The following is a 57,671-nucleotide window of genomic DNA, read 5'->3' on the forward strand; positions in this document are numbered from 1 at the left end:
CTTAATGGCCGGGGTCAGGCAGGTTTCGGACAATATCGCCCATGATTTGCGCACACCCTTAACACGGCTAAGAAACAAGCTCAGTGATTTACATGAAAATTGCGATGACTCCGCAAGTCGAGATCAATTGGAAATGTTAATTGAAGAGGCGGACGGTTTATTAGGTACCTTCAGCGCCCTGCTGCGTATCGCGCAGGTCGAGACTGGTCACCGTCGTTCCGGCTTTGCTGAGGTCGATTTATGCACTTTGGTAACGGATGTCATCGAGCTTTATGAACCCCTGTCGTCAGAGAAAAATCAGACTTTTCATACTGGCTTGGCGAAGGTCGGCAGCTTTCACGGTGATCGGAATCTGCTATTCCAAGCGGTGGCGAATTTAGTCGACAACGCGATTAAATATACTCCCGAGGGTGGTCGGGTGCAGGTCAACCTGGCGGTTGAAGGCGGTATTGTTAGAATTGAAGTTGCTGACAGCGGCGTGGGTATTCCCGAAGAAGATCGAGAGCGGGTATTTCAGCGCTTTTTCAGGGTGGAGCACAGCCGCAGCCGACACCCTGGCAACGGCTTGGGCCTGAGTCTAGTGCAAGCGGTTGTCCGCTTGCATGACGGCTATATTGAATTAAAAGATAATAATCCCGGCTTGCGGATTGTGTTGCGCTTTCCGCGATAATACTAAGGTCTTTGGCGAGGAAAACGGCCGCTACTTTAAACTGAGATGCTCGGTATTCGGCACGCGATAAGTTGTTTTCGGTTTTGGGTCTAGCAGTGGGGTGCCTGCGCCACAAAGACTTAGATTACTGCTTGGTGCTACTACAATTTTTGATTCCGAAGGGGGCATTATAGTCTCCCCTGCAGGCGCAAGGCTGATATGGTCTGTGTCTGGGGCGGGCAGCGGTATCGCCTCATTCTGAGTTAGCGTTTCGCCGGCAGCGGCAACACTTAAACCCCCAGTGTCGGGAGCGGCGATAGGCGGATAATAGCGCTCATCGTCGCTTAATACTGGCGTACCGTTAGGACATAAGGACAGTGTCGACGAGGGCGATGATTGCTTGGCGGCAGCCTCAGGAGATTCTTGATCAGCATGTGGCTCAGTCGCCGTGGGCACCACTTCGGTAATCACGCCAATACGGCTAAAAGCCTCCTGATAGCGCTTTAGCTCGGTGTGATCGAGATCTTTGCGAACGCGGCTGGGTTTGCCTGTGAGTAGCTTGGCTACTTGCTCGGCAGGGCGTTTGAATAGAGTGGCGAGTTTATTAATGGCGACATCACGCGATACGCCGGGGGCGACGTTACCAGTCAAAATCAGGTCGAAGCGGGTATCAGTCATGTATTGATTATGGCTAGCTTATTGGATCTATTCAACTGTGCAGAGAATTTAGCTATATGGCGATGAAACTGCCGAAGTGCGGCGAGCGAGTGTTAAGATGTGCCGAATAAATATAGACGTGCTGGAGAAGTCTGCTGAGTAATATCGACTTAGAAACCGTGCCGACTAAATTCGCACGTTCGCTGCTTAACCTTGCCGCTGAAAGGGGTTACGACCACAGTGGCATATTGACGGTAGCGGGGATTGGCTTTAATCCCCTGAATAGTCGTTCGGCAGGCTATCAGGCCAATATCTCAGCTATGCAATACACTAAAGTGTATCAGCAGGTCATGAGTCTTTTGCAGGATGAAGCCTTTGGCTTAATGCTGGGCCAGAGCGTTAGCCCAGGTGCTTTTCGGATGATGTGCTACTGCATTATCGGCTGTGAAAATCTGGGCGCGGCGATCAAGCGCGCCTGTGAATTCTTTCGCACATTTTACGATGCCGATGCACAGATCTACTTAGATACCCGTAAAGATAACGCCATCGTTGGATATGGCAGTATAAAAAAAGGCTTTGCCGGCGATAAAGTGGATGCCGCTGATCTCTACGGTTTATCTATTTGGCATCGCTTCTTTTGTTGGTTGGTGGGCAGCAATATCGAACTGAAAGAAGTGCGCTTCGCCGGGCAAGCGCCCTCAGGGAAGAGTCGCGTAGAGAAGTATCAGCAGTTGTTTTCCTGCCCCGTATATTACGGCCAGCTTCGTGATGAGTTCGTATTTGATACCCGTTATTTAGCCTATCCCCTAGTTCATAATGAGCGAACCTTAAAAGAGTTTTTACGTGCCGCACCGTATCCCTTAATGGTGATGAGCGGCGCGCGTGACGACGGCAGTTTAGTTGCGCGAGTCCGAGCCATGATTGGTCACGATTTTTCTCAGGGCTTTCCGAGTTTTGAGCGCATCACAGACGCCTTAAATATGTCGGCGCCAACTTTGCGTCGCCGTCTGAAAAAAGAGGGTACAACCTTCCAGCAACTGAAAGATGAAAGCCGTCGAGACGCGGCGATGGCCTACCTCGGAAACTCCGAATTATCTATTAATGCGGTTGCGGCATTAATGGGCTTTACAGACCCATCGGCTTTTCACCGCTGCTTTAAAAAGTGGACGGGCACCACGCCAGGTGAATATCGTCAGCAAGAGCGTGAAAACAACCGCTAAACGCCTGAATACAGAGACGGCTTATAATTGCCGCTAGTAATTACGGACTGTTTTCTTGTTTGTCCGTCCTCCTGATTTTTTTAACTCTATGTTTTATATGGTTTTTTAAAAAATCTGTCAGTGTGTTGACCGAAAATGCCATTGTCCTAAACCGCCGTGACAGTTCATTGTGCTTGCCGTGGCCACCTACTGGCCCCATGACTTTCATCCCTAGTTCGGCAGGACATACCATGGCAGAAGCATTTATTTATGATGCGATTCGTACTCCGCGTGGCAAAGGCAAGCGCGGCGGTTCGCTCTACGAGGTTAAACCAATTGACTTGGTCGCCAATCTTTTAGAAGCACTTAAAGATCGCAATGACTTAGATACCACGAAGGTGGAAGATTTAATTCTAGCCTGTGGCGAGCCGGTTAAAGAACAGGGCCAAAACATCGCCAAAGCGGCGCTGGTATATTCGAGCTGGGATGATGTTACTACCGGCGCACAATTACATCGTTTTTGTGCGGGCGGCTTAGATGCCGTTAATATGGCGGCGGCCAAAGTCGCCGCAGGCTATGAGGACTTAGTCGCCGCAGGTGGTGTTGAATCTATGTCGCGCCTGGGGATTGGCGCGAGTGGCGGCGCAACGGGCGATCCTTGGGTCGCAATGAAAAGCTATTTTATTTCCCAGGGTTTGGGCGCAGATATGATTGCGACCATGGACGGTTTTAGTCGCGAAGATGTTGACCGCTATGCGGTAATGTCGCAGCAGCGGGCGGCCCGGGCGCGTGACGAAGGTTACTTTAAATCTATCGTACCGGTAAGGGATTTAAACGGCGTCACCATTCTAGATCACGATGAGTTTATTCGTGGTGATTCATCCTTAGAGGGCTTATCTAAACTCAAGCCCGCGTTTCAAATGTTCGATGATTTCGGCCATGGTGGTGTTGCCAGGTTGAAGTATCCGCAATTGGAAAATATTAATTGCGTACATACGCCGGGCAATTCCTCTGGCATCGTCGATGGTGCTGGGCTAGTACTGGTCGGCAGCGAACGTGCAGGCAAAGAACAAAACTTAACACCAAGAGCCCGCATCCTAAGTTGTGCTCTAGTCGGTACTGAACCCACCATCATGTTGACCGGTCCGGCGCCGGCGACTGAAAAAGCCCTTAAGAAAGCCGGTCTCACAGTTGATGATATCGACTTGTTTGAGCTTAATGAGGCCTTCGCATCAGTCGTATTACGCTATCAAAAAGTGCTCAATATCCCCGATGAAAAAATCAACGTGAATGGCGGCGCCATTGCCATGGGCCATCCGATAGGTGCCACCGGCGCGATGATTCTGGGTACCTTGCTGGATGAGCTTGAGCGTCGAAATTTGAAGCGCGGTGTGGTCACGCTGTGTGCGGGCGGCGGAATTGGTATTGCCACCGTCATCGAGCGTGTTTAAGGCGCCAGTTTAAGACCACAGAATATGTTTGCAGGTGTTACTGCAAACGTGAATGGGTATAAGAATTAACGGTGGGCCAGCAAGCTAAATAGCGGCCACCGAATACAGAGAGACAAATATCATGGCATATATTCGCTTGGAAAAAGACAGCGACGGTATTGTAGAACTGATTTTTGATCAGCCAGGTAAAACCGTTAATACCATGGGTCGTGAATACGATGAGGCTATGCGCGCAGCGGTTGCCGAATTAGTTGCTATGGTTGCCGACGGCGGCGTAAGCGGTGTTTATGTGCGCAGCGGCAAACCGAAGCAATTCTTTGCTGGCGGCGATATTAATGAAATGTTGAACATGGATTTAAATCCTGCTGCTGAGGAAAAAGCGGCGATGTACGCCGGTGTAATGGCAACAAAAGCTCCCTTGCGCCAGCTCGAGACTTTGGGTGTTCCGGTGGCCGTTGGTTTAAATGGTCCCGCATTGGGCGGCGGTTTTGAGATTGCGCTGGCCTGTCATTACCGCGTTGCAATAGCTGGAATTCAAGTTGGTTTGCCAGAGGCGATGATTGGTCTTATGCCTGGCGCCGGTGGCGTGGTGCGCATGACCTATTTGCTTGGTATGCAAGAAGCGATCGGCCTGATCAGTCAGGGTCGCCGACTTAAGGCAGATAAGGCCTTAGAAAAGGGACTATTGCACGAACTGGCGGACGATGAAGCCGATATGCACGCCAAGGCAAAAGCCTGGATTAAAGCCAATGCTGGCGCTGTGCAGCCCTGGGATCAGAAGGGCTATATTATTCCCGGCGGTGGTCCAGATGAGGTCGCTAATCAAGGGCTGATCTTTTTTGGTCCTGCTAATGTGATGGTGCAAACCAAAAACTTGATGCCGGCTCAGAACGCGATTTTTGCCTGTGTTGTTGATTGTGCGCGAGTGGATTTTGACACCGCACAAAAAATTGAAGGCCGATATTTCTTAAGTTTGTTATTAGATCAAACTGCTCGGAATATGATGACCACCTTTTTTGTGCAGATGGAGGCGCTGAATAAGGGCGCTAATCGTCCTGATGTCAGCGAGCGGTTTAAGTGTAAGAAGCTCGGTATTATCGGCGCAGGACAGATGGGTGCAGGTATCGCCACAGTGGCTGCCCAAAAAGGTATTCAGGTTGTCCTTAAAGATATTAGTCAGCAAAACGCCGATCGCGGTCGAGCTTATGCTGAAGCCTTTTTTACTAAGGGCATTTCAAAGGGCAAGATGACAGAGGAATCAATGCATACCTGTATGGCTCTAATTCAAGCGACGGCCGACTACGCTGATTTGGCAGGCTGCGATATGGTGATCGAAGCCGTTTTTGAAGATCGTGGTATTAAGGCGGCGGTGACCACTGAGTGTGAAGCGGTGATGGCAAGTGACAGCGTATTTGCGTCTAACACCTCGGCTTTACCGATTTCAGAGTTGGCGCAGGCCAGCGTGCGGGCGCAAAATTTTATTGGTATGCATTTCTTTTCGCCGGCCGAAAAAATGCCTTTGGTGGAGATCGTTCGCGGTAAGCAAACCTCGGATGAAACTTTAGCTAAGGCCTTTGATTTGGCGCAGCAGCTTGGGAAAACCCCTATTGTGGTGAATGATGCGCCGGGCTTTTTCACCACCCGCGTGATCAGCAAAACCGTCACCCAAGGCGCGATCATGCTGGAAGAAGGAGTGAACCCCGTATTGATCGAGTCTGCAGCCCGAGATAATGGTTCACCGGTTGGGCCGCTGGCAGCGATTGACGAGATCAGCCAAGAGACGGCGTATAAAAACGGACAGCAATCCAAGGCAGACACTATTGCTCAAGGGCGTGAGTGGCAAGATAATGCCGCTTCACGGATTTTAGATCTTATGGTCAATGAATTCGGTCGCAAGGGTAAAGTGCACGGCGGCGGTTATTATGAATACCCCGCTGCTGGCAAGAAATACATATGGCCTGGCCTGAAAGATGCGTTTGCAGCACAGGGTTACGTTGATATTCCCTACCAAGACATTAAAGATCGACTTACTTTCAGTCAGTGTCTTGAGGCGGTGAGAGCGATGGAAGAAGGCGTAATCGATGTTGTCGGTGACGGTAATATTGGCTCCATTATGGGTATTGGTTTTCCAGCCCAAACCGGTGGTGTATTTCAGGCAATAAATGCCTATGGTCTCAAAGCATTCGTATCGCGCGCGCAGGAGTTAGAGGCGCGTTATGGTAATGATTTTACGGTACCTGCACTGTTGCTGAGTCGAGCTGAGAGTGGTGAGTTGTTCCGCTGAGAGGCTCTCTGCAACGTTTATAATCAAGGCCAGCGCAATGCTGGCTTTTTTTTGCCATGATAGTTAGCTCAGAAGCGCTTACTTAAAATTCGATCTTATTATTTGCGGCCACTTGTAAAAGGGTATTCGCTTAGTTATTTTATCAATTCTCATAATTGTTGTGTTGTCGGAGTACAAGTGCCGTATTTCCCGTGTTTTCAGCCAATTATTGATATCAATCGGATGTCAATTGCAGGGTATGAAGCGCTTGCCCGGACCCGGACCAAAGACGGTCAGCTGATCTCTATAGGCGCGCTGTTTAGTGATCCCAGTTTCAATCGTGCAGAACTGCTTGCCATAGACCGGAGTGTGCGTAAACAAGCTTTGGCTTACTTTGCCAAAAGTGAACAGAACGTTTTCTTGTCACTAAATTTATCGCCTGAGTGGATGGATCATATCAGCGATGATATGCCGGTGCCGACAATTGAAATGGCGCAATCCCTTAATATTGACCCAAGAAGAGTGTTGATTGAATTTGTTGAAGGCGCGGGGGAAGATGCCAATATGCAGAAGCTGCTGGCGCGATATCGCGCCGCAGGGATGAAAATTGCTATCGATGATTTTGGTTCTGGCTCCTCCCATTTAGATCGTATTATTACCCTTGAACCCGACATTATTAAACTGGATATGAATCTGTTCAAGCGCGCTATGGCCGGTGGGGTGTCCCAGGAAGTTGTGCAAAGTATTTCTCATTTAGCGCGTCGCACCGGAAGTCATTTATTGTGCGAAGGGGTGGAAACTGAGCAAGAGTTTTACTTTGCGTTAGAGTGCGGTGCACGCTATGTGCAGGGCTACTTCTTTTGGCCGGCCTTGCCGGAATTTATAGACCCTAATTCGCCAAGTGACATTATTCGCAAACTACTTGGCGGCTTCGTTAGTCGTAATCTCCAAAGAGAGAAGCAGCTGATGCGGTATATGGAGGAAATGGAATATTATTTTCTTTCGGTCCAGGCCGCTATTAATGGCGAGCACTTAGAGTTTGAGACCTTAGCTAAGGCGCCTAGCGGTTATTTGAGAGTCTTTTTGTGCCGTCATGATGGTGAACAGATTTCGCCAAATTATGAGCTACTTAATGGTGCCAGCGGCAGAGCTTGGCATGTTGATCCAGAAAATTGCGGTGCGAATTGGTCTATGCGGCCCTATTTTTATCAAGCTTTGGCAGCAACGCAATGGGGGCAAAAGAGCCAGGTCGCCTCGCAACCGTATCGCGATATTCGCAGTGGTCGCCTGTGTCAGACAATAGCAAAGGTATTGTCTGACGATAGAATATTGTTTGCAGATGTTCTTTGTTTTGGTGAAGACCATAGAGACCAGCATGGCAATAGTTTTTACCTACGGTAGCTTGATGTGTAATGACATTATGGCTGCGGTAACGGGCGTCGATTTGCCTAGCGACGCCGCAGTTATCGTCAACTTTGCACGCTACGCCCTGCGCGGACAGACCTTCCCCGCTATGGTTGCGGAAGATTTGGCGAGGGTAGACGGACGCGTATATTATGACGTCGATGAGTCGGCGCTGGCGCGCTTAGATGTTTTTGAAGGTGATTACTACCAGCGTTGTAGCGTGTCAGTAAATACCTCAAATGGGACACGTCTTGAGGCCCAAGCCTATGTTTTGCGCGACGTTCACCTCAGTCTGTTAGCCGATTGGGGCTGGGATTTTGAGCATTTTCTAGCGCATGGCAAAAAGGATTTTACAAGTCGGTATCTGGGCTATCAAGGCCTGCCTTAGACGCAAAGTTAATAAATTCTTCGCTAATAATATTTCGTGGTGATGCGCCGAGCATAAAGCACTTTTTTCGAATGCTCTTTACAAATTCATTGCCACCGCAAATATAGATTTTTTGGCCACGTAAATTTGAAAACTCGGTGGAGAGGATTGTTTCAATATTATCGATGTCGCTAGTCTGGTAGGAAAACGTCGTTACGCTATGTTGCAGTGCAGTGAGCGACTGCTCGGCATAGTTTTTTCCAGTTTTAGCCGCGGCCAGTAGGTGAATGTTGGCAGTATGTTGATGATCAATAGCGTCGCGGGCAATGCCGATCAACGGCGCGATACCGGTGCCCGCGCCAATGAGTATTAGTTTTTGCTCAGGCTGATCTTGCTGGTAAACAAAACGTCCTAAGGGACCTTGTAGTTGCAGGCGGTCTCCGACTTTTACAGTGTCAGATAATGGTTTGCTTAAGGCGCCATTGGGATAGACACGGATATGTAGTTCAATAAAGGGATCGAGGCGGGCAACGCTAGCTATAGAGTAGCAGCGGGCGATGTTATTTATCCAAAGAGTAATATATTGGCCCGCTCGCCAACGCAGACGGCAGTTTAGGCGCAGACATAAAGTGTGCTCATCCAGCAAAAATGATTCGCTGACAGTTGCCGGTATTTTCTGCGCCTGCAAATCAACTTTCTGTAATTGCATGTCCTGATCTGGAATACAGCGGCATGCTAAAAAATAGCCCTGGCGAATTTGTTCCGCGCTTAAGCCTTGTTGACAGTCTTCTGGGATTAGCTTGATATCGGCTTGTAAGGTACAAGCCTGGCACGCACCAGCCCGGCAGCCATAGGGAATGGCGACATTATGTCTGAGTAAGGTGTCGAGTACTGATTCATTGTCGGCGTTGGTGTAACTGCATTCTTGATAGTAAATAGCTGGCATAGAGTGTTCGCTGCAGTTTGCTTTGAGTGAGTTATGCTCACTCTGAATAATGAGATTGAGGTCTTATAGTGAGGGGTATTGGCAAGCTTATCAAATAAAGCGCTTGTGCGGATGTGATCAAGTGAGCAATAGCGCTTGCTGAGACCTAGTATCGCGACGTTATAGCTAGCCGATACATTGGTGCAGTAGATTCCGCAAAATTAATTATTTTGTGATGCTGGCGTGGCCGAAAATAGCTTAATCTAGATCGGGAGTTATCAGAGGGGCTCGGCGTGAACGACAAAGCTTATGAGGATGCCATTGTTAAATCATGGCATAAAAATGTAGATGCGTGGACAAATGCTGTGCGTGGCGCTCAAATTAGCAGTCGCGTTACCGTTACTGATGCAGCTATTGTCAATGCTGTAGTAGCGCGGGCACCGACATCGGTTTTAGACCTGGGCTGCGGGGAGGGTTGGTTAGTGCGCGCCTTAACAGACCTCGGCTTGTCGGCGGCGGGTTTAGACGTGGTGCGAGACTTGATTGCTAAGGCTAGCGCCCGCGGTGGTAAATTTAAGGTTTTGTCATATCAGGAGTTCGCCGCAGGAAAGTGGCCACACAAAGTTGACTGTGTGGTGTGTAATTTCTCTCTTCTTGGCAAGGAACTTGTTGGGGATGTGCTGCGGGCTATGCCGGCGATAATAGGTGCTAGCGGCCACTGCATTATTCAAACACTGCATCCAGCTTATGTTGGCGAGCCCTACTGCGACGGTTGGCGGCAAGGAAGTTGGTCCGGTTTTAGCAGTGATTTTGTCGAGCCGCCGCCCTGGTATTTTCGGACCCTATCATCGTGGCTATCGCTGTTTGCTGATTGCGGTTTGCATTTAAAGGAGTTGATTGAGCCTCTGGATACGGACACAGGACAGCCGGCCTCGCTGATATTTGTGTTGGCGAGCGCAGGCAAAGCTTAAAGATTTACTGTTATTGTATATACCTTTGGCGTAATAGCCGACACAGAGGCTATTTTTCCGCGCTTTAGCTCTTAGCCATAATCCCCTACACTTTGGGGTCTTAGTTTTTTTGATTGATCGTTGCCTTACCGTCAGGCGAGCGCACAGGAGCCCAAAGCAGTGAATAATACCCATAGCATAGTAGTTGGTTATATTTTGTGGATATTTGGTTTTATGGGCGCGCATCGTTTTTATTATGGTCGGCCTATCAGTGCGACAATTTACTTTTTTACCCTAGGCCTGTTCTTAATCGGTTGGTTTGTCGATTTATTTCTTATTCCAAGTATGGATCGTGATGCCGACACCAGTTACACCGCCGGTTCTAGCAGTTACACCCTCGCGTGGATATTGCTTACTTTTCTTGGGGTTTTTGGCTTGCACCGATTTTATATGGGGAAGTGGGTGACCGGGATACTGTATCTATTGACCGGCGGGGTGTTTTTACTGGGTATCATTTACGACTACTGGACTTTGAACCAACAGCTCAGCGACAAGAATGCGCGTTTGTTCAGTTGATTCTTTAACCCCCCCCTTAATACCTAGACCTAAATTCAGGCCCTAAAAGATTGGGCGAAGTGGGCTCTAATGTTATTGATCGCTGTAGGGGCTCCAAGTGCGTTGATCCAGCGAAATAAAATAGTCTTGGTCGACCTCGATGACGGTACTGCCTTCGTTCTGGGAGACAATAGCGGTTTGGGGCAGGTTTGCGGATAGGTCAGCGGCCCGAAAGGAGCTTGTGTCGAACACCTTTTGTTCATAAATATTAGCAAGCAATTGTGATATAGCTTGGTGGCTGCTGGCTTGCTTAATATGAGATACCGCATCGCTGCGCTGCAGCCCCGAACCGATAATTTTTACCGCGACCGGAATATGGGTGATGGACGGTGACGGTAGCTCGCGCATTCCTGAGATCTGCATTTTGTCGCCGCGCAATCCAGCGCCATGCTCAGGTATGAGGACAACCACAATATTGCGGCCTGATTTTTCCAGCTGGTCTAGAAAGGTGGCAAGTTCATCAAACAGTTTTTTAGCTCGGCGCTGATAGCTTGGCACCCCAAATGATAGCGACTCATTGAGAATTCGATTGCCATCGTGGAGGCTTGTGGTGTTGTACAGGGCGGCAACTTTACTAGCGCCAGAGTTTCTTCGCTCTTGCCACCAGGCCTTGAGTATTCCAGCGTCACTGTAGATAGGCGCCCCGGTAAAATCCTTTTGAGTGGCCTCTATTCCAGCAAGGGGGAAGGGCGAGGAGCTTATTCCGCTATAAAGTTGGGTTTTTTCTAGGAAGGCGTCAAACACCCCGTCGTGGTTCATAAGGAGTTCTTTACTGTAGCCCAATTTCTCCAATTGATTGAATAGCTGACACTCGGCGTTGACCGGACCATAAAGACTGTTGTGGTCGGCTTGACCGCAGCTAGCGCGACTTAATCGAATGACCGCAGGGCCGCTGTAACTGGTGGCCGAGTTAAAGTTATCGAAGACAATATCGAATTTCTGAAACAGGGAGTGATCTTCTAGGCCGGCGAGCTTGATATCGTCGACGCCGAGCGAACATACGCTTAGCAAGAGTATATCGAATGGGGTGTTTTGGGCCCAGTCGCTAGAGAACGCCGTGGTGCGTGATTTTTCGGTTTTGAAAAAATCATCCAGATATTGATTCAGTGCGCTATTACTGGTGTTGCTGGGTACGCTAACGGAGTTATTTACCACGGTATTTATTATTGGTGCATTTCTCGGCATAGCCGAAAACGAGCTTATACCGCTAGCGAGTATGGCTAGAATGACTATCGATGTGACTCTAAATACTTTGGCTGCAAAATAGTAAATAAAGCCGGCAGCAATGCCTCCCAAAATCATATTGATGGAAACGAGGCGGGTAAGTAGTTCAATGATATAGGCTAATTCAAAGCTAAGTAATTGATCTATTTGTGCGAAAAGTCGCGACAGTGGCGGCATAAACGAGTCGTAATGTAGGAGTAGGGCGGCGATGGGAATGGCGACGATGTTACGAAGGAGTCGGCCATAATAGTGGCGAATGGGAAGTAATAGGCAGGCGGCAAATGTAAAGTTTTCAAGGCCGTGAAAATCAATTACCCCTTGAAAATATAAGCCAATCTTGCATATAAAGTAGAGATTCCACCAACCTAGGCCCGCAGGTAGCACCACATTTTCGACTGGCACACTAGACTTCGTTTTCATGCCTCTACCTTGGAGTCTTGCTCGTCACTGGTTTGCTGGATGGTTTGCTGAACAGTCTGCGGGATAGCCTGTGAGGTAGCTTGGTAGGGTCTGAGAAATCTGGGTTTGATGAGATGTTTACGAAAAGACAGCAGTAAATATCGACCGATGTCACGCAGTGTGAAGCCAATAAAAACACCGGCACTGAGTGATACGACGAGGGTGAGTAAAAAACTTCTAATATCCATAGGGTATCGTTACTACATTCCTAGTCGATGACATACGGCGTCGCAAGCGACACTGTTATGAGGTGTTTGGCCTGGATTTTTTGGTCTTTCTCCGGATTGCTGGCTAATAATTTTTGACCGATATCTGCAGGAATGCCATCGGTGGACAAGTCTATAAGCTCAAGTTCGGCGGCGACATCGTCAGGATCGTGAATAATAGATTGCGAACCGAAAGAATCTTGAACCGGGAGTGTTAATGAATTCCGCAGGGCGATCGCCACATCGTTTATTCGGCAAGCATGTAAAAAAATGTAGATAAAACCACGGCAAACGGTGACCAAGTCGCCGTCGCGCTTTATGTGGCAAAGATTTAGTGACTGCTCCAAGCTAATGCCGCGCAGTGGTTCAAAGCGCACCAGCAGGTGTTCCACTCCAGAATAACGCTGCGCGTCCATTGCCTTGCCAACCGAGGCGGCAAATATATAGGGGTCGGCATAGCCTCGATAATCGGATGTGTTGCGGCTTTCTAGTAAACCGTAAAGTGTTGGCGGAAGTTGTCTTGCGAAATCGTTGCAGCGGATGGCATCAATTAGGCTAACCAATCGTGTACTGGTGATTATGTAGGGGATGATTTGGCTAGCGCCAGCTTTCAGCAAGAATTGTTCGTCAGCGTAACGGAGACATTGCACGTTTTCGCGTATCAAGATTTTGATGTTGTGTTTATATCGCGAGCGCAGCTTGTACGTCATCGTTGCCAGTTCAACCACTTCCGTCGGCGACGAGCAGGTGAAGATGACGGTCGCGCTATGTAATTCATCGAATGAATCCATAATTAAGCTATTACTAGCAACGCTAATGCCGACGTGCAACTCAGATGAAATTTCAGCCGCGAGGCCATCGGTAGTCACTATTTGGCCAGTTTCTATGCCACTTTCTACCGCTAGGTCTATATTTGCTGTGTCCTCACTTGGAATATCGATGGCCTCCAGCGTGGCAGCTGAATTTGTGCTTAATAAATACTCCTGCTTAGCGATCACATTATCGTCTGAACTCCAATGATGTATAAAGTATCGATAGTGATCGGCATCTAGTGCGTAAAAGCTGGCAATGCCGGAAAGAAAAGCATTGGCTTGCAGGGCTGCGGTCTCTAGTGATTTTACTGAACCATTGCACAGAAATAGTATGCAGTGTTGATACTGTCTTGCCCATGCTTGCCAGCGGGCTAAAACCTTGTCCAATTTTCGCTGATTGTCAGTAGGGAAGGCGTTTGACTTGAGGAAAATAATGTACAAAGCCGGCTTGACTGACGGCATTTTTTTTACATCTCGCAGCAAGATCGCGGCCGATGCTGATACTTTTTCTTCTGGGTCATGCCAAAAATGAACGTCTTTGAATTGGGTGTTTAGGCATTGATCTAGTCGCTGTGAGACCAGCTCATCTAAGCCGCGGAATAGACTTTCGGGCTCACATAGGCCAATAAAACGGGGGGTATTGCTAGTACAGATACTTGAAATGAGGGCAGGCACGTGCTTTTTCCCCGCGCTTACGCAGAGATAGATCGACCCTGGTCTCATCTCGCTGCCACTGCTTGGGATATTCGACACCCCTAGCGAGCGCGATCTACGTTCAATGTTGGTATCTAAAATTTTGTCTGTCCCTACTTCCCTGAGGTGTTATGTTCATATTAGTGCAAGTCAAAGCGATAGCATCTACTCTTACAAAATAAATATTAAACTATTTCAATGTTTTGGTGTAGTGATCTAAGAGTCTATCTGGAATTTGGCAGGTATTATGGGTAATCTGTTCTTGGGTTTTCAGGTGGCGTGCCGAAACAGTAAGGAGTGCTGTGTTGTCGAATAGTAACCACGATGTGGGTACCGCTTATGGCGCATTTGGCGATGATTCGTCTGGCTACCAGGAGTTGAGCGAAAGCGAATATATTCTGTCGATACTTATCAAGTGGCCCGCACTTGCGCAAATGAATGGCTTGGCAGTGGCTAGGCCGATGTCTAGTGATGCCATAAATAAGACATCGCTTAAGGAAAAGCCCTAGTGCCAGTCGTGATTGTTTCAGGCCAGCGCGGCGGTGTGGGGACAACCACCGTGGTGTCGAACTTGGCTGCTGCTCTGCAACGAGCGGGCGAGCAGACCCTGTCTCTTGATTTACATTCAGATAACCAACTTTGCGTGAATTTCGGTGTTGACCAAGAACTCACAACTGGTTGGGGGCAGGCAGTCAGCAGTGGCAAAGATTGGAAACAGTGTGCTTTTCAGGCAGTCGATGGGCGTCGCGTTTTGCCCTTTGGCGATGTGCCACCTTATCAATATTCACAATTTCGCGAAGGGCTTGCCTCGTCGGTGACAGCAATGGCGGCATCGTTATCGGCCAGCGATGGTGATTGGCTGTTGGTTGATATGCCAGTAGATCGCCAGCAGGCGCTATGCGATAACCCGACTGCGCGTATCTACGAGGCAATATACGCCTTGGCAGATATTAGCCTTTATGTGATAAATCCGGATCTCGCGTGTTACCGCCTACTTAAGCAGGCCGCTTTGGCCGGTGAATCGCTGGATACAAAGCAGTTCTACCTTATTAATGGCTTAGATACCGACTCGTCTCTCAGCATGGATATCGAGCTATTATTACAAGCTGAATATTCCAAGCAGATATTACCTGTTTCGATTCACCTGGATGCCGCCGTGCCAGAAGCCGCCGCTTTTATGTCAGCAGTGAATGCTTATATGCCCGATAGTCAGGCTAGTGGCGACTACCATTCTCTAGCATTGTGGTGTATCGGTCACTTGTCCAAGGGTGACGCAGATGTCTAAAGCAATTGATATAAGCGAACTAGACGTTGGCCAGCTGATGTCGGTGATGCGGCGTTACTATAGTGCGCGTTTGGCCGCTTTTCGCGGCCTTAAACCTTATCGATTGACGGGCTTCCTTATCGTACCGCTGTGGTTAAGCTTTTGTTTGATGTTCTTAAAACCCCGAGTGGCAGGAGTTGAAAGTTGGCGATTGCCCTTAGTCTATTTTCCCCATATTAATTTTAGTCGGCCGCGGATTAGCGACATTTTTAGATTTGTCATTCAATTGGCTTGGTTATTCGTGGTCAGGCAGCCCCAGCCGGAGCAGAGTCGTATTGACTTGATCGGCGCATCGACAGCGGTTGATCAGCCACTTGCACCGCACACTCGTGCTGTCCACGCTTTAAAGGCATTGTTGTTTCACAATGCCCTGAGTCGTCGTTTGCGAGCGCGACTGCAAACGCTGGAGTCGCAATCGACGAGTGGCGTCAGCTCAACATCAAAAAGACCATTTACCGGTACAACGGCAGGCAGAACGATCTTTGGCTTTCTGTTAGTTGCCCTGGCATTAGTTACATTCACCGTCCCGCTTACTGTGCAGGATCAGTTTATTTTCGTCAGTTTATTATTCCTTTTGGCCTACGGACTCAATCGAGTGCCTGGGCATATTCCGTTGATGTTGATGGTGGGGATATCGCTGCTAGCATCGGGTCGCTATATTTGGTGGCGCTGTACCTCAACCTTAAATTTTGATGACCCCTTGGGCTTAGCCTTTGGGATTGGCTTGCTCATGGCAGAAGCCTATGCATGGCTGGTGATGTTATTAGGTTATGTGCAAAATATTCGCCCATTGCAGCGCGGTACTGTTGCCTTGCCGGTTGATACACGTGTGTGGCCCAGCGTCGATATTATGATTCCTTCCTATAATGAAGATTTGAGCGTGGTACGCGCGACGGTATACGCCTGCCTAGGTTTGGATTGGCCTAAGGAAAAGCTTCATATTCATATTTTGGATGACGGCAAACGCGATAGTTTTAAAGATTTTGCCGCCGAAGTGGGGGTGGGCTACATCCGGCGGCCGAAAAATAATCACGCTAAAGCCGGCAATATCAATTACGCCTTAAAGCAAACCAGTGGCGAGTATGTGGCAATATTTGACTGTGACCACATTCCTACCCGGGTGTTTTTACAAATAAGTATGGGATGGTTTTTAAAGGACCCCAAACTGGCGATTATACAAACACCCCACCATTTCTTTTCCCCAGATCCATTTGAACGCAATTTGTCTAATTTCCGTAAGGTGCCAAACGAAGGTGGCTTGTTTTATGGCCTAATTCAAGACGGTAATGATCTTTGGAATAGTACTTTCTTTTGTGGCTCCTGCGCGATATTGCGGCGTGCACCATTAGAAGAGATAGGCGGTATTGCGGTGGAGACCGTCACTGAAGACGCTCACACCTCCCTGCGTTTGCATCGCCTCGGGTATCGTTCGGCTTATCTGCGGGCGCCATTGTCGGCAGGTCTGGCGACGGAAACCTTATCTGCCCATATTGGCCAACGTATTCGCTGGGCGCGGGGCATGGCGCAAATTTTGAGAACCGACAACCCTTTACTTGGCCCGGGATTGAATTGGCAGCAGCGTTTGTGTTATCTGAATGCCATGCTGCATTTTTTATCTGGCATTCCGCGTCTTATCTTTCTTACCGCGCCATTGATGTTTTTGATATTTCATACTTACATTATTTACGCGCCAGCCTTGATTTTGGTACTTTATGTACTGCCCCATATTCTCCATTCAAGTATTACCAATTCGCGTATGCAAGGTAAGTATCGCTACTCGTTTTGGGGTGAAGTCTATGAAGTGGTGCTCTCCTGGTATATCGCAAGACCGACGACGGTAGCCTTGTTTGCCCCGCACAAAGGCAGCTTTAACGTGACCGCAAAGGGTGGGCTGGTCGAAAAATCGTATTATGATTGGGTTATATCCAAACCTTATATGCTGCTTGTTTTGGCAAATTTTATTGGCTTGGGACTCGGTGTTCATCGATATTTTAATGGCCCACAAAATGAAGTTGGTGCAGTTATCGTCAATATGATCTGGACGCTTTACAACGTCTTGATTATTGGTAGTGCGGTGGCGGTCGCCTCAGAAATGAAGCAAGTGCGCCGAGTGCATAGGGTAGAGACGAGCATTCCCGCAATGGTAAGACTAAGCAGCGGCCATTTAATACAGGCGACGGTCATGGATTTTTCTTTGGACGGCTTGCGCGTTGCGGTGAATGATATGAGTAAATTGCCACGGGGTCAGTTTGATATTGATATTATCTTAAACCGAGCTAATCGCGAGTTCACCTTCCCTATGCGCAGTGTATACACCTTAGACAATGCCATGGGTTTGCACTTGAAGCCGCTCAGCACCGTGCAGATGACGGATTTTGTGCAGTGCACCTTCGCGCGTGCAGATACTTGGATTAAGTGGCAGAACTCCTATGAGGTGGATCGTCCGATGGCAAGCATGGCGGCAGTTTTCCGTGCTGCTATTTATGGTTACCGACGTCTGTTTGCACTCGCGCCATGGCCATTGCCTGAAATCGCCCGGTGGCTAGTTGCCCGCGTTAAATATCTATCCTCCTTTAGCCCTAGAAAAGTGTCGCCGAGAGCAGAATACCTATGAGTATCATCAATATTCGCCTTGCTATGATCTTCGCATTTGCAACTATTATGCTGTCACCGTTTGCCTATGGTGACCCCTTGTCAATGTTGCTTGACGATGAGCCCAAAGTCATAAAGCGCGATTATTTACTGAGTGACTTGGGCTATGGTGGATCAATTGAATTACAGGGTAGTAAAAGCGACACCTATATCGGATTCGGTTCGCGGCTAGATGAGGTCGTTATCGGCGGCGACATAGAGCTACGCTTCACGCCGTCACCGGCATTGCAGTCGAAATTCTCACATTTGAAAGTCTATCTTAATCAAGAGTTAATGGGCGTGGTTGCCATTGAGGAAGGCAAGCAAGGCCAGTTGCTAGATGCAAAAATACCTTTGGATCCTCGATTTTTTGCAAACTATAACCAAGTTCGAATTGAGCTTATTGGTCATTTAGATCTTGAGTGCTGGAACCCCGATGATCAAAGTATTTGGGCTGAAATCAGTAAAAATAGCCGTATCCAGATCAGCTCTCGCAAGATCAGGCTTCGCAATGAACTCGGTTTTTTGCCTGCGCCATTTTTTGACGAGCGCGAATTTACTAAATTAATACTGCCGGTGCTGTTTCCCGAGTCACCGAGTGTTGAACTTGTTAAATCTGCGGGGGTGGCGGCATCTTATTTTGGCGCACTGTCGAAGTGGCGGGGCGCAGAGTTTCCGGTTCACTTTGATCAGCTTCCCACTCAGCACGCGCTGATCTTTATGACCAATACTGAACGTCCGGCATTCTTAAAAGATTTCCCGCCGGTAAATAAGCCGACTTTGCAGGTGATTAGTCACCCAGAAAACCCCTACATTAAGTTTCTGCTAGTTATGGGCCGCGACACCAAGGAATTACTAACGGCGGTTAAGGGTCTCGCCTTGGGAAATTCTGTTTTGACCGGGCCGGTGGCAGAGATTAACCGGGCACTGCAAATCGAGCCGCGTAGCCCTTACGACGCGCCTAATTGGGTGCGTACCGACCGCAAGGTATTGTTTTCTGAGTTGGTCGAGAATAAGCAGGAACTGCAAATTAGCGGACGCAATTCGTCGCCCATCAATATTAGCTTGCAGTTGCCGCCTGATCTATTTACCTGGCGTAGCCGCGGAATACCGATGGATTTGCATTATCGCTACTCGCCACCGCCCGAGGACTACGATGGCTCACGCATGAGTGTGTCGATCAATAAGCAATTTGTAGAGGCGTTTAATTTAAGTCAACGCGGTATAAGCGGAGATGAAAAGCGAGTCCGAATTCCACTGCTTACTGATAGTTTCAGTGGTGGTGATTTGGTGCGGATTCCCGCCTTTAAAGTGGGCAGTAAAAACCAATTAGAATTTCAGTTTTCTTTTACCAGTATTAGCAGTGGAGCCTGTAAAACTATTCCGGCGGCGCCACCAAAGGCAGTGGTTGACGGCAGCTCAAGTGTCGATTTTTCTGGCTACCCGCATTACATTGAAATGCCGAGTTTGCGCGCTTTTGCAAATGCAGGGTTTCCATTTACGCGCATGGCCGACTTGAGTGAAACCATCGTTGTGTTGCCCGCTGCGATAGGCAAACCAGAGATCGAAACGTTTTTACAGTTATTAGGTTTTATTGGTGCGAGTTCGGGCTACCCCGCGGTGGGCGTAGAAGTGGTCAATGACTGGGACGCAGCGCAGTTGCAAGACAAGGACATATTGGCAATCAGCGTCACATCCGGGCTTAGTTCTGCCATGGCCGACTCCGACGCGCTGCCGATGATTTTAAGTGAAACCGAGCGCGCCATTTCAAGACCGTTTCGAAATAGGCAGGCGTCTTTGAATATTGGCGAAAATGGGCGTTCGGTCGACAATGAAGTCGCAGAGAATGTCAATGTAAGCGCGACCGGAGGGCTGGCGGCGGTCGTTGGCGCTGAGTCGCCATACACCCCTGGTCGGAGCGTGATCGCGGTAATGGCTGCAAGTACTGAAGATCTTGGCAAAGTGAGCGCAGCTTTTAATGACAGTGGTAAAATCACTGCGATGTTTGGATCTGTGGCGGTGTTTCGCGAGGACCGTGTTAGCAGTTACCTAGTCGGAGACCGTTACTACGTGGGTAAACTTCCAATATGGCAGCTAATTTGGTACCACTTTTCAGAACACCCGTTTTTACTGTTGCTGCTTGCCGCATTATTAATCGCTATGTTGGTGGTGGTGATCTGGCGGATTCTCAATCAAATTGCGGCAATGCGCTTGCGTGCTGGAGAGGATGAGTAGTGAGACATGGGCTGCTGTTTTTGGCGCTTTTACTGCCGATTGCAACATGGGCTGATGAGCGCTGTTCCTGGTCGCATTGGGCGTCTTTTAAAGCGGCGTATATTGAAAGTGGGCGAGTCATTGATCGCAGTGACCCGCGTCAAATCACTACGTCTGAAGGCCAGTCTTACGGGATGTTTTTCGCGCTGGTCGCCAATGACCGCGCTAGTTTTGATCAGTTACTACATTGGACTCAAGGCGAACTGGCGGCGGGGGATCTTGGTGCCTATTTGCCCGCATGGTTATGGGGGCGCATTGAGCAGCCGGCATCAGGGAGCGCAAAGACCTCTTTCGGCGTGCTCGATAATAATTCGGCAGCAGATTCTGATTTGTGGATTGCTTATACCCTGATTGAGGCTGGCCGTTTGTGGCAGCATTATTACTACACCTCGCTTGGCTATTTATTATTGGAGCAGATCCGCCGCTACGAAGTAGTGGATATACCTAATTTAGGTTTGAGTGTGCTGCCAGCCCCAAAGGGCTTTGCCGACGGTAGTGGTAGTTTTCGGCTCAACCCTAGCTATGCGCCCTTGCAGATATTAGATCGCTTCGCGAGTCTTTATCCCGCGCGAGATTGGCAGGCAATTTCCGCCAGTACCCGCCGCTTGATTATTCAGACTATGCCAAAAGGTTACTCACCAGATTGGGTGAAGATTTCACCGCCATATAAGACCAGTAATTGGGTGTTGGACCTGGGTAGTTATGACGCAATACGCAGCTATTTGTGGGCGGGGATGTTGGCGGATTCACATCCGCATAAAGTTGAGTTGATGGCCGCAATGAAGCCGATGGCACTGGCTGTTAAGGAGAATGGCGCGCCGCCTGAAAAAATAAATGTTAGCACTGGACTTTATTCAGGAACAGGATCAGCGGGATTTTCTGCGGCGCTGCTGCCGTTCTTGGCACAGTACGACTTACCCGAGGTACTGGGTCAGCAGCGCCAACGTGCGGCGGCGGTGTGGGAGCCTGCAATCGATAAGTCGCGATATTATGCAACGGTGTTGGCCTTGTTTGGCACAGGCTGGGATCAGGGGTATTTCCGCTTTTCCAGCGACGGTGCTTTGATTCCCGCATGGCAGTCAAGGTGTGAATCTTGAAGCTTTGGCGATGGGTTTACTTCAGTGTTTTCGTGCTTTTTTGTGGTTTGTTCTACCAATGGTTTTTCGGTAACACGCCAGAGTTAGAGTCGGCGGTATCTGCTGAATCAGGGTTTGTTAGTGTCGTTGGCCAGGATGCTGCTGCGGACGACGTTGATTACTTAGACGATGAGTTCACCGCCGAGCTCATTGCTCAGATGCAGTTAGGCGATGCTCTCGATCGACGGGATTTATTAGAAAGCGCACTAGATCGTTTGCTGGTCATTAGTCCCAATCATCCAGGGGCATTTTTTTTCCGCGCTTATATCGCCTTGGCGGATGACGATTTAGCGGGTGCGAACGCTATTTTAGCGGCCCGCGAGTTGGCGGCTCCCGGCGCGCTCGAAACTCGACAATTATCCGCCTATATTGCGAGCATGAGCAGTAAGCGAGTCAACTTGGCGCAAGCGCGTATTTTGCGTCGCACCGCCCGCTATAAAGATGCCTTGAGTAGTTATAAAAAACTCTTCCCAGATGGCATGCCGACCTTAAAGTTAGAGCTAGAGTTGCTTGATGTATTGGCTAACATTGAGGGCAATGAGGCCCGAGTATTGGCTCGATTGTCAGAGTTGAATCGACAGTATCCTAATGTTGCATTGTTGGAGCTCAGCCTGGCTGAATTCCGAAGTCAGCAAAACCCCTATGATTCTGCCGCCTTAGCGATTTATCGCAGTTTGGCGCAGGGTGATGGCCTAGGGCGGCGGGCCGCAGGGTCTTGGATTCGAACCTTAGGGCGACTGCCGAAGACGGCGGCAGTGATGAATGACTACGCGCTATTAGCACAGCGCTATCCTGATGATCTGGATATTCAAAATGCTTATCGCAATGTGTTAAATGAACTTCTCGCCGAGAAGGAGCGCCTTAAAAATCCTTATTATCGAGCAAAGAAACAGGGTTTGGCGTCGCTTGATGCCGATAGGCTTGCCGCAGCAGAAAAAAAACTGAATTTCGCCCTGCGTGGCTTCCCTGATGACGCCGATGTCAATGGCGGTTTAGGTGTAATCTATCTGCGTCGTGGTGATCATGATCGCGCGTTACGGTATTTCAAAAAAGCGGCGCGCTTTAACCAAGACCCTGATCTAAACGAAAAATGGGCGATCCTCATTAGCACTAGCCGTTATTGGTCAGCGCTGCGTCGAGGCGAAGCCTTAATGGATATCGGTAAATATGAAGAGTCGCAGGCGCAGCTAAATCTGGCTCGTAAAATTGACTCTTCGAATGCGGCGACGTATGTCGCTCTTGCGGAACTTGCGCTTGCTCGCGGCAAACTATTAACCGCAGATGTATATTACGGCGAGGCCTTGCGACGCGACTCGGGCGATCAATCTGCGCTATGGGGGCGCGTGCAATTGCGAGAGCGTCTCAGTGGTCGCGCGGCTGCGTTAGCAATGGCGGACCGAGAGTATTCGAGTTCCCAGCGGCAGCGTATTGCCACTCAACTCCGCAGCCTCAGAATCGATGGCGAAATGGACGTACTTAGCCGTTTGAACCCGGTGGGTGATAGACGTGCTTATATTGCCGCGGTTGATCGTGTTATTGCCTTGCAGCCTATATCACCTTGGCAGCGTGCGGACATTGCCAATGCCTTGCTTGATGCTGGTGAAGCGGCGCGGGCAGATGCACTGATGGCTGATTGGGCTGATGGCGATGAAAACCCTGAGATGGCATTTTCCTACGGTTTGTATTTATCAGCTAGGGGGAATTTGGCTGGCGCAATAAGAGTGCTAAATGGTATTCCCGAGGGCCAGCGCAGCGTTGCGATGCAGGGAAATATCATGCGCTTGAACTTGGATCGGGAACTGGCCGGCATGCAGAATTCAGGCAGCGAAGAGTCAATTGCAATAGGCCGGCAACTTGATCAAATGGCCAAACAGTATAGCAATCAACCGCTAGCGCTATTACGTCTTGCTGATATCGCCGTTGATTTAGATGAGCGTGAGCGCGCGCTAAGGATTGTGAATGGGATATCTGCCGATGAGGGCTGGGAGTTTCAAACTTTATTAGATTACGCCCGCTTATTGCTCACACTGGATCAATTCGACCGCTTTATGCAGTGGCAGAAGGATTCGGAAACCAAGCAGTATTCGCTCGCAGAGCAGGCTCAGCTAGACGATTTAGTTTTGGAGTATTATCTTGCCAGAGCGAGATTTTATACAGAGCGTGGCGATACGATTACCGCTTATTCAATGTATCAACGCGCCCTGCAGCGTCCTGCGGCGGGGCAAGTGTCAGCGCGCATCAGTTTGTTGAAAATCACCGCGCAGTTAGATCGTCAAACGGAATTAAAAGCGCAAAGTGAGGCCTTGTTAGCTGAGAGTAACAATTTGAGTTCTAGCGAGATTTTGGACATTTCGACAGTGTTACAAAACGCTAAATTGCTTGCCGAGCGACACCAGTTTATGGCGGTTTTAAAAACCCGTGACGATCTTAGCGCCCAGCAGTTCAGAGAGGCGATGTTGCTAGAAAAAGATATGCGTGACTGGGATTCGGCTGAAGAATATGCGTATTTAGGGCTGCAGCAGGCGCAAATAGAAGCGCGACCGGGCTTGGCGGGTCGAGCTTCGGGCCAGCGAGAGCTTTATGCCGATGCCGATGAGGAGTACTGGTTAACTAGCAGTCTAAAATCCTCAATTAGTGAGTTTAGGGAAAGGCGCGATAGCTATATTAAGTTTGGTATTGATCAGAATTTTCGCAGCGGAAGAGACACGACCTCGCAGGTTCCGATAGAAGTGCGATGGGCTGTGCCATCCTTAGATGGTCATCTGCTATTGCGCGTGGATTATGTGACCATTAATTCGAATACCGTTGACTATATAGATCCCGGTGCCTTGCCGCCGACGACCATTACCAGAATTCCATTTGCGGAGAAGGCGAGTGGGATTGCACTTGGTATTGGCTGGGATGCAAAAAATTGGCATGCCGATATTGGTACCACGCCGATAGGTTTTCGCGAGTCGAATTTTGTATTTGGCGCGGGGCTTAAGGGCAGTGTGGGTGAGCTGGGTTGGAATGTAGTGCTGTCACAGCGGCCAGAGGTGAGTTCGACCTTGTCCTACGCCGGTATGGAAGTTCCCTCAGGGGCAGCGAGCTCGGGTACTGACTGGGGCGGTGTTATCCTCACTGGCGCTAAGCTGGGTTTGAGTTACGATCTTGGTGGTTCCAATGGCTACTGGGCTAGTTTGCAGTATCATCTTATTAGCGGCGACAAGGTGGCGGATAATACGCGGCTTGGCCTCTTAGGTGGTGTTTACCACCGGGTGATCGATGAAGAGAATCGTAAGTTTCGTGTTGGTTTGAACGTGTTACATTTTCAATATGATAAGAATTTAAGTGAGGTAAGTTTACAACACGGCTCATATTTCAGTCCGCAAAACTATATCTCCGTGTCTTTGCCGATTAGATACTATGGTCGCTATGGCAATGACTGGTCCTATTTAATGGCGGCGTCGGTGTCGAATTCCTGGTCGAGTGAAGATGCACCCTATTTGCTGGGTGGCGGCAGTTCGTCTGGCGGTGGATTTGGCTATGCACTTGAGGCAGCTATTGAAAAACGAGTCAGTAAGCGCTGGTATGTCGGCTTAGCAGCAGATATACAGCGAGCAGATTTTTTCGAGCCCAATCATGTGGTTATGTACGCGAAATATACTTTTAATGAACGCTGGCAGCCGATTTGGACGCCGCCTGAACCGCCTATCCCCTATAGTCGTTTTGACTGAATACTGACTGTCCTCAGCATCTGAGTTTTTCTTTATCGTAAATCCAAACCAATAGGCTAATCTGCTATGAGTAAGGTTCTGATACTCCACCACTATGAGATGTCACCGTTTTCAGAAAAAGTGCGGGCGATGTTTGGCTACTGTAATTTGGAATGGCAATCGGTGTTAACAAGCGCAATGCCACCACGCCCGCTGTTGTTGCCTTTAGCAGGCGGATACCGACGAATTCCTGTTGCCCAAATCGGTGCCGATATATTTTGTGATACGCGAATTATTTCCGCTGAAGTGGCGACATTAACCCAGCGACCTAAATTTGCGATGCCGAGCTTAAGTGCCGATGAACAGGCATACATAGAATATTTAGATAGCGATATTTTTAGCGCCGCCTTCAGTGCCATCTCGCCGCTGACGCTGATGTCGTCTTTGCTCAGGCGTATGTCTCCCCTTAAAGTTTTTGCTTTGATTCGTGACAGGCTATCTATGGCGAAGGGTGGCAATTTGCGCAGACCCTCGGCGAAAAAAGCGTTGATGATTATTCGGAAACATATGCAGGACTTGGATCAGCGGGTGTCGAATGCGCAATACTTGCAGGGAGATAGTCCCACTCTAGCCGATTTTTCTGCCTTCCATAGCTTATGGTTTTATTTTGCAATGACTCGCACAAAGCCGCCATCAGAACTAAGTAACTTTGCCGCCTGGTATGCTCGCATTGCAGATTTTGGTCACGGTAAGCGCCAAGAGATAAGCCCAGAAAGTGCTTTAGATATCGCCAAAAAAGCGCTACCTCGCGCTATACCAGATAGCATGCGGGAGGATGAAAATGTAGGTAGGCGCGTGCAAATTTCACCGTCTGACTATGGGCTAGTCGCGGTGGAGGGAGTACTTGTTGGCGCCGATTCTGAACGCCTGATTCTTGCTAAGACGAGTGAGGACTTGGGGGAGGTGAACGTCCACTTCCCAAGGCATGGCTATACACTTAATGTGGTCTAAGCTCCTTAGCATTTATCAGCATATTCGGGTCGCTGATGCTTTTGAATTTTCCGCCGCTATGGGATCTCTATGCAGGTTTTAGTGATTGGCTACGTTTGGCCGGAGCCAAATTCCTCGGCCGCTGGCCGGCGGATGATGGATTTACTGGGCGTCTTTCTCAGCCGCGGTGACACCGTAACATTCGTTAGCGCCGCCCAGCGTGGCGAGCACAGCGTTGATCTTGAAGGCATGAATATCAGGATCGCAGAGGTCAGATTAAATTGTTCAAGTTTTGATGATTTTGTGGCTGACCTAAAGCCCGCCGTTGTTTTGTTTGACCGATTCTTCACTGAAGAACAGTTTGGCTGGCGAGTTGAACGAAGTTGCGAAACGGCATTGCGCATCCTCGATACAGAAGACCTTCATTGTTTGCGTCACGCCCGTCATCAGGCCTTAAAGCAAGGTCGTGAGGTGAGGCGCAGTGATCTCTTTAGTGAGTTGGCGCAGCGTGAAATTGCAGCCATATGGCGCTGTGATATTAGTTTGATTATTTCCGAATATGAGATGAGCCTTTTGCAGGGTACCTACGGCGTGGCTGCAGATGTCTTGCACTATCTGCCCTTGCTGTCGGACACGAATGCACAAGACTGGGTGGGGTGGACTGGTTTTGATGCCCGTCAACACTGCATTGTCATTGGTAATTTTCGGCATGCACCAAACTGGGATTCCGTACTGTATCTGCGTTCAGAGATTTGGCCACAAATTCGCAAATCACTTCCCGGCGTTGAGTGTCATGTTTACGGTGCATACCCGCCACCTAAGGCGCTTCAGCTTCACAGCGAGAAACTTGGATTTCTGGTGAAGGGCTGGGCAAAAAATGCGGTAGAAGTCGTGACTTCCGCACGCCTTTGCCTAGCGCCTCTGCGTTTTGGCGCTGGTCAAAAAGGTAAGTTATTGGAGGCGATGGAGTGTGGGACACCCACGGTAACTAGCGAAGTCGGAGCCGAGGGAATGCAGGGGGATTTGCCGTGGAGTGGTGAGGTTGTCAGTGCTTCAAGTTTATTTATTGAAGATTTTGTTACGGCTACTTTGCGTCTTTATCAAGATAAAAACGAATGGCAGGTGGCGCAAGAAAAAGCAAAAGCACTGCTGGCGTCACGTTACCAAAAGAATGTGTATTTGCCGCTATTTGAACAGCGCTTAGATGCAGTATTTGAGCAGCTGCATACTCACCGCCAAAGCCATTTTTATGGTCTTATGCTTCGTCACCAAACACTCAAAAGCCATCAGTATATGTCGCAGTGGATAGAAGCGAAGAACCGCGTGACGTATATTGATGGGGATACTTTTTGAAGATTGCTTTTAGCCTGTAAATCTGCGAATGTTAAAGGCTTTCATGAAGCATATTGATTTTATTAATAATAAAAGTTGCTGATACGCAGGCTTTTAAGTTTAGCCGGCAGAGGTGGGAGCGATATGCAACATATGATTTTTGACGCCCATTTACACATTATAGACCCCGCTTTTCCCTTGGTGAGTAATGATGGTTACTTGCCAGATGAGTTCACGGTTGATGATTATATTGGCCAAACTGCATCCTTGGGTGTTGGCGGAGGGGCAGTTGTTTCTGGTTCGTTTCAAAGTTTTGATCAAAGTTATTTAATCGCGGCTTTGGCTGCATTAGGACCTACCTTTGTTGGCGTGACGCAACTACCTTTTTCTGTCAGTGACGAGGACTTGTTTCTACTAGGTAGTCATGGTGTGCGCGCAGTGCGATTTAATTTGCGCCGCGGTGGATCAGAAAGCAGCAAGTATCTTTGCGAATTTGCACATCGGGTGTACGACTTATTGGGTTGGCATATTGAGATTTATGCAGACTGTAAAACGCTAGTGGATCTTGAAGGTAAGCTCTGCCGGCTTCCCGCTGTTAGCATCGATCACCTTGGTTTATCCAAGGAGGGTTTGCCGCTCTTATACCGCCTGGCTGAAAGTGGTGCTCGAGTGAAAGCAACTGGATTTGGCCGAGTAAATTTTGCAGTTAGCCAAGCGATAAAGCGCTTGTTTGAGATCAACCCCGAGGCCTTAATGTTTGGCACTGATCTGCCTTCAACTCGCTCGCCACGAGCCTTTAATCCGGTAGACATTGAAATTATTGGCAATGCCCTTGGCGATGCTGCGACCAAAAAAGTGCTGTGGGATAATGCCGCGGCGTTTTATCGACTTGGTGTCTGACACTAAGTCGACGGCACGCTTGAGTTGACTGCTTTTGCCTAGTTCTTTACAGTTCCGGCCACAATAACCCTCGATAAACCCCGCAAGCCTTCTAAGCTGATTTAATCGATATAGATATTGATTGTTTTGCCTTATTGACTAGGTATTGAATATTTTTGTGGGCGCAGAATTGGTGAGTAAACTATGTTTTTTACAACGATTAAGTCCTTCTTTATTTTGCCGCGACAAGCCTTATGGCTAAGCAGCCGGTGCGAGCGTGACATTGTGGCATGCCGACTTAAATGATCAGTAGCGCAATGTATATTGCGGCAGTTTGGGTATCATCACTGCTATTAGACCGTGTTTTTGGTGAGCCTAGTCGTTGGCATCCCTTAGTCGGCTTTGGCAATGTATCGCATCGGCTCGAATCGTATTTAAACACTACTCAGCGCGAGATTGTCTTGCGTCTCTCCGGTGTGTTGGCTTGGAGTCTGCTAGTGCTGCCGCCTGTAATATTGATGTGGGTATTGCGTCAATATTTTTTTTCATTTTCGACGACACTGGTTTTTTTCCTTGATTGTCTGGTTCTGTATTGGGCGATTGCCTGGCGCAGTTTATGCGAGCATATCCGACCTGTCGGTGGGGCCTTGGCTGCTGGCGATCTAGCCGACGCCCGCCTGCGGATACGTTATTTAGTTAGCCGCGATACCGCGGAATTAGATGCCGAAGAGGTCTTGTCGGCGGCGCTTGAAACTACCCTTGAGAACAGTAGTGATGCCTTGTTTGCGTCATTGTTTTGGTTTGCGGTAGCGGGTCCTGCAGGGATCGTATTACATCGTTTGGCTAATACCCTGGATGCGATGTGGGGCTATAGAAATAAGCGCTATCGCTATTATGGTTGGTGGGCTGCGCGTAGTGACGACGTATTGAATTTTATTCCGGCGCAGCTCACTGCCCTAGGGTTTAGTATTTTGGCCTTGTCTGGACGTGGGTTTCGGTGTTGGTTTACACAGGGCTGGGGCTGGAAGAGTATTAATGCGGGCTCAGTAATGGCGAGTGGTGCCGCGGCCTTAAATATTTACTTAGGTGGTGCAGCGAGTTACCACGGAGAATCCTTCTTGCGGCCAATTTTGGGGTGTGGTTCCAGGCCGGCAGTGGCGGATTTGGAACGAGGTATTGGTTTGATCAATCGCCAGTTAATATTGTGGTTTGCCGTGGCCGTGGCTGGCGGGGTGCTCTTATGATGGATGCCTCGCAGGGCGTACCGAAGCATGGTGGCGATCCCCGCCACATACCGGCAGCTGATGCTGGCGTGTTGATGCTTGATTTGGCAACGGGAGTGAACCCGTGGGGATGGCCAGTGCCTGCGCCACCAATAGCGTGCTATTCAAAACTACCCTATTTTAATGAAGGTTTGCAGCGCGTGGCCGCGACCTACTACGGCGTCCCTCAGGAGTGCTTATTAGCGACGGCGGGGAGTCAAGCGGTTATCCAGCAGCTACCCTTCCTAGCTGCTAGCGGTCGCGTTTTGCTGTCGGCTGTTGGTTATGAAGAGCATCGCTACCGCTGGGAGTTGGCGGGGCACGATGTGGTGGAGTTTCATCGCTATGATCGCGACGCCATTGCTAAACAGATACGTCGCGACGCTGTTCAGCACTTAGTCCTGATTAGTCCTAACAACCCAAGCGCAGATCAGCTTGATGTTGATGATCTTCGATACTGGCGCTCATTATTGCCGGAGGAGGGAATGCTAGTTGTCGATCAGGCGTTTGCCGATGCCAACCCGGAGAGCGATGTCTCAGCATTAGCTGGGGATAGGGGTATTGTGTTATTGCGTTCTGTCGGCAAGTTCTTTGGTCTGCCGGGCCTGCGTTTAGGCTTTGTGATCGCCGCGCCAGCCCTATTGGCAGAGCTAGATAAGCATCTGGGCCCGTGGGCGGTGAGTGGCGTGGCGCAATGGCTGGGCGAGCGCGCGCTGGCAGATCAAGCGTGGCAGCAGAAGATGGTCGCTAAATTAGCTGATGCGTCTGAGGCGCAAGCAGAACTGCTGGTGGCGACTTTTAAAGATTATGGAGTTCGCTGTGTTGCTACTGCCCTGTTTGTTACCTTAATTATGCCATTGCAGCGCGCGGAAGTGCTGCAGATGGCCTGTTATCGAGCGGGCTTGTCGGTGCGGCTATACCGCTGTGGCGATACGGGTTTTATACGCTGGGGGTTGGCGGCAGATATTAATGAGCTACGTCTGCGTCTTAGGCAGTTAAATTTGAGTTCCTTGGTAGCGTAGCGGGGTTGAAAATGCCGTCTGATTCAGTATTTACGTATTACTTGGTGGAGCAGCTGCAGTGGGTTGGTCCCGTTAAGTGCCGAAAAATGTTCGGCGGCTACGGTGTGTTTTTAGAGGGCTTGATGTTCGGTCTAGTGTTTGAAAACACGCTGTATTTGAAGGTCGATACTGCCAGTAGGCAAGATTTTGACGCCTTGGGCTTGCCACCATTTACCTATGCGCGTGGCGGTAGGGAAATTGCGCTTTCGTATTATCAAACCCCGGACGAGGCACTCGACGACACCGAGATGTTATTGGTTTGGGCTAACCGTGCTTACGCAGCTGCTATGCGCTGTGCGGCAGAAAAGGGTAAGAAACGAGCTAGGGGTGTATAATGTAGGCCGATTTACGATAGCGGAGTTAACAGGGTCTATTATGTCAGTCATTCAACAGAGTATTACCGATAAGCTTACAGCTGCCTTAAAGCCCCAGCATCTTGAGGTTGTTAACGAAAGTCATATGCACAGCGTGCCCGCGAACTCAGAAACCCACTTTAAACTCATCATCGTCGCCGACGTATTCAGTGCTAAGCGTAAAGTCGCGCGTCAGCAAAGTGTTTATCAGCTATTGGCTGATGAGTTAGCTGGGCCGGTTCATGCCTTGGCAATGCACACTTATAGTCCGCAAGAGTGGCAAGACCGAAGCGCGCCGGCACCGGCGTCACCCAACTGTTTGGGTGGCAGTAAAAAGGATCAAGGTTAAATAAGGTATGGATCAGTTTGTTGTAGCGGCCCTATATAAATTTGTCAGTCTTCCCGATTACCATGAGATGCGCGAACCCTTGCTAGATGTTTGTCTGCAAGCCGGCGTCAAGGGGACCATATTACTTGCTGCTGAGGGCGTGAATGGCACCATTGCGGGCTCGCGTCAGGGCGTCGACACTGTGCTTAGCTATATGCGTGCAGATAGTCGCTTAGCCGATCTTAGTCACAAAGAGTCCTTCGATAAATCGCAACCTTTTTACCGCACCAAAGTGAAGTTAAAGAAAGAGATTGTGACAATGGGGATCGACGGTATCGACCCCAATGATGTGGTGGGAAGTTATGTAAAACCCGCTGATTGGAATGCACTTATTTCTGACCCCGAGGTGTTGCTGATAGACACCCGCAATGATTACGAAGTCGAAATCGGTAGTTTTCGTGGTGCTGTGGATCCGAAAACCACCAGCTTTAGAGAGTTTCCGGACTACGTTCGCGAACACTATGATCCACAGAAACATAAGAAGGTGGCGATGTTTTGCACCGGCGGTATTCGTTGTGAGAAAGCGTCTGCCTTTATGAAGCATGAGGGTTTTGAAGAGGTTTATCATCTTGAGGGAGGCATTCTTAAGTATTTAGAGGAGGTGCCTGAACCTGAAAGCTTGTGGCAGGGCGAGTGCTTTGTATTTGATAACCGAGTCTCGGTAACCCATGGTTTAGCAAGCGGAGAGCACGATCTCTGTCACGGCTGCCGTCGGCCGATAAACAGTATGGATAAACAAAGTGACTGCTATGAAGCAGGGGTGACGTGTCCGGCTTGTTTCGATGTGGTGACCGAAGATCAGAAAAAGCGTTTTCGTGATCGTCAGAAGCAGGTTGAACTTGCGCGTTTACGCAATGAGGATCATGTTGGTGCGGCGCCGCCAGCTCGTCAACGCAAGTCTCGAATCGACAATCTTTAAGTAGCGGTGTGCAGGAATTTGATAAGCTGAGTGTAGGTTTTCGGCTTTTTAATTCGTTTGTGTGCAGATTCTAGCGATTATCTCACAGACGCGAAATCGCGATGTTGGGGCTAGTCATTATTGGATTTTATCTTTCTACATTCTCTATCCCATTTGAATTACTTTGATCCTTCAAGAATTAATGTAATATGTTGCTAGTTGCCTGCACCTGTGGAATAAAAAAACGAGTGCGGGACCATCAAAATAAGAGGATTTATTGCATGAAGCAGTTAGGCGTCCTAGATACGGCATTTATCAACCTTGAGCACCCCAATACCCCCCAGCATGTGGGTGGGCTCGGTATTTATGACCCTTCAAGCGCCCCCGGCGGTTTTGTGCGATTCAAAGGTGTGATCTCCAATTTTGAACGCCGCTTGTCAAAACACACTATTTTCCGCTCGCACTTACATAGAGTCCCCGGCAACGTTGATCGGCCATATTGGGTGGAAGATGCTAATTTCGACGTCGAATTTCATATTCGTCATATAGCACTGCCGCAGCCCGGCGACTGGCGTCAGCTCTGCATCTTGGTCGCACGACTCCACGCTAGACCGCTGGATATGACCCGACCACTTTGGGAGGCCTATATCATTGAGGGTCTAGACAATATTCCGGGTGTCCCCAAAGGCGGTTTCGCCATTTATACTAAGATGCATCACTCTCTAGTAGATGGGGCCGGCGGGTCCTCCATTATGTCGGTGATCCATGATCTAGAACCTGACCCAGCCGCAGTGCCGCAGGGTCCTCGTGTTGTGACCGCAGATGTCGCTCCAGGGAACGTTTATCTAGCAACGTCATCAGCAGTTAATAATGTAAAAAACAGTGTAAAAATGCTCACAGGTGGCATCGGAGTGCTGCGTGATTTAGGGAAAATGGCCGTGGGAATGGCACAAAAGAAAATTCCTATTCCCTCTATAAACTCGCCGCGAACCCGTTTTAATACGCCGGTTGGGCCGTATCGGGTTTTTGAAGCGACAGAATTTTCGCTGGCGGACGTTAAATTTTTAAAGGACTTTGCTGGCGTCAAGATTAATGATGTTGTTCTCAGTGTGGTTGCGGGTGGTTTGCGGTATTACTTGGATCATCACAATGAATTGCCGGATGAAAGTCTGTCGGTAACTATTCCGCTGGATATGCGTACCCGCCGTGGAATGACCGATGAAAACAACCAGGTAGGCTCCGTATTTGTGGAGTTACATACCAATGTTGCCGACCCTTTAGAGCGTCTTGCGGGGATTTATAAGAGCTCTCAAGAAGCCAAAGTATATGGTGAAAACTCGCCACTAGTTGACGTCCTGAGATTGGCTGGAGTAATGCCGCCAGCGTTAACTCGGTCGCTGGTGAATAGTTACTCTAACAACCACCTGACTCGACATTTACCGCTTGGGATCAGTTCGGTGGTGTCAAACGTTGCGGGGCCGACGTTCCCACTTTTCTCAGCGGGTGCGCGAATGGTGCGTTACTACGGCTTGGGGCTATTAACACCAGGTGTTGGCTTGTTCCATTTGATTTTTAGTTCTAATGGCATCATGACTATGTCAATTGTGGGTGATCGCGATTCCATGCCGGATCCTGCTTTCTACCGTGAGTGTATAGAAAGATCTTTTGCGGAATTGTTAGCTGCTGCAAAGAGCCAGTCCAATGCAAAAACGGCTGATGCGACGGCCGATGTAAAAACACCTGAGGTCAAAAAAACGGCGAAGTCATCGACGACTAGCGCTGGAAAAAAAGCGACAGCCACCGCCAGCAGCGCGAGTGCATCTGCAAAGACCACTGCCAAGGCGCCAGCGACTAAAAGACCAGCGAAGACGTCAGTAGCGACCCCCGTAAAAAAGCCAGTTGCTCGAAAAGCAAAGGGTACGACGACTAAAGATGCCAAGCCTTTGAACGCCAAGTCTTCCAGCGAGCTAAGAGCTAAAGAAGACGGCAATGTGGTGCAGATAAACCACAGTAATTCTTAATTCACCCTTCCCGTTGTGGCGCGCTTAAGGACCTGTTGTGTAAGTGTGCAGCAGGTGCTCAGGCGTCTTGTAAGGCGCCTCGATAGCTTACTCGATGGCCTTAGGCCACTGACCTAGCTTTGCGTAGCTCAAACGCCTTAGCGCTTGAATGCGAACGTAGCTATCTAGCCCTGTGGCCGCAATACTATCGTTTGCCGCTATATCCACAAAGCCGTCATCGCCTAGTACCTTAGCTGGTAATTCAATGAGTTGGATTTCCCCGATAATCATATGGGTATTATTTATTGCTAGTCTGTGCTCCTCTCTCAGCTTGAGACCAAGGGCGATCGTCGATTGTTCCACGAAGGGGGCGGAAAAGTCGTGTAGGTACTTTTTGGATAAGCCAACGGCCTCGAACTCGCACTGATCTGCTGGGTAGCGGGCGGATGTTTGGTGAGCTGCTTCGATGTATTGGGGAGACACGTGGTTGAGGGTGTAATAGCCAGTGGCAAGAATATTATTGAGCGTGTGCCTTGGGCTTTCGCTGGGACGAATGATAAGGCCGACGAGTGGTGGATTGGCGCCAACATGGAAGGCCGATGACATCACGGCCAAATTCGAATCCCCATTGATACTATTAGTGCCAACTAGAAGCGCGGGTTTTGCACCGAGTACACTGTTGATAAATAGGCCTCGATACCGCTGCTCCATTTGCTCAATATCGTCGCGATTAATAATCATAGGTGGTATCTCTTTTTCGCTTCGCGGAATGAGAACTGCACTCAAGCGAGGCTTATGAAAATAAGTATATTTAGCGAGTATAGTCGCTGCACTACGCTGGCATTATCTTTTTGGATCGTCCGCCTGCGGCGGTTTTAAGTTTGAGAAGCATAGTCTGCACTAACGGCAACTTAATTTACTATTAGGTGATAGTGATATACCCCATCAGCCCAGTTTTCATGTGTTCAATGACGTGGCAATGGAACATCCATTTCCCGGGATTATCTGCGACAAAGGCGATTTTGGCGCGTTCGTTTTTTTCCAATAATATGGTGTCGGTATGGAAGGGCGTGATGTCCTTTTTGTCGGATTCTAATACCGTAAATATCAAACCGTGGAGATGAATGGGGTGGTGGTGGGGCGTTGCGTTGTGGAGTTCAAATATATAGCTTTTACCAAGTGTAAGTTCGGCTAGCGGAGCGGGTAAGTTCTGGTGGCTGTGGTCGCTCCATGCGCGACGATTGATTAACCAAAAGTTGTGGTCAACTTGACCTTTTGCATCGCTGGGCGACATGGCGCCAGCCCATTCAAAGACAAAGCTTAGCGAGTCTGCTGATTTTAAATCTGGTACCGGAATCGGATTGTTTGGCAGGGCGGGAATGCCTGTTTTGATCGCCATTTTGGTCTTTGGTGAGACGGTTCTTAATCGACAGATTTCAACGCCAAAACGGCCCTTCATATCAAAGATCGGGATTTCTTGGCCTATTTCACTGGGGCTGATAAAGCCCACGTCGAGTCGCATTCCCGCGCCAGTGGGGTGAACGCTCAGTGGCAGCGGTGTTGTGATGGGGCTGCCATCAATGGCGATAATCTGTGCAGCGTCGCTGCGCATGCTAAGGTTGAAGACCCGAGTGCTGTCCATATTCAGAAAGCGCAAACGCAGTCTCTCCCCTGCGGGTACGTCTACGGTCGGCGTTTGCTGCCCATTGATGGTTGCGACTGTGCCGAGGGTACCATCGCGAAAGGCCTCTCGGGGTATGGAAAGAGGTAAATAGCTGCCGTCTTTTTTAAGGCGCCAGTCTTTCAGCCCGAGAATGACATCGTGATAATCTTGTGGTGTATCTTCCTCAACAATTAAGGCGCCTACCAAGCCCTTGCCGAGTTGTTCAACGCTGTTCATATGCGGGTGATACCAGAAGGTGCCGGCATCGGGGCAGGTAAATTCGTATAAAAAGCTAGCTCCCGCTGCTACCGGTGGCTGGGTTAAGTAGGGTACGCCGTCCATGCTATTTTCAATACGAATGCCGTGCCAGTGTACGGTGGTCGCTTCGTCTAGCTTGTTAATGAACATGATTCTTAGTGGTCGGCCCTGCTTCGCACGGATCACCGGCGCGGGGAACTGACCGTTAAAGCCAAGGATGTCGCTATCGCCATCAGCGGCAATACGGGCTCTGGCGTGCTCAGCGGTAAGTATGTAGTCGTATTGTTCTTTATCGGCTTTGCCGGCCGAACTCATTGCGAGTGTCAGGGTTGGCAGATTGGCACCAATGACACCCGCAGCGGCGGTCTTTAATAGAGTTCTACGTTTCATGTTTTCTCCTGCTGTGCGTTTTTTGTTCAAACGCGCAGCGTTAAATGGTTATCCCATTGCGTGCCAGCACTGTAGGCAAGTTGCCGGAGCTTGTCTTCACCGGGCACTAGGGCCAGTAATTGGCCGTCTCCGTTACTTAAGATAAATTGCTGGAAGGCCGCATCATAAACCGCACCTGCAGAGTCTCGTAACATCCAAACTTGCGACAGTGTTTTACTGTGCATATTCCAAAGACAGACCAGATTGTCGCGAGGGCAGCTGGTGACTGCCCATTGCCCGGTATCATCAATGCAGACACTGGCGATGTAGTCGCGCTTAAAATGCAGGGGTAGGTCGTCGGTATTCATGGCGTTCAATGGGTGGCCGCGCCGGTGGTAGTAGACCAGCGCTTTGTCTGAGGGCAAGCGACCTTGATATTGTGCGCCAACTAGTACACCGCCGTCTGGGCTGACGTCTAAATGACGGAGGCTGAGTTGGTAATGCGGTGCTGCGACTTTTTCAAGGACTCGCTGGGTTTGCAGGTCGAGGTAGTGCAGGCCTGGCGCCAAGGTGGCGGGGTTTAGAGTTTTACGGCCACTGGACGGTAAGGTCTTAATGCCGCCAATCGCAATCACTAGTGTTTTGCCGTCGGGCATGAGGGCAATATCGTGGGGGCCAATGCCTTCGCAGTCCATATGGCCAATGCAGTTGTAGCTATCTTCGCAATCGTAGATGCCTATGCAGCCGGCGCCATCCTTGTCGATATTATTTTCCGTGGTATACAAATAGCGGCCATCATTGCTAAGGCAGCCATGGCCGTAGTAGTGGTAGCCGTCGTCGCTTTTTATATTGTGCAGTAATGTGCCGCTGTTCTCGTCGACAACGTATAACTCACGGCCGGGGCGTCTTGAAAAAAATAGAAGCTCTTGGCGTTGGCGGTGGTAAAGGCTGTCGTGTCCGCGATGGGGAATTGTTTGTGAACACTGCCAGCTGTTTTCTTGCCAAACGCCAATACGATTGCCTGCGGCGTCAGTAGCGGCGCTCAGAATGGGGCTGAAGCCGCGACTTTCTGTGCCTGCGCTTAGAGCATTCGAACTTGAAATTAGCGCCAGCGGCGCACATATCAATGCGCTACTGGTAAACAAAAATTGACGTCTTTGCATATCGATACACCGATAATTTCGCGTTAATTTAGTCGCCGTCCTTGGAGTTGAAACCAAGGCTCACACCTAAGGCTGTGGGCAAGTCATTTCGCAGCAGGGCAAGTAAAGTGTTTAATTCGCTATGGAGCTTGAGAATGGTTTGCCGGCCTGTCGCTTCATTCGCGATAGTGAATAAGCTGCCGTCTATGGCTGATGCCGCCAAGATGCTGCGTTTGAAACCCTCGTTAATTTTATCGCTTAGTTCTGTTTGTCCTTTGATGTCGCGCAAATAGTCGTCAATACCATAGGCGGCATTGGCATTGAATATGTCTTTGAGCGCGTTTAAATTAGTGATGATAGCTTCTTTAGAATACTGGCTGCGCCACCATTCCAACTGGTAAATTTGGGTTTGCAGGGTATCGGTTTTGAGTTCAGTATCGGCAAGGCTAATACCAAGCGGTCGTTCAAGCTTGTCGCGTTTTATTAATTCAATGCCTGATACCAAGGTGTCTAAAAGATAGGCGATGGCGACATTATCATCCGGAAACTCTGGATTGTTCTCGCCCGTTTCACTGAACGTCGCTAGGTAGTTGCCACCGTCTTTGCGCCAGCTATTGTGTAAGCCACTGGCCACTTTGTGGAGGTGAGCGCTGACGGCAATAAGCAACTCGCAACGGCGTTGGCCGCCGTCGCCGCTATACCGCAATTGATTGCCCGCCTTGGTGTCAAACAATAGGTATTCTAGCGATGATAAACCTTGTACAACCACACTGGCATCGTCGACACGTTGAATTGTTATGGCCTCATCGCCTTTTAACAGTGCCTCAACTTTGCGGGCAATTAGATTTTTCTTGTCTGGCCAAAATTGAATTTTCCAGGCTTGATTGTCTACCATTAAGGGCCCGAACTGAATGTTTTGAATCGCAGACCACTGCTTAACGGTTTCCTTCCAATCGGTCTGAATAGTATCGAATTGAGCGTTATCACTTGGGGTTTTACAGTAATTTACGGCGGATTCTGCAAGGGCTTTACTGGCAATGTTGAAGGCTTGATAGCCACTTACGATACTTTGATTTGCGGTATCTATAAGTACTTTGCTGCTGGGCGGCGGTGGGCTGCAGGCGAGTAGCGTTGCGAGGCTGCCAATGATAATTAGTACGCGGGCAGTGTCTTTACTTAGGAATAATCTTATCGCTGCAAAAATCATTAAAGTGCCTTTAAAAAATACAGGAGCGCAGTTTGCTCTGGATTTGAAAGTTGTATGAAACTTGTTTTACTCGCCTCGGCTTCGCCGCCGTGCCAGAGTATCGCCTCGGTAATAGAGCGTGCTCGACCATCGTGAAGCAGGCGAATATTGCTGGCGTCGCTGGCGCGAATGCCAAGCCCCCAAAGTGGTGCAGTGCGCCACTCATTGGCGGGTGTGCTATCCGTGGGATATTCATCCGCCAGGCCGGCGCCCATATCGTGCAGCAGTAGATCGCTATAGGGGTAAATGGTTTCTATCTCGGTAGCGCTATTTGAAAAATCCTCTGCCTGCTCACGTTTGTCAAACTGCATATTAGGCATTCTAGTGTTGAATGCCGGAATGTGACATGCCGAGCAACCGAGCTGGGTGAAAATCTCAGCGCCTTGCTTGCTTGTGTCGTCTTGGGCGGCGGCTGGTACCGCTAAGTTGGCAATATAATCGTTGACCGCTAATAGAAGTTTGTCGCTGATCTCAGGTTCTGTGTTTGTATTGGTTTGTGCTACACAAAGTTTTTCAGTGCAGGGCTTCGCTGGATGTAAAGAAGAGGTAATGCCCATATCTTCAAAAAACGCGAGGGCAATCTGCTCATGTAAGCTAACTTGGCTCGCCTTCCAGCCAAAACGGCCGGGGCGCATCTGTTTATCGGTTTTATTCTTACGCAGATTCACTCGACCAGATATGCCATCACCATCGCGGTCTTTGGGATCGCTATTGGCAATAATGTCAGCGTCGCTGATATTGTCGATTAAACCCATACCGATTAATGCCGGCGCAAGCCGAGCGGAAGCGGCTTTTTGGCTGATGTGAGCAAGGTTTTCAAACCTGTAATCGCGTTGCTTCAATTCAAAGTTCTTGCTGTCGGCCGCCGCAATAGTGCTACTAATGGATAGCCATTCTATACGCCCCTCCGGCTTGGCAGCCGGTATGGCCATGTCTTGCAGCTGCTCACCAAATTCGGGTGATGAGTTTCCCAGTCGTAATATCAAACCGACGCCATTCTCTGGCAGTTGGCCTTGGCCATTGCGCACATGACAGCCTGTGCAGCTATTGGCGTTAAATAATGGCCCTAGGCCATCTCTGGCCTTTGTGGTGGCCGGCGGCGCCACCCAAGCCTGGGTAGCAAAACTTTTGCCGACAGCCCATTCGAGTTGCTGCTCTGGCGAGAGGTTTGGTTGAGGTCGCTGCAAGCTTTGTTGGCCTCGGCTGGCGATAGTAAAGCTTCCTCCAGATTGATTACTTGTCAGGCTATGTTTAGTTTTGTTTGCCGTATTTTGATCAAGACTGATATCGCTCGATGAGGTCTTAGTGCAAGCGCTGGTGAACAGGGCAATAATGATTGTCAATGTGAGCAACACGCGCAACGGTATACCGTGAACCGTGTTGCTGACGCGTAGAGCTAACAACAATTAAAGCCCGGTGGCATTGGGGTCAATATTGATCGCGCTGGCGGCTTGTTCAATACTACGAGTTTGGTCAACTAGAGCGCTGAGAATGTTGCTTAGAATTTCTTCGCCGTGTTTATTGCCTTCGGCGATCATCATGTCGAATTTCATCGGCCTGTCTTTGGCTTCGGCGGCATTAATTAATACCGTTAGTGTTGTCATGGTTTTGTTTAATGCCTGCCGAGTTTGTTGGTCAGTATCCGCGTCTGCTTTTGCGACCAAGCGGCTTAGCGATGGCCCTGACAATACGGTGCCATCCAGGCGGCGGTATTTTCCCAAATAGATATTTTGGATGCCTAGGCCGTCGTAGTAGTGCGACCAGTGGGTGTTATCACTAAAGCAGTCGTGCTCATCTTCAGTAGAATTTGCTTCAAGCGATACTTTTATACGCTCGCCACCAAGCTCCCCTAGTGATAGCGAGCCCATACCATAGAGCATTCGCGCCAGAGTTACGTCGTCGTTCATGGCAAGTAATTCGGCGCGATAATTATTCGACACCTCCGGTGCCCACTGTTGGCTCATGTACTTAAGGTCTTCCACTAACACCGCGCTAGCGGCTCGAAGGTAGTCGGCGCGACGGTCGCAATTCCCGTGGGTGCATTTATCGCCGTCTAAGTAATCGGTGTAGGGACGCTCTCCAGCGCCCAGTTGGTGGCCGTTGAGGTCCTGTCCCCAAAGTAAAAACTCGATGGCGTGGTAACCGGTGGTGACATTGGCGGCTGAGCCACCTAACTCGTGCAAGCTGCGGAGTAATTTGACATTAATTTGACTGGCGTCAACCACGTCACTACCTATGCTTAGCGATGGGCTGGCAATAATATTGAGCTCTGCACCAATGTTGCCAAGGGCATAAAAATAATCGTCGGCTACGTAGTCAATTAAGCCTTCGTCCAAGGGCCAGTTGTTTAATTTTCCCTCCCAGTCGTCTACGACCGGATTGCCAAAGCGGAATACTTCGCTTTGCAGATAAGCTTTACGTGCAGTTTTCCATGCATCTCTAGCGGCGATTAGGCCCGTCTCACTGGGCGCGTTCAAAAAAGCGTCAATACTGGTTTGCAGCGCGATGCCACTATTTTCGGCGTCGCTATATATGGCGTGGGCCAACTCGGTGTAGTGAATGGCGACTGCGCGCTTATCACTTAGCTTTTCGTCTTGGGAGGCGGCCACTGCGTTGAGGATGAGTGCGCTGAGACTGATAAGGAGAATGACTTGGCGTAACAGAACTGACATGGATGATCTCCGCAGATCGCTATCAATGCGGGCACGAGGCCGGGGTCGGTATTCTACTCGTAATTGATAATGATTCGCAATTAAAAGCTAGCGAAAAACGAAACCGCTAGGACTTGGCAGGGCCTCTTTGCGCTAGCATGCTGTGGTAAACTTTTATCTTTGCCTTGGAGGCGCTCTACATGGCCACAAACCCTCGCCGCTCAATTCTGTATATGCCCGGATCCAATAGCCGAGCCTTGGAGAAAGCGCGCAGTCTTGATGCCGATGTACTCATTCTCGATTTAGAAGATGCGGTCGCCCCATCGCAAAAAGTCTATGCCCGCGAACAGGTATTGGCCGCGGTGAATGCCGGCGGCTATGGCCGTCGGGAATTAGTGGTGCGCGTCAATGGCTTTGACACGGCATGGGGCCGCAAAGATATAGAGGCATTTGCCAATGCGCCTATTTCTGCGCTGTGCTTGCCCAAGGTTGAATCTGCGGCAGAAATTCATGCGGTGGTGCAGGTATTAAAGCAGGCAGGTGCTAGTCCTAGTCTTAAGCTCTGGGCAATGGCGGAAACGCCACGTGGAATTTTAGCCGTCAGTGAAATCGCCGGCTCGCACCCGCTTATGGATGGCATTGTATTAGGGACGTCAGATCTTGCCAAAGACTTGCGTGTTCCCCATACGCCACAGCGCTTGGGGATGTTAACGTCGCTGGGAATGTGCGTGCTCGCGGCGCGTGCCTACGGTATAGATGTGTTCGACGGCGTGCATTTGAATTTAGATGACGAAGAAGGCCTGCGGCTCGCCTGTGAGCAAGGTGTCGAAATGGGCTTTGACGGTAAAACCCTCATTCATCCCAAGCAAATTGCGGTCACAAATCAGGCCTTTTCGCCCGCAGAGGACACCCTGATTCGCGCGCAAAAGATTCGTGTAGCTTGGCAAGAAGCCGAAGCCGACGGTAAGGGTGTGGTCTTGCTCGACGGCCGATTAGTCGAGGCGCTACACGTGGAAGAAGCGGTGCGAGTGTTGGCGATAGCGGAGCAGATCGCGACCCGAGATGCGCAAAATTAAGCTAGCTATCGAGTCTGGCGAAAGCGTCCGTTGGCGCTATTGGGAAAGCCCGGCTTTCCCAGGTTGACCGCCGGGGTAGCGGCTTAGGTTTATGATGTCTAATAGGCGGCCGTCTAGCCAGCTATCCAGTTGATAGTTCTCAACAAAGCCGCAGTGGCCGCCATATTTTTTGGTTTCAATGTGTAAATGGGGGTTCTTGGCCAGTCTGCACAAGTCTTCCGATAGTATAATAGGGTCATCTTCAGCGGCGATGATGTGAGCCGGGGAAGAGAGTGTTGCCAAGACCTCGCCAGCAATACTGTAAGCTTCGAAGTAGTCTGCAGGGTTTGCAAACGGGGTGTGATTGGGAACGAAATAACTGTTCATTTCCCTCAGGCTTTTAAGCTTAAGCAACTTATCTTTATAGCCCAGCTCGGGGTAGAGCCGAATTTTCTTCTGTAGTGATTTCTGCCATTTTCTGACGAAATATTTTTCGTAGCCCCACCAGCCCGTTTCCAGTGCCACCATCGTTTTTGCAGGATCTACGACGGGACATATTCCCACCGTCTGACGGATACTTAAACCAACTTCTTCTGCTTTAGCCGCCACCCGCAAGGCAAAATTACCCCCCAGTGAAAACCCCGCCAAAAATTGCCAATCATGGGGATAGGTGGTGTGGATGGTTTTTATTGCGCCTATAACCTCGTCCAGTCTGGCCGAGTTAAATAGCTCGCGGTTGAGGTGGTGACTAGGGCCGTGATCGCGCAGATTTAAGCGGAACACATCGTAGCCTGCATTAAAGAGTGTGCCCCCCGCAGAGAGCAGATAGCTGGATTGTGAATTGCCTTCCCAGCCGTGAATAAGTGTGACTAGGCCCTTGCTGCGCTTTGTTTGGGTGGCGAACTCACCGAGTAATTGATGGCCATCACCACAATCTAATACCACCGTTTTACTCGCTGCTACCATTGCTCGGGCGCGTGGATAAATACGCAATCGTCTCAGCTTGGTAGAGGAAAGCAGCGTTTGCGCGTGGGGGTTTTGCAAAAAACCAGTAGGGGCAAAGTCAGTCATTTTACTAAGGTATATCCTTTTTTATTGATTTGTTGCTCGGGCGGGACCCACTGTTTCGATGTGTTGTAGTTTCTCTGTCAGAGTATGACATCCACCGAATGGATGATATTCCTGAGTCCGTTTCGCTGTGACTATCTGTCGAGCATCTATGGGCATTGTAATTGCTGATTTACTATATAAATATAAGACTTTGAAGAGCCCAAAGATAAAAATAATGATGGCAGTATGACATGAGCAATCTAAATGACCAGTCTGGCTAAAACTGCACTGGTTTTGGGTGAGGTCGCCGTATTTCTGGCGTGGCGCTAAGGTGTATATTTTGATCTGCGCTGACTGCTGTTTAGGTATTTGCACCATTTTTAATGATTAAACAATATGTGTCGGCATCTGAGCCGCCGTTTTTCTTTGATAAACATAGTAATAGGTTGATTTATGGGAAATGCACAATTGGCGCTAGCCGCCAGTCGTTTGTCGGGACAATTTGTGGAGCAGGGCAATAAATCTGCATGGCTGGATTTGTTCGCAGACGATGCCTGTGTTCAAGATCCAGTGGGTAAATCACCGCTGGACCCGACGGGTAATGGCCATATTGGTAAAACAGCGATCGGTAATTTTTGGGATATGATTATTGCTGCGGGTGATATTCAATTTACTATTGTGTCTTCGCACCCCGCCGGGGATGAATGCGCTAATGTTGTCAACATGGTGAATACACTGCCTGGCGATATTAAGATGGAGCTCGATATGGTGGTTGTTTATACAGCCAATGCAGAGGGCAAAATTATATCACTCAAGGCATACTGGGATTTTGACGCCGTTCAACAGCAATTGAGTTAAGGTCTCGCGCGGGAACTGATGCTTTGAGTCGTAAAATGGCAGCCTTTCTAGCTCATTTTTGTGATTAAGCGGGCATTGTGCCTATTTATTCTGCTCAGTTGTGTTTGATAGTTGTGTAAAATCTGGTGGTTGCAGTCCCGTTAAATGGGCTGCTTGAGTGCGGTTTGCCGCGTTCGTTCAGCTATGCAACACTGTTAGTATGACTAGGGTCAGCTTGCAGAGCTAAGGAATTGATTTTATTAAGGTCTATAATACTAATCTCAGTGCCGGTGGATGAGTAAATAGTTTGGTTGTATTGACGCGGTGTTTAAGTTTCATTCTGCTTGTCACAGCGTTTGCTGGGCCTTCGATCGCGCGTGCCCAATTACTTAATATTGAATTACTCGGTGTATCAATTACTGCGCCCGTCAATGATGTCTTGGCGGATATTAACTTGCTGGGCGGTATTACCGGCGGCGGGGAGTTGCTTGGGGTCGAGGTGCTGGGCTCAGACAATCTATTGGGACTGAGTGTGAGCGGCCAGGATATATTATTGCTGGGGGCCCCGGTGGGAGGCACAAGCGATGGCGGCGATCTTTCTGTTTTAACCGGCACTATAGATACCTCGCAGGGAGCGGTGCTTGAATTTTTGCAAGATACTGCCATGGGCGATATTAATCCTACCGTGCTCACTCTCTCCCTGCCTGGCTCTGATGGGCAGGGGTCGCCAGATGTTGATACCAGTAAAGATAAAGAAACGGCATCGACGCCAGAGATTTTAGCGGGTGTTGCCAGCACTAAACTTGGTGCCTGTGTCGATAAAGACCGAGATAGTGTTTGTGACAGCGACGATCAGTGTTTGAATTCTCCAGCGGGCGCTATGGTGCTACCATCAGGCTGCCATTTTGACCGCGCCAAGCCGCTGGCCCTGCAGGGTGTTAGCTTTGGGGTAGGTACTGCGGTGCTTGTCGATTCTTCTACCGAGATCTTACGTAAAGTGGCGCAGATGATTCAATTTATGCCGCGCGTCATGATTGAGGTCGCCGGTCATACCGATGATGTTGGTAGCAGTGCTGATAATCAGGTGTTGTCTGAGCGACGAGCACTGGCGGTAAAAAACTATTTGGTAGCGGCGGGAGTGTCCCCGCAACAGTTAGTCGTAAAGGGCTACGGTGAGTCCCGGCCTCTGGTTTTGACTAGCAGGCTGTCTGCGAAGGCACTGACTGATGCTCGCAGCCGCAATCGCCGGGTGGAGCTGCAAGTGCTCGACGGGCGTCCTAAGCCCTGAGATCGGGGCCACGATAATAGATATTTTTTGGAGTAAGCATGGCAATCGACCTACCTCCCGTAATTCCGCCACAGGCGTCTACTGCGGAACGCATTGAGCAATATGCGGCGGCTCAGTCTGATTCCATTATTGACGTCAAGATTGGCGAATACGATCTGCGGATTTCCGGTAACCGCTATCTTAGCCGTGAGCAGATCGACCTGATTATGACGGTTGCCAAAACCCCCGCCCAGGCGGTTAATGCCTTGACTCAAGCTTATTATCAGCTTGGCCATTTACTTGTCACCGTTTATTTTGCGCATCGCGACAACACTATTTTCGCTCACGTCATCAATGGCCATTTAGCTGAAATTAAAGCGCCAGACAGTATCGCTCCGTATTTCTCGGGCTTGATTGGTGATCAGGATCTTACTCGTTCGGAATTTGAGACCAAGCGAGTGTTGGCAAATCTGAAGAGTGAGCGCGCGGGTTTAAATTACGGGGTGACTTATCAGCTGTCAGAAGACCCAACGGCCTTCACTATTGTGCTCACTGAGTCCAAAAAAGAGGATCACGACAGTACCGATTTAAGCCTTAGTGCGAATAATTATGGTAATCGCTTTTTAGGACGCTACTTTGCTAATGCGACACTAAAACATGATTTTAATAGTGGTGTTCAGGCATCGTTTTCCTATGATCGCGCTTTGATCGAACTTGGTGAGGTGAATGGTGGAGATTATTATGACGGCTATAGTTTTCGTTTAAATTATCCGAGTAGCTTTGGCTTATATGGCATAGAAGCCCGTTATACGGAAGATCAGCGCCGCAGCGATGGCTTGGTGACGAGCGATGGACCTAGCCCCATAGATGATTTTTTATGTGTTATTCCATTGGTCTGCGAATTAACTAATGGCTTGGGCTTGAGTATCGGTAGTGGTACGACAACGGAGGCAAGGCGCCTGCGTTTGGTGTCGAAAGTCCGCAGTGTTGCACTCACGGGTGAACAGGTGATAAGTAGTGATGCGGTGCATCGCTTTACGGTGTCACAGCGCTTGGAGAACGTTGATAGCGTCATTGACATTGATGGCTTTGGTAAAGCCTTAGATGAGCCACAAACGAGTCTTGAGCTGGGCCTCAAATATAATAAATTAATACGTCTATTTGGTATTGGTAGCCAATTAACCGCGCAGGGGTTTATAGAGGCCGGGCTGGAATCTGATACCGGTACACTGGGCAGGGATACCCGCGAGGGAGAAGTGGCAACCGGGCGACGGACGGGTGAGTTTTTAGTATTTAAACCGCGTGTGGCGTTAAAAATGGCGGTAAGCGATTGGGCGACATTGAAAACAGATGTGATTGGTCAATTCTCAAACGATCAACAGTTACCACTTCAACAACAGTTTTTCTTAGGTGGCGCAGCAGGTCTTAGTGCCTATTTACCGGGTGTATTGGTTGGTGATTCGGGTAGTTATGCGAAGCTGGCGCTGGAAAGTAATGGTTTGCCCCTGTTTGGTCTGATGTTTAAACCCACGGTTTTTGTAGAGCATGGTCAGGCCTGGTATGAGGATGCCAGCGGAGAGGCCGGAGATACTCGCGCGATTGCGGATGCGGGGTTTAGCCTTAAGGCGGAGCTGGGTAAGCAATTTGTGACGGAGATAGTCGCCGCTACTCCGGTATATGATAACAACCTCAATGAAGAGGCTTTATCGCAGGTTGAAGTCGACTTTTTTTGGCGACTCTCCATTACTTTTTAAGATCCTTTTTATGGATAACTTCCTTATTGAGAGCTATCAAAAGCAGTCGGCAGCGGCTGCTTTTTTTATGGTTAGGATTGTTCATTTATTTCTGGCGGAGAATAATTCCGCGGTCTGAGGTAACGGTTTAGTTGCTTATTTTTTATCTTGGCAGCGATATCTCCGCACAAACCCCTCCAAGACTAGAGTCTTTAAAGCTGATAGCGCCCTGATAACTGTCGATAATATCGCCGACAATGGCAAGTCCTAGGCCTTGTCCTTGACCATACTGATCACCTCGTATGCCACGTTCCAGTAAATTTTCACGGGACTCTGCGGAGATGCCGGGGCCGTCATCGTCGATGTAAATAACGGTCTGATCGCCGTTAATCTTACAGTGGATGGCAATCGTTTTGCGGCAGGCTTTGCAGGCATTATCGAGCAGATTGCCGAATAGCTCCATGGCGTCTTGTTCGTCAATCGCAACAGTCTGCTCGGCATCTAGCGATAGTTGGAAGTTCAGCGCCTTGTCTCGATATACTTTTGTCAGGGTGTTATTGAGCCGTGTTATCAGCGGCTGCAACTGTATGCGGCCGCTAAGATTTTGCTGGCCACTGCTTACCGCCCGCTTAAGTTGATAATTAATAATGTTGTCCATGCGGTTTATTTGTTCAATGGTAACAGCGTCTTTGGTATCTCCTCCCTTAAGGATCGCAAGCGGGGTCTTAAGGCTGTGAGCAAGATCTGCCAAGGTGTTTCGATAACGTTCGCGCTGCTTTTTTTCTTTGTCGAGCAATTGATTTAAATTGTGGGTAATACCCTGCAGCTCGCGGGGGTAATTGAGATCAAGTTTTCCCGTGTTGCCTTGCTCTAATAGTTTTAAATCTATGGCCAAATCGCGTAGGGGTCGCAAACCCCAATATAAAATAAGTGCAGTCACGATTAGCGATATGGTGAGCACTAGCCCGAGCCAGAGGGTCAGCTGATTTTGAAATTTTTTGAGCTCGTTAAGAAGTACCGCTTGACTGGAGTAGAGCGAGAAGAGGAGGGTGACCTCGCGTTCATCTTCGGTCTCCCAAATGGCGTGATATTGGAAAACAAAAAAGGGTTCTTTATCGACGTAAATTTCGCTAAATAATTCTTGTCCGCTGCGCGGTGTGCTCTCCGGGGGCGGCAGTGGTATGGTTTCGCTAGAGACTGACCGCCACAGTAGCGTGCCATCGCGTAGTCTAACTTGCGCATAGAGCCCAGAGCGGAACTGCCAAAACCGGGGTTCCTTTAGGCGATCGCCCATATCAATGGCGTCGTCTTGCCACTCGATGGCGCCTAACAGACCAAAGAATTGCAGTCGAAGTTGCTCTTGTTCTGCACTGATTAGACTCGCTTTATGGGCGCGATCTATTGCAATGCCGGTTGCTCCCAGTAGTAATGCCATCAGACTAAGGCTGGCAATGATGAGTCGCCTAGTAATGGATTGATTGCCTTGGGCTGACATTTCAGTGTTGGGTTTCGCTTAGCTCAAAGCGATAGCCTCGACCGCGCAGCGTTGAAATGGGCTTAAGAGTATTGCCAGGGTCGAGCTTTTTCCGCAGACGAGCAATAAACACTTCAATGACATTGCTGTCGCGATCAAAATCCTGATCGTAGAGATGTTCGGTGAGATCCGTTTTAGACACCACTTGGCCGCTGCGCATAGCGAGATATTCAAGTGCATTGTACTCGTAAGCAGTTAGCTCGACGGACGTATTGTTGAGTAGCGCTCGTTTGGCTCCAGTGTCAATGGTGATACAGCCAAATTGTAATTGGGGGCTGGCAAAACCCGCCGAGCGTCGAATTAGAGCATTGGCCCTTGCCATGACTTCTTCGATTTGAAATGGCTTGGCGACGTAGTCATCTGCGCCGGCTTCAAGTCCTTCTACTTTGTCCTGCCAGCGGTCTCTTGCAGTGAGAATCAAAACGGGAAATTTACGACCCTCTTGGCGCCACTGCTTTATGACATTAATACCGTCAATGCCCGGCAGTCCCAAGTCGACAACCGCTAGGTCATAGGGATTTTCTTGGCCAAGATACAAGCCTTCGTTGCCGTCCGCGGCTGTGTCGCAAGCATAGCCGGCGCGTTCAAAATTACGGTGTAACTGCTCTAGCAGCAGGCTTTCGTCTTCGACTAGCAGAATACGCATAGTGAACTTCGCTCAATCATTGATGATGACATTTCTAATTTTGCCGTTATCTTGCAGTATTCGAACGCTGTAACTATCGCCGTTGCCGCCACGTATTTTTTTTGCGCCAACGGCTCTACCACCGTAGCGTTGCTCGGCGATAGAGATCGCCTCGTTAACACTCAGGGTGCTGCGAGCGCGGTCGTCTAAGCGCTGCTCAAGCGGTGAGCGGTCGGGCAGACTCAGGCGACCACCACTTACATTACCTAGCGGATTCGCCTCACTGAGTGTTGCAAAACTTGTGGCAGTCAGCAAAATAACGATTTGCAGTTGCACGCAAAGTTGTGAAGTACGCTTCATAGAACTCCTAAACATCTACTTTAGCCACGCGGAGTGACTTTGACCTCAATTTCTATTTCTTCACCGGGATTATAGGGTAAGCGGGTGTGATAAATCTCGCCTTGGTAGCGATAGCTTACATCATAGCCCACTACTTCATCTCGCCATTCGCGATGTTGTTGGATTTCGCAGCGCTCGATAGTTTCATAGTGGTTTGATCCCCGTCGGCGGGAAATGTCAGACGCAACCGTGGCTCCCAGTACAGCGCCTACTACCGTGCCAACGCGTTTGTTGCTTTTGTGGTGGCCAAGCTCATTGCCGAGTGCGCCGCCAATGATGGCGCCAAAAATTGGCGCAGAGCTACTGCCGTGGTGAGAGACTGTTTCCTCCCAACATTGCTCTATCGGCGCATTAAAGGCTACACGCTCGTAAACCGCCTGAACCTGAGTAACCCGTGCGTATTGAGTGTGCTTGACGCTGTTGCTTCGGTGGTCGGCAAACACTGGGCTAGCGCAGGCAAAGATCAACGGGATAATGCGATACTGGAACATAGCTTATACTCCAAAACTATTGCTAGTATGTAGGATAGTGGTCTCTGCCTTAACTAAAGCTGAACCATGTGTAAATCGAGACAATTTTAATAAGTTTAAGGAGAATCTGGTGAAACTATATACATACGCTCCAGCGCCAAATCCGCGCCGAGTCGGTCTATTGATGAAATACAAGGGTATCGAATTAGAGACCCAAGAAATCGATATGATGGCAAAAGAGCAGCTTTCCCCAGCGTTTAGTGCGGTCAATCCTCGCTTGACCTTGCCGACCTTGGTATTGGACGACGGTACGATCTTGTCTGATACCGTCGCAATTTGTGCTTATTTGGATGATGTTTTTCCAGATAAACCCGTTTTTGGGAAAACGGGATTACAGCGCGCTCAAATTATTGGCTATTGCCACCAGATATTTTTTGAAGGTTTTAGCGCTGTTGGCGAAGTGCTTAGAAACAAGGGCAAAGCCTTTCAAGACAGTCCGCTTCCCGGGCCCCTGAAAATGCCGCAAATTGCGGAGTTAGTAGAACGTGGCAACCTTCGCATTACAGCCTTCTTTGAGACAATGAATACTGAGGTAGAGAGTAAAGAGTATTTAGTCGGTGATACAGTCTCGCAGGCTGATATCGACCTTTATGTGGTGCTCGGATTTTGTGGCTGGGTACGACGTGCAATTCCAGAGGATTGCGGCGCATTGCAGACCTGGTTCGATAATATGAAGTTGAAGTTGGGCGAGTAGGCACCGCAAGGATACTTAAACAGGGCGAAATCGTGCAGAGTTCGCCCTGTTTGTTAGCTACTAAAGACCAAAAACGACTTTAACTCGACTATTAAAAGCCGGTTGGTAGCGATGACCGCAGCGGCGGTTATGCTCGTGGCGCGCATAGTAATGCTTACCGTAACGCTGCTTATTGTAGTGATGCTTGCTATAGCGGTGTTTATCGTAGTGATGGTTGTTGTAGCTTTGATAGTAGTGTCTATCGTATTTGTCATAGTCTTGCTTGTGGTGTTTTTTATAATGTTTGTCATGGCCTTGGTGAGACCCGCTGTCATGGTATTGATAGCGGGCCTCAAATTGATTGCCACCGCGATGGTCGGCGTAGGCGCTGCCTGCGAAAAAACCTAAACCAGCAAGCAGAATTAACGTTTTTGTCAGTTTCATAATGATGCTCCTTTTGTTAAATACCCGGTCATGATCACACGCGGTGGCTTAACGACTCCTGAATACCACTGGGATTGTAAAAAGGCGGCGCTTAAATAATAATAGTGGCACTATAAAAACAAAAGGTGGTATGGCAATGACTGCGTGTTTCTCGGTAGTTTCCAAGGGATTCTTAAGAACGTTACGATTTGTCCTATTCGCCTCTTTAGCCTTGGTTTTGGTGGCTGGGCTGCATGCAGAAGAGGTGGTTAGTAAAGATTCTTCTGAAGATCAGAGTGGCTATCGCGAGTCGCGACAACCTTGCTTAAACCGTGATTCGCAGCGCCAGGTGTTTTTTGGCGACACTCATGTTCATACCAAATATTCTTTAGATGCCAGTACCCAAGGTACCCGCACCTCGCCGGCAGATGCCTATCGTTTTGCCCGCGGTGCAGAACTGGGTGTGCAGCCCTGGACAGCTGATGGTAAACCCCTGCGGCGCTTGCGCTTAGACCGGCCTTTAGATTTTGCGGTGGTGACGGATCACGCAGAATTATTTGGTGAAGTGGAGATGTGCCAAACACCTAGTTTTGAGTCTTACACTAGTTGGCAATGTAAGGTTTATCGAAACTTTCCTCGCGCTGCTTTTTTCCTTTTTAACACCCAATCTTCCCGGGGCAAACGCTTAGGTATGTGTGGTGAAGATGGGGCGTTCTGCCGGGACGCGGGATTACGTCCTTGGCAGGAAATTCAGCACGCCGCGGAAGCCGCTTATGACAGAAGCGAAGATTGCGAATTTACCAGTTTTGTTGCTTATGAATGGACGGGAGCATCTGCCAATCTCGCCAATTTGCATCGTAATATATTATTTAAAAACAAACAGGTGCCGACTTTACCTCTTAGCTTTATCGATACCCCGTCAGCGCCCTTGTTGTGGGATGCCCTAGATCGTGACTGTGTTAATGCGGGAACCGGCTGTGAGGTACTTGTGATACCGCATAATTCGAATCTAAGCGATGGCTATATGTTTAGCTTAGCTCGCGATGACGGCGGGCCCATCACCGCCGAAGATGCCAAGCAACGGGCGAGGTTGGAGCGTTTGGTTGAGCTGATGCAGCACAAGGGCAGCTCTGAATGTTTTTACGACCCCTTAAATAGTGCCGATGAGCTATGTGGTTTTGAGCAACTACCCTACGGGACTTTTGCGGATAAATTTGTCGGCAAAATATTGCCATTTATGAGTAAGCCGCCCAAACCCGATGCCGGATTTATTCGCGATGTTTTACGTGATGGTATGGCGCAGGAGCAACGATTGGGAGTGAATCCATTTAAACTCGGTTTTATTGCTAGCTCAGATACCCATCTAGGCGCACCGGGTGCGGTGGCAGAGCAAGGGTTCTTGGGCCATGGTGGCGCGGGTGTGCCGGTTGGTGAAGAGGTGCCAGAAGGCCTACCCGATGATCTAGAATTTAATCCTGGCGGCTTAGCGGCGGTGTGGGCGGAGGAAAATAGCCGGACGTCCCTGTTTGAGGGCATGCAGCGGCGCGAAACTTATGGCACCAGTGGCCCGCGTATAAGCCTGCGATTTTTCGGAGGTGATGAGCTCTTGCCAGAGGATATTTGCGAACGCAGTGATTATGTTGCACTGGGCTATGAGCACGGCGTCGCGATGGGCGGCGATTTAAGTTTACTGGATGCAAGCGCGTCGCCCGTGTTTACCGCATTTGCAAAAATGGATGCTGGTCGTTCCGGTCGTCCGGGAATGCCGTTGCAGCGAATTCAAATCATTAAAGGTAGTGTTGATGATAAGGGGCAGCGCGATGAAAAGGTGATTGATATTGCCGGTGACGCCGCCAGCGATGCGGGTGTTAATTTAAAAACCTGCGAAACGTTTGGCCGCGGATATACCCAGCTATGCGGTCGCTGGAAGGACCCTCAGTTTGATCCCGCCGAGCATGCATATTACTACGCCCGTGTCGTCGAAAATCCGAGCTGTCGTTGGAGTCAGCAAATATGTGTGGCGGCAAAAGTTGACTGTGATGATCCCAGTACTATAAAACCAGGATACGAGCAGTGTTGTGTCGCTGCGCATCGACCTATTATTCAGGAGCGAGCTTGGTCGTCGCCTATTTGGTTTTCGCCTATGGCTGAGCTAAGCCCTAAGCCGATGCAAGACGCTAATACAGTCGGCGGGCCTCTGCCTTGAGGCAAGTATTGTCCTCGCGGCTATTGCATTTTTTTATTATCGGCTTGACGCTCTACAGTGTTTCTGCTGCCTATGATAAACATCAGCAGCGCTATATAGACTGTCTTTCCGAATCACAGTTGAATGTTCTAACATCTGATTGGACGCGCAGTACTGGCCGAGCGGCGACGCCGATTGAACTCAGTCATTTAGCGCAAGTCGCCTTGGATGAGAAAATGCTAGTAAAGGAGGCCATGCTGCAAGGTTTGCATAAATCAGATACCGTCATAAATCAGCGCTTGCTTCGAGATGCGGACTTTTTGGGTCTTGAAGGAAGTGTAAAAGACAAAATTGATGCCGTAGTGGCGATGAATATGGCGGCGAGCGATGAGGTTATTCGTCGTCGCTTAATGCAGCTGTTGCAGCATAATATGACAGAGCTTGAGGAGGAGGGCAGTTATCCCACGGCAGCGCAGTTAAGCGGGATATACGCCGAGAGCAAAGAGCTCGGTCTCGTTGCGGCGCGCTTTAGTTTCGAACATATATTTTTTAACTCTGATGACGGAGAAGCTAAAGCTAAAGCGCTAGTGGCGCTAAATGCGTCTATGGCTGATCAGGGTGACGTGTTCTTGGATGGTAATTATTTTTCTAATTTGACGCTGGTGTCGATAACCTCAAAATTTGGTGAAGACTTTAGTCTTGCACTAGTGAACACAGATACGCCTGTGAATGATTGGTTTGGGCCGCTGCAATCAGCTTACGGGTTTCATCTGGTGCGTATTCTGCAACGTCACGATAGCTATCGGCGTTCGCAGGCAGATATGGCACCGCTGCTAGCAGATCGTTGGCGTCGAGAGCGGCAAGCCCAAGTCTGGGCTGCATATATTGATAAACTGCGTGACAAATATCAGGTGGTCTGTCATGCGAATACTTAGTGCTTTACTCATATTTTTTAGCCTTTGCAGCGGGCTTAATGCACATAAACTGGCACCGTCTTTACTTGAACTTAGGGAGTTGCCTGGCGGTGTGATTGGGCTTACATGGAAAACCCCGGTTTTAGCGGCGAGCTTGCCAAATGTGGTCTTACCTGAATCCTGCCGCACGATAGATCGTGCCGAAAAAACAGTGCGTGATGGCGCAGTAGAGCAGCGTTATACCCTTGCCTGTGCAGCGCCAGTGTCCTCCTTAGTGTTCGCTATTAACGGACTTAGTGAGTCGCGTTCTGCAGCACTGCTGCGTTGGTATGGCGGTGATGGCGGCGAGCAGCAGAGTTTGCTGGGCTCCGATGAGGATAGGTTCTCGCCGGCGCTTGTCACTAGCAGTGGGCCGCCGATACTGCAATTTACTGGCCTGGGTATCAAGCACATCCTTATTGGCAGCGATCATCTCTTATTCGTTTTGGGTCTGTTACTGATCGCCGGTCATCGCTATCGTCTCCTTATCTGGATAAGCTCTTTTACCGTAGGTCACAGCATCACCTTATTTCTAGTCAGTATGGGTGTCATTCCACATTGGCCGGCCATGGCTGAATGGCTTATTGCTGCGAGTGTTTTAGTCATGGCGCTGTATGCGGGCAGGTATCGGCACAGCGACGAATCAAGAAATTATAGTAAAGGCTTTACTGCAATAGTTGCGCTCTTTGGTGTGTTGCATGGCCTGGGTTTTGCGGCGGTATTGGAAGAACTTAGGGTGCCCAGTGGCGACATGCTGCCGGCGCTTTTGGGCTTTAATATTGGCATTGAGCTGGGGCAGATTTTCTTTATTGCCATGGTCGCGGTCGCACTAATGATAGGGAAACGCTTGTTAGTGGCTAGGCTTCAGTGGCGGGATCACATCATAGCTATGACGCGCTCAGCAACAATTTATGTTATGGGATCAGTCGCTGCTTACTGGATGATTGATCGTGGCCTCATTTTATTTGAAGCCACGTTTCGCAGTATTTACTAGGTGACATTTAAGCGTAGCGTTAAGGTTGTGACGCCTTAGGTTCAGCGCCCGCTTTGGCTGCGACAGGCGCTGCTTTTCCTGGGTAGTTTTTCATTTTAATCAGCGGGTGAAAGGCTATTTCTATGCCTTCTTCGATGTTGTTGCTGCGACTAAGAATCTTTTTGCGTCTAACAAAGCCCTTGTCAGATTTGCGAGAATCAATCCCGTGCAAGGTGTCGATACCACCGCGACTAGAGAACAGCGGTTTGCCTTCAGTAGTATAAATTGTAATCAGCAGTGACGCGCCTTTTATCACTTGCGTCCAATTGAAATCGGTTGGGACGCTGGAGGTGGTACCTTCTGTGGCCGGTTCGCGTGTTACACCGTACCAGCGGGCATAGTGTTTCATCCCTGGGCTATGTTGCACATCGTGTTCGATCAGATCAGTAAATACCACAGCGTCGATGTCGTTTTGTGCCTGCAGACTTTGCAGTGTAGCGGACATCACTTTTTGCCAGCCGACCCGATCTACTTTCCCGGTGGTCGGGTCATAAAAATTACCAAAGGTTAGTAGCGCTTGCTGCCAGGCATTATTAAACAAGTGATTTGGCGCAAGACTTATGCCGTTGTCTTCTAAATAGTCTTCTACCATACCGTCAACTTTATCAACGCTATCGCGTAACACTGAGCGCGTGGGTTCGCCGCTGACATTGACAGTCGCCAGAATAATTTTCTTAAGTGGCTTTTGTTGTATGTCTTCACGACTGATAAAGTAGTCGTAGGTGGTTGGGTTGTAATCTGTTGAACTACAGCCGGTAGATACTGCGGCGCCAATTAGCGCCAAGATAAGCAGAGTAAATCGCACAATGAGCCCTTTTTTATTGAAAATGCCTGCGCATTCTAGCAATGGCCATAGATGAAGAGAAGCGAACATATGCCCAGAGTAGTGAGATTGCATACTGAAGTGAGTGGTAGTGGGCCTGTTAGCGTTGTTTTATTACACGGTCTGTTTGGCTCGGCGAGTAACTTGATGGCAGTTGCACGTTGTTTAGAAAAATACTTTACGGTAATTCGCATGGATCTGCGTAATCACGGTAAGTCGGCGCATAGTGATCAAATGGATATTCCGGTCATGGCGGAAGATGTTGTTGCGGCTATGGACACGCTGGATATTCCAAGAGCACATTTACTCGGTCACTCTCTTGGTGGCAAAGTCGCGATGCAAGTCGCAATAACACAGCCCGAGCGGGTGCGGCGCTTAATCGTTGCTGATATCGCTCCGGTGCGCTACGGGCGCGGCCACGACGCAATTATTACTGCATTGCTGGGTCTGGATTTACGTTCGCTAAGAAACCGCGAACACGCAGATCAGCTGTTAGTGAAGGATGTGCCAGAGCTTGGAATACGCCAATTCTTACTCAAAAATTTAATGCGCGACGGCAAGGATGGCTGGGCGTGGAGAATGAATTTGGCGGTGATCGCCGAGCTATATGACAATCTTCGAGATGCACCATCTCCAGATTTGTTTAATGGCCCAAGCTTGTTCATTCGCGGAGAGCTGTCAGGCTATATTCGCGACGAAAATCGGGCGCCAATGATGCGTCAATTTCCCAATATGTATTTTGAGACCATTCCTAAGGCGGGTCATTGGCTACATGCGGAATACCCAGCTATTTTTAATGGTCTGGTGGAAGAGTTTTTGCGGGCTGATGAGGCTGCGTACGAGGGTGGTGCGGCATAAGCTAAGTGAAGTCTGTTTGCGGTGACTGTTACGAAACTATAGCGCTCACAACACGACAGTAAAGCGGCGGAAGTCGAGGAGTTTATATGATAAGTAACATCACCGAAGCCTTATTTTCTGAACAGCCCCAAGAAACCCTATACCACTACACATCACTCAGTGGCGTTCTCGGTATTATCGGTAGCCGCACACTGTGGGCGAGTGATATTCGTTATATGAATGATTCTGCAGAGTTGCGTCATACCGCAGACCTGCTTGCCAATGAGG

The 57,671-nt window shown here is 49.3% G+C and carries 51 protein-coding genes (2 of these 51 running past the window's edge); 33 read left to right on the forward strand and 18 right to left on the reverse strand.

The features are described 5' to 3' along the window. Positions 1-670, forward strand: the 3' portion of a protein-coding gene (locus AB4875_RS08895; RefSeq protein ID WP_368375709.1) for a sensor histidine kinase. It extends 704 nt beyond the left edge of the window; the window shows 670 of its 1,374 coding nt (coding positions 705-1,374); its start codon lies beyond the left edge, outside the window; its stop codon occupies positions 668-670. Between the two features lie 30 nt (positions 671-700). Here the strand turns inward: AB4875_RS08895 and AB4875_RS08900 are convergent, their stop codons facing one another. Then, on the reverse strand, positions 701-1,327 hold the full coding sequence (locus AB4875_RS08900; protein ID WP_368375710.1) for a hypothetical protein: 627 nt from the start codon (positions 1,325-1,327) through the stop codon (positions 701-703). A 158-nt stretch (positions 1,328-1,485) separates the two neighbouring features. On the opposite strand from AB4875_RS08900, the gene AB4875_RS08905 reads away from it, so the two are divergent. The 5 genes from AB4875_RS08905 (at position 1,486) to AB4875_RS08925 (ending at position 8,011) form a co-directional block, all read left to right on the forward strand. Beyond that, positions 1,486-2,526: an AraC family transcriptional regulator gene (locus AB4875_RS08905; protein WP_368375711.1), complete on the forward strand. Its 1,041-nt coding sequence runs from the start codon at positions 1,486-1,488 to the stop codon at positions 2,524-2,526. A gap of 230 nt (positions 2,527-2,756) precedes the next feature. Continuing rightward, positions 2,757-3,956 carry an acetyl-CoA C-acetyltransferase gene (locus tag AB4875_RS08910; protein ID WP_368375712.1) on the forward strand — a complete coding sequence of 400 codons (1,200 nt, stop codon included), beginning with the start codon at positions 2,757-2,759 and terminating at the stop codon, positions 3,954-3,956. 121 nt (positions 3,957-4,077) lie between these two features. Continuing rightward, on the forward strand, positions 4,078-6,240 hold the full coding sequence (locus tag AB4875_RS08915) for a 3-hydroxyacyl-CoA dehydrogenase NAD-binding domain-containing protein (RefSeq protein ID WP_368375713.1): 2,163 nt from the start codon (positions 4,078-4,080) through the stop codon (positions 6,238-6,240). Positions 6,241-6,417: 177 nt separating this feature from the next. Beyond that, a complete protein-coding gene (locus AB4875_RS08920) occupies positions 6,418-7,620 on the forward strand; it encodes an EAL domain-containing protein (protein WP_368375714.1) in 1,203 nt (400 codons plus the stop codon). Next, positions 7,595-8,011 (forward strand): gamma-glutamylcyclotransferase family protein, encoded by a 417-nt coding sequence (locus tag AB4875_RS08925; protein ID WP_368375715.1) that lies wholly within the window; start codon positions 7,595-7,597, stop codon positions 8,009-8,011. The genes AB4875_RS08920 and AB4875_RS08925 overlap by 26 nt, the downstream gene beginning before the upstream one ends. Here AB4875_RS08925 and AB4875_RS08930 read toward each other — a convergent pair. Next, positions 7,974-8,936, reverse strand: coding sequence for an FAD-binding oxidoreductase (locus tag AB4875_RS08930; RefSeq protein WP_368375716.1), 963 nt, complete (start codon positions 8,934-8,936; stop codon positions 7,974-7,976). The genes AB4875_RS08925 and AB4875_RS08930 overlap by 38 nt on opposite strands. Before the next feature lie 272 nt (positions 8,937-9,208). On the opposite strand from AB4875_RS08930, the gene AB4875_RS08935 reads away from it, so the two are divergent. Beyond that, positions 9,209-9,886 (forward strand): class I SAM-dependent methyltransferase, encoded by a 678-nt coding sequence (locus AB4875_RS08935; RefSeq protein ID WP_368375717.1) that lies wholly within the window; start codon positions 9,209-9,211, stop codon positions 9,884-9,886. Positions 9,887-10,045: 159 nt separating this feature from the next. Continuing rightward, positions 10,046-10,441: an NINE protein gene (locus AB4875_RS08940; protein WP_368375718.1), complete on the forward strand. Its 396-nt coding sequence runs from the start codon at positions 10,046-10,048 to the stop codon at positions 10,439-10,441. Between the two features lie 72 nt (positions 10,442-10,513). Here AB4875_RS08940 and bcsG read toward each other — a convergent pair whose 3' ends face one another. From bcsG to AB4875_RS08955, 3 genes are read right to left on the reverse strand one after another with little or no spacing between them, the layout of a single operon-like run. Continuing rightward, positions 10,514-12,124: a cellulose biosynthesis protein BcsG gene (bcsG, locus tag AB4875_RS08945; RefSeq protein ID WP_368375719.1), complete on the reverse strand. Its 1,611-nt coding sequence runs from the start codon at positions 12,122-12,124 to the stop codon at positions 10,514-10,516. Next, positions 12,121-12,351, reverse strand: coding sequence for a hypothetical protein (locus AB4875_RS08950; RefSeq protein ID WP_368375720.1), 231 nt, complete (start codon positions 12,349-12,351; stop codon positions 12,121-12,123). The genes bcsG and AB4875_RS08950 overlap by 4 nt, the downstream gene beginning before the upstream one ends. A gap of 20 nt (positions 12,352-12,371) precedes the next feature. Continuing rightward, on the reverse strand, positions 12,372-13,976 hold the full coding sequence (locus AB4875_RS08955; RefSeq protein ID WP_368377062.1) for a BcsE family c-di-GMP-binding protein: 1,605 nt from the start codon (positions 13,974-13,976) through the stop codon (positions 12,372-12,374). 203 nt (positions 13,977-14,179) lie between these two features. On the opposite strand from AB4875_RS08955, the gene AB4875_RS08960 reads away from it, so the two are divergent. The 15 genes from AB4875_RS08960 to AB4875_RS09030 all read left to right on the forward strand — a co-directional run bounded on the left by AB4875_RS08960 (position 14,180) and on the right by AB4875_RS09030 (position 34,118). Continuing rightward, on the forward strand, positions 14,180-14,383 hold the full coding sequence (locus AB4875_RS08960; protein WP_368375721.1) for a hypothetical protein: 204 nt from the start codon (positions 14,180-14,182) through the stop codon (positions 14,381-14,383). Next, positions 14,383-15,159, forward strand: coding sequence for a cellulose biosynthesis protein BcsQ (gene bcsQ / locus AB4875_RS08965; RefSeq protein WP_368375722.1), 777 nt, complete (start codon positions 14,383-14,385; stop codon positions 15,157-15,159). Before AB4875_RS08960 ends, bcsQ begins: the two co-directional genes overlap by 1 nt. Beyond that, entirely contained in the window at positions 15,152-17,812 is a 2,661-nt protein-coding gene (bcsA, locus tag AB4875_RS08970; protein WP_368375723.1) for a UDP-forming cellulose synthase catalytic subunit, read from the forward strand. Before bcsQ ends, bcsA begins: the two co-directional genes overlap by 8 nt. After that, the gene (bcsB, locus tag AB4875_RS08975) at positions 17,809-20,064 is read left to right on the forward strand and encodes a cellulose biosynthesis cyclic di-GMP-binding regulatory protein BcsB (RefSeq protein WP_368375724.1); all 2,256 of its coding nucleotides are present in this window, start codon (positions 17,809-17,811) and stop codon (positions 20,062-20,064) included. Before bcsA ends, bcsB begins: the two co-directional genes overlap by 4 nt. Then, positions 20,064-21,200, forward strand: coding sequence for a cellulose synthase complex periplasmic endoglucanase BcsZ (gene bcsZ, locus AB4875_RS08980; RefSeq protein WP_368375725.1), 1,137 nt, complete (start codon positions 20,064-20,066; stop codon positions 21,198-21,200). Before bcsB ends, bcsZ begins: the two co-directional genes overlap by 1 nt. After that, positions 21,197-24,955, forward strand: coding sequence for a cellulose synthase subunit BcsC-related outer membrane protein (locus AB4875_RS08985; protein WP_368375726.1), 3,759 nt, complete (start codon positions 21,197-21,199; stop codon positions 24,953-24,955). Before bcsZ ends, AB4875_RS08985 begins: the two co-directional genes overlap by 4 nt. 66 nt (positions 24,956-25,021) lie before the next feature. Next, positions 25,022-25,945, forward strand: coding sequence for a glutathione S-transferase family protein (locus tag AB4875_RS08990; RefSeq protein WP_368375727.1), 924 nt, complete (start codon positions 25,022-25,024; stop codon positions 25,943-25,945). A 69-nt stretch (positions 25,946-26,014) separates the two neighbouring features. Beyond that, on the forward strand, positions 26,015-27,277 hold the full coding sequence (locus AB4875_RS08995; protein WP_368375728.1) for a glycosyltransferase: 1,263 nt from the start codon (positions 26,015-26,017) through the stop codon (positions 27,275-27,277). A gap of 123 nt (positions 27,278-27,400) precedes the next feature. Further along, positions 27,401-28,156, forward strand: a complete 756-nt coding sequence (locus tag AB4875_RS09000; protein ID WP_368375729.1) for an amidohydrolase family protein — start codon at positions 27,401-27,403, stop codon at positions 28,154-28,156. Between the two features lie 281 nt (positions 28,157-28,437). Next, the gene (cbiB, locus tag AB4875_RS09005) at positions 28,438-29,379 is read left to right on the forward strand and encodes an adenosylcobinamide-phosphate synthase CbiB (RefSeq protein WP_368375730.1); all 942 of its coding nucleotides are present in this window, start codon (positions 28,438-28,440) and stop codon (positions 29,377-29,379) included. Beyond that, positions 29,376-30,419, forward strand: a complete 1,044-nt coding sequence (locus AB4875_RS09010; protein WP_368375731.1) for an aminotransferase class I/II-fold pyridoxal phosphate-dependent enzyme — start codon at positions 29,376-29,378, stop codon at positions 30,417-30,419. Before cbiB ends, AB4875_RS09010 begins: the two co-directional genes overlap by 4 nt. A gap of 11 nt (positions 30,420-30,430) precedes the next feature. Beyond that, the gene (locus tag AB4875_RS09015) at positions 30,431-30,793 is read left to right on the forward strand and encodes a TfoX/Sxy family protein (protein ID WP_368375732.1); all 363 of its coding nucleotides are present in this window, start codon (positions 30,431-30,433) and stop codon (positions 30,791-30,793) included. 40 nt (positions 30,794-30,833) lie between these two features. Beyond that, on the forward strand, positions 30,834-31,160 hold the full coding sequence (locus tag AB4875_RS09020) for a BolA family protein (RefSeq protein ID WP_368375733.1): 327 nt from the start codon (positions 30,834-30,836) through the stop codon (positions 31,158-31,160). A gap of 7 nt (positions 31,161-31,167) precedes the next feature. Then, complete coding sequence (gene trhO / locus AB4875_RS09025) at positions 31,168-32,118, forward strand: oxygen-dependent tRNA uridine(34) hydroxylase TrhO (protein ID WP_368375734.1); 951 nt, start codon at positions 31,168-31,170, stop codon at positions 32,116-32,118. 260 nt (positions 32,119-32,378) lie between these two features. Continuing rightward, the gene (locus AB4875_RS09030) at positions 32,379-34,118 is read left to right on the forward strand and encodes a wax ester/triacylglycerol synthase family O-acyltransferase (protein ID WP_368375735.1); all 1,740 of its coding nucleotides are present in this window, start codon (positions 32,379-32,381) and stop codon (positions 34,116-34,118) included. An 87-nt stretch (positions 34,119-34,205) separates the two neighbouring features. Here AB4875_RS09030 and AB4875_RS09035 read toward each other — a convergent pair whose 3' ends face one another. The 6 genes from AB4875_RS09035 to AB4875_RS09060 form a co-directional block, all read right to left on the reverse strand. Beyond that, entirely contained in the window at positions 34,206-34,838 is a 633-nt protein-coding gene (locus AB4875_RS09035; RefSeq protein ID WP_368375736.1) for a flavin reductase family protein, read from the reverse strand. A 181-nt stretch (positions 34,839-35,019) separates the two neighbouring features. Continuing rightward, positions 35,020-36,408, reverse strand: a complete 1,389-nt coding sequence (locus AB4875_RS09040) for a multicopper oxidase family protein (RefSeq protein ID WP_368375737.1) — start codon at positions 36,406-36,408, stop codon at positions 35,020-35,022. Between the two features lie 26 nt (positions 36,409-36,434). Next, positions 36,435-37,550 (reverse strand): DUF1513 domain-containing protein, encoded by a 1,116-nt coding sequence (locus tag AB4875_RS09045; RefSeq protein ID WP_368375738.1) that lies wholly within the window; start codon positions 37,548-37,550, stop codon positions 36,435-36,437. Positions 37,551-37,578: 28 nt separating this feature from the next. Further along, on the reverse strand, positions 37,579-38,736 hold the full coding sequence (locus AB4875_RS09050) for an imelysin family protein (protein ID WP_368375739.1): 1,158 nt from the start codon (positions 38,734-38,736) through the stop codon (positions 37,579-37,581). Continuing rightward, entirely contained in the window at positions 38,736-40,181 is a 1,446-nt protein-coding gene (locus AB4875_RS09055) for a di-heme oxidoredictase family protein (RefSeq protein WP_368375740.1), read from the reverse strand. Before AB4875_RS09055 ends, AB4875_RS09050 begins: the two co-directional genes overlap by 1 nt. After that, positions 40,182-41,447: an imelysin family protein gene (locus AB4875_RS09060; RefSeq protein WP_368375741.1), complete on the reverse strand. Its 1,266-nt coding sequence runs from the start codon at positions 41,445-41,447 to the stop codon at positions 40,182-40,184. A gap of 179 nt (positions 41,448-41,626) precedes the next feature. On the opposite strand from AB4875_RS09060, the gene AB4875_RS09065 reads away from it, so the two are divergent. Then, entirely contained in the window at positions 41,627-42,502 is an 876-nt protein-coding gene (locus tag AB4875_RS09065; protein ID WP_368375742.1) for an HpcH/HpaI aldolase/citrate lyase family protein, read from the forward strand. 36 nt (positions 42,503-42,538) lie between these two features. Here AB4875_RS09065 and AB4875_RS09070 read toward each other — a convergent pair whose 3' ends face one another. Then, positions 42,539-43,552 carry a YheT family hydrolase gene (locus tag AB4875_RS09070; protein WP_368375743.1) on the reverse strand — a complete coding sequence of 338 codons (1,014 nt, stop codon included), beginning with the start codon at positions 43,550-43,552 and terminating at the stop codon, positions 42,539-42,541. Positions 43,553-43,984: 432 nt separating this feature from the next. On the opposite strand from AB4875_RS09070, the gene AB4875_RS09075 reads away from it, so the two are divergent. The 3 genes from AB4875_RS09075 (at position 43,985) to AB4875_RS09085 (ending at position 47,389) form a co-directional block, all read left to right on the forward strand. Further along, positions 43,985-44,389, forward strand: coding sequence for a nuclear transport factor 2 family protein (locus AB4875_RS09075; protein ID WP_368375744.1), 405 nt, complete (start codon positions 43,985-43,987; stop codon positions 44,387-44,389). Positions 44,390-44,675: 286 nt separating this feature from the next. Then, positions 44,676-45,656, forward strand: coding sequence for an OmpA family protein (locus tag AB4875_RS09080; protein WP_368375745.1), 981 nt, complete (start codon positions 44,676-44,678; stop codon positions 45,654-45,656). A gap of 38 nt (positions 45,657-45,694) precedes the next feature. Further along, positions 45,695-47,389 (forward strand): ShlB/FhaC/HecB family protein, encoded by a 1,695-nt coding sequence (locus AB4875_RS09085; protein WP_368375746.1) that lies wholly within the window; start codon positions 45,695-45,697, stop codon positions 47,387-47,389. A gap of 142 nt (positions 47,390-47,531) precedes the next feature. On the opposite strand, the gene AB4875_RS09090 is transcribed toward AB4875_RS09085, so the two are convergent. From AB4875_RS09090 to AB4875_RS09105, 4 genes are read right to left on the reverse strand one after another with little or no spacing between them, the layout of a single operon-like run. Continuing rightward, complete coding sequence (locus AB4875_RS09090) at positions 47,532-48,863, reverse strand: ATP-binding protein (protein ID WP_368375747.1); 1,332 nt, start codon at positions 48,861-48,863, stop codon at positions 47,532-47,534. Between the two features lies 1 nt (position 48,864). After that, a complete protein-coding gene (locus AB4875_RS09095) occupies positions 48,865-49,548 on the reverse strand; it encodes a response regulator transcription factor (RefSeq protein WP_368375748.1) in 684 nt (227 codons plus the stop codon). Between the two features lie 12 nt (positions 49,549-49,560). Further along, complete coding sequence (locus tag AB4875_RS09100) at positions 49,561-49,887, reverse strand: PepSY domain-containing protein (RefSeq protein ID WP_368375749.1); 327 nt, start codon at positions 49,885-49,887, stop codon at positions 49,561-49,563. Positions 49,888-49,907: 20 nt separating this feature from the next. Continuing rightward, positions 49,908-50,417, reverse strand: coding sequence for a glycine zipper 2TM domain-containing protein (locus tag AB4875_RS09105; RefSeq protein ID WP_368375750.1), 510 nt, complete (start codon positions 50,415-50,417; stop codon positions 49,908-49,910). A gap of 109 nt (positions 50,418-50,526) precedes the next feature. Between AB4875_RS09105 and AB4875_RS09110 the strand changes: the two genes are divergently transcribed. Continuing rightward, positions 50,527-51,150, forward strand: coding sequence for a glutathione S-transferase family protein (locus tag AB4875_RS09110; RefSeq protein ID WP_368375751.1), 624 nt, complete (start codon positions 50,527-50,529; stop codon positions 51,148-51,150). A 60-nt stretch (positions 51,151-51,210) separates the two neighbouring features. On the opposite strand, the gene AB4875_RS09115 is transcribed toward AB4875_RS09110, so the two are convergent. Beyond that, positions 51,211-51,573 carry a hypothetical protein gene (locus tag AB4875_RS09115; protein ID WP_368375752.1) on the reverse strand — a complete coding sequence of 121 codons (363 nt, stop codon included), beginning with the start codon at positions 51,571-51,573 and terminating at the stop codon, positions 51,211-51,213. 136 nt (positions 51,574-51,709) lie between these two features. Here AB4875_RS09115 and AB4875_RS09120 point away from each other — a divergent pair, with 136 nt between their 5' ends. The 3 genes from AB4875_RS09120 to AB4875_RS09130 all read left to right on the forward strand — a co-directional run bounded on the left by AB4875_RS09120 (position 51,710) and on the right by AB4875_RS09130 (position 55,684). Continuing rightward, positions 51,710-53,758, forward strand: coding sequence for a DUF3604 domain-containing protein (locus AB4875_RS09120; RefSeq protein WP_368375753.1), 2,049 nt, complete (start codon positions 51,710-51,712; stop codon positions 53,756-53,758). 119 nt (positions 53,759-53,877) lie between these two features. Continuing rightward, positions 53,878-54,672 carry a peptidylprolyl isomerase gene (locus tag AB4875_RS09125; RefSeq protein WP_368375754.1) on the forward strand — a complete coding sequence of 265 codons (795 nt, stop codon included), beginning with the start codon at positions 53,878-53,880 and terminating at the stop codon, positions 54,670-54,672. Continuing rightward, positions 54,659-55,684 carry a HupE/UreJ family protein gene (locus tag AB4875_RS09130; RefSeq protein ID WP_368375755.1) on the forward strand — a complete coding sequence of 342 codons (1,026 nt, stop codon included), beginning with the start codon at positions 54,659-54,661 and terminating at the stop codon, positions 55,682-55,684. The genes AB4875_RS09125 and AB4875_RS09130 overlap by 14 nt, the downstream gene beginning before the upstream one ends. Positions 55,685-55,703: 19 nt before the next feature. Here the strand turns inward: AB4875_RS09130 and AB4875_RS09135 are convergent, their stop codons facing one another. Then, entirely contained in the window at positions 55,704-56,528 is an 825-nt protein-coding gene (locus AB4875_RS09135; RefSeq protein WP_368375756.1) for a hypothetical protein, read from the reverse strand. 69 nt (positions 56,529-56,597) lie between these two features. Between AB4875_RS09135 and AB4875_RS09140 the strand changes: the two genes are divergently transcribed. Continuing rightward, entirely contained in the window at positions 56,598-57,404 is an 807-nt protein-coding gene (locus AB4875_RS09140; protein WP_368375757.1) for an alpha/beta fold hydrolase, read from the forward strand. 86 nt (positions 57,405-57,490) lie between these two features. Further along, a protein-coding gene (locus AB4875_RS09145; RefSeq protein ID WP_368375758.1) for a DUF2971 domain-containing protein crosses the window boundary here: on the forward strand, positions 57,491-57,671 show its beginning. It continues 686 nt past the right edge of the window; the window shows 181 of its 867 coding nt (coding positions 1-181); its start codon is at positions 57,491-57,493; the stop codon falls past the right edge of the window.

This window comes from Zhongshania sp. R06B22 (assembly GCF_040892595.1).
GTDB lineage: Bacteria > Pseudomonadota > Gammaproteobacteria > Pseudomonadales > Spongiibacteraceae > Spongiibacter > Spongiibacter arctica.

What these genes read in the sequence shown, in the direction of transcription:
- AB4875_RS08900 (WP_368375710.1), bottom strand. Translation starts at nt 1,327, where the DNA reads ATGACTGATACCCGCTTCGACCTGATTTTGACTGGTAACGTCGCCCCC.
- AB4875_RS08910 (WP_368375712.1), top strand. Translation starts at nt 2,757, where the DNA reads ATGGCAGAAGCATTTATTTATGATGCGATTCGTACTCCGCGTGGCAAA.
- AB4875_RS08915 (WP_368375713.1), top strand. Translation starts at nt 4,078, where the DNA reads ATGGCATATATTCGCTTGGAAAAAGACAGCGACGGTATTGTAGAACTG.
- AB4875_RS08925 (WP_368375715.1), top strand. Translation starts at nt 7,595, where the DNA reads ATGGCAATAGTTTTTACCTACGGTAGCTTGATGTGTAATGACATTATG.
- AB4875_RS08930 (WP_368375716.1), bottom strand. Translation starts at nt 8,936, where the DNA reads ATGCCAGCTATTTACTATCAAGAATGCAGTTACACCAACGCCGACAAT.
- bcsG (WP_368375719.1), bottom strand. Translation starts at nt 12,124, where the DNA reads ATGAAAACGAAGTCTAGTGTGCCAGTCGAAAATGTGGTGCTACCTGCG.
- AB4875_RS08950 (WP_368375720.1), bottom strand. Translation starts at nt 12,351, where the DNA reads ATGGATATTAGAAGTTTTTTACTCACCCTCGTCGTATCACTCAGTGCC.
- bcsA (WP_368375723.1), top strand. Translation starts at nt 15,152, where the DNA reads ATGTCTAAAGCAATTGATATAAGCGAACTAGACGTTGGCCAGCTGATG.
- bcsB (WP_368375724.1), top strand. Translation starts at nt 17,809, where the DNA reads ATGAGTATCATCAATATTCGCCTTGCTATGATCTTCGCATTTGCAACT.
- AB4875_RS08990 (WP_368375727.1), top strand. Translation starts at nt 25,022, where the DNA reads ATGAGTAAGGTTCTGATACTCCACCACTATGAGATGTCACCGTTTTCA.
- AB4875_RS08995 (WP_368375728.1), top strand. Translation starts at nt 26,015, where the DNA reads ATGCAGGTTTTAGTGATTGGCTACGTTTGGCCGGAGCCAAATTCCTCG.
- AB4875_RS09000 (WP_368375729.1), top strand. Translation starts at nt 27,401, where the DNA reads ATGCAACATATGATTTTTGACGCCCATTTACACATTATAGACCCCGCT.
- cbiB (WP_368375730.1), top strand. Translation starts at nt 28,438, where the DNA reads ATGATCAGTAGCGCAATGTATATTGCGGCAGTTTGGGTATCATCACTG.
- AB4875_RS09010 (WP_368375731.1), top strand. Translation starts at nt 29,376, where the DNA reads ATGATGGATGCCTCGCAGGGCGTACCGAAGCATGGTGGCGATCCCCGC.
- AB4875_RS09015 (WP_368375732.1), top strand. Translation starts at nt 30,431, where the DNA reads ATGCCGTCTGATTCAGTATTTACGTATTACTTGGTGGAGCAGCTGCAG.
- AB4875_RS09020 (WP_368375733.1), top strand. Translation starts at nt 30,834, where the DNA reads ATGTCAGTCATTCAACAGAGTATTACCGATAAGCTTACAGCTGCCTTA.
- trhO (WP_368375734.1), top strand. Translation starts at nt 31,168, where the DNA reads ATGGATCAGTTTGTTGTAGCGGCCCTATATAAATTTGTCAGTCTTCCC.
- AB4875_RS09030 (WP_368375735.1), top strand. Translation starts at nt 32,379, where the DNA reads ATGAAGCAGTTAGGCGTCCTAGATACGGCATTTATCAACCTTGAGCAC.
- AB4875_RS09035 (WP_368375736.1), bottom strand. Translation starts at nt 34,838, where the DNA reads ATGATTATTAATCGCGACGATATTGAGCAAATGGAGCAGCGGTATCGA.
- AB4875_RS09040 (WP_368375737.1), bottom strand. Translation starts at nt 36,408, where the DNA reads ATGAAACGTAGAACTCTATTAAAGACCGCCGCTGCGGGTGTCATTGGT.
- AB4875_RS09045 (WP_368375738.1), bottom strand. Translation starts at nt 37,550, where the DNA reads ATGCAAAGACGTCAATTTTTGTTTACCAGTAGCGCATTGATATGTGCG.
- AB4875_RS09050 (WP_368375739.1), bottom strand. Translation starts at nt 38,736, where the DNA reads ATGATTTTTGCAGCGATAAGATTATTCCTAAGTAAAGACACTGCCCGC.
- AB4875_RS09060 (WP_368375741.1), bottom strand. Translation starts at nt 41,447, where the DNA reads ATGTCAGTTCTGTTACGCCAAGTCATTCTCCTTATCAGTCTCAGCGCA.
- AB4875_RS09065 (WP_368375742.1), top strand. Translation starts at nt 41,627, where the DNA reads ATGGCCACAAACCCTCGCCGCTCAATTCTGTATATGCCCGGATCCAAT.
- AB4875_RS09070 (WP_368375743.1), bottom strand. Translation starts at nt 43,552, where the DNA reads ATGACTGACTTTGCCCCTACTGGTTTTTTGCAAAACCCCCACGCGCAA.
- AB4875_RS09075 (WP_368375744.1), top strand. Translation starts at nt 43,985, where the DNA reads ATGGGAAATGCACAATTGGCGCTAGCCGCCAGTCGTTTGTCGGGACAA.
- AB4875_RS09085 (WP_368375746.1), top strand. Translation starts at nt 45,695, where the DNA reads ATGGCAATCGACCTACCTCCCGTAATTCCGCCACAGGCGTCTACTGCG.
- AB4875_RS09090 (WP_368375747.1), bottom strand. Translation starts at nt 48,863, where the DNA reads ATGTCAGCCCAAGGCAATCAATCCATTACTAGGCGACTCATCATTGCC.
- AB4875_RS09095 (WP_368375748.1), bottom strand. Translation starts at nt 49,548, where the DNA reads ATGCGTATTCTGCTAGTCGAAGACGAAAGCCTGCTGCTAGAGCAGTTA.
- AB4875_RS09100 (WP_368375749.1), bottom strand. Translation starts at nt 49,887, where the DNA reads ATGAAGCGTACTTCACAACTTTGCGTGCAACTGCAAATCGTTATTTTG.
- AB4875_RS09105 (WP_368375750.1), bottom strand. Translation starts at nt 50,417, where the DNA reads ATGTTCCAGTATCGCATTATCCCGTTGATCTTTGCCTGCGCTAGCCCA.
- AB4875_RS09115 (WP_368375752.1), bottom strand. Translation starts at nt 51,573, where the DNA reads ATGAAACTGACAAAAACGTTAATTCTGCTTGCTGGTTTAGGTTTTTTC.
- AB4875_RS09120 (WP_368375753.1), top strand. Translation starts at nt 51,710, where the DNA reads ATGACTGCGTGTTTCTCGGTAGTTTCCAAGGGATTCTTAAGAACGTTA.
- AB4875_RS09130 (WP_368375755.1), top strand. Translation starts at nt 54,659, where the DNA reads ATGCGAATACTTAGTGCTTTACTCATATTTTTTAGCCTTTGCAGCGGG.
- AB4875_RS09140 (WP_368375757.1), top strand. Translation starts at nt 56,598, where the DNA reads ATGCCCAGAGTAGTGAGATTGCATACTGAAGTGAGTGGTAGTGGGCCT.